This window comes from Bacteroides togonis (assembly GCF_900130135.1).
GTDB lineage: Bacteria > Bacteroidota > Bacteroidia > Bacteroidales > Bacteroidaceae > Bacteroides > Bacteroides pullorum.
The window spans coordinates 3811179-3854469 of the sequence record NZ_LT670820.1; the positions used below are offsets into that span (position 1 = coordinate 3811179).

Below are 43291 nucleotides of genomic sequence, written 5' to 3' on the forward strand. Positions count from 1 at the left end.
TCCGATTCGTTGTCCTTCTCCTCTTCTTCCTCCTCGTCGCCACGGAGCAGGCCGTTCAGCTTGGCGGCGATGATGTCGAGGTCATCGCAGATGGAGAAGCGCTCGTCGTACTCCTTCAGCACGTTGTTGTGCGTTACCGACGAGATGAGGGCGATGTACTTCACACCCGTCAGGCGGGGATGTTCGGCCTTGAAGGCGGGCAGGTTGAACCATCCGTCGAACGAAGGATTGATGATGACCATGTCCGGCTGGTGCAGGTGGGCGTAGTGGCTCAGCGCTTCGACCGAGTTCACCTCGATGGGATGGATGTCGAGGTTGGGGATGCGTTTCAATACGGCCGATACGCCACTTCGGATGATGATGGACGCTTCGGCCACGACTATCTTCAACGACTGGTTATTGGTGCTCATCTTTCAGTCTCCTTTCCATTTGCGCCACGGCGGGCACAAACATATAGTCCTCCACCTGGCAGTGCGACGCCAGGTCCTGCTCACAATTGAAGATATCGAACAGGACGGCGTTCAGCAGGTTGTTGTTCTCCTTTTCGGGGTAATACTTGATGATGATGTTCTTCAGTTCCGTCAGTTTGCGGTCTATCTGGTTGTGGTGGCTGGCGAAGGTGGCGATGTCATAGGTATTGGACAGGTGGCCTCGCAACAGCCCGTCCACGTAGGTGAAGACGGCCTGGTTCTCGTACTCCATGTGGCGGCGCACCTCCTTGGCATATTCGTCGAAGAACTTCAGGATGAGGAAGGCCACATCGTTGGTACCCGAACAGTCGATGGCCTCGATGAGCTTGCGTCGGATGGCAGGCAGGTTGAAGTCGAGGAAGTACGTGTGCGCCCGCTTCAGGTAGTCCATCAGGGCGGTGAGCGAGAAGTCGTCCTCCTCGCCGCTGTACGTATAGGGCTCGTGGCTGATGAAGTTGGCTACGGCCAGAAAGGTCTTGTAGTCCACTCCCTGTGCCTGGCAGACGTCCTTCACCGAACGGTCGCCGAAGCCCAGCGACAAGCCGAAGCGGCTCATCACCATCAGTAGGGAGTAATTGTCGCAGATGAGGTCGCTCATCTTGTCTGTGGCGCGGTATTTATGAGGTTCGTTCATGGGCGTAAATGCTTGTTACTGTTATAACTGCCTTATGGCAGCGGTTGTTCTTTACTCGGCCGCAAATTAACGATTTTTTGGTGGATGGCGCAATCCCCATTTGTAGGTATTTCGTTCTTGGATGGAAAGCAATGTTTTCGTCCTCGCAAAACGGTGCTTTCGTCCTTGGAAAGCACTGTTTTCTTTCCTTTCCTCAAGTAAACTAAATCTTTTAGTTCTTATTAACGAGAAAAATTAGTTTATGAACTAAATTCTTTCGTTATTTGCGGAAAACAAAAGGTAATTATGAAAGGACTGACCGCAAAAGAAGAAGAAATCATGGGCTTTTTCTGGGAAAAAGGCCCGCTGTTCGTAAAAGAAATGCTAGCTTTTTATGACGAGCCGAAGCCTCATTTCAATACCCTGTCCACCATTGTGCGCGGGCTCGAAGAGAAAGGTTACCTGTCGCACAAGGCCTATGGCAACACCTATCAATATTATGCCACCGTCAGCCGCGACGACTTCAGCCGCCGTACCTTGCGGAGCGTCATCAGCAAGTATTTCAATAACTCCTACCTGGGCGCCGTGTCGTCGCTGGTGAAGGAGGAGGACATCTCGCTGAAGGAGCTCAAGGAACTGATACAGAAGGTCGAGGAGGGGCAGTTATGAGGAAGCGCTTGCTCTTGATAATGGGGTTGCTTTGTGGCTTCGTCTTGCTTTCGTGGGGGCAGTCGGACGGCAAAAAGGAGCCGAAGCTGTTGGTGGACGGCTGTTTCTTCACCGAATCGCCCTCCGAACTTCAGGGAGCCACTTACCAGATGTCCATCCTGAAAAGCGACGACGGACGAACGATGATGCTGGTGACGGGTATTAAATTGAGCGAAGAATCGAAGAAATATGCCGTTCCCCTGTTGGAAGTGAAGGATGCCAACTATTGGCTGGAGAAGGCGAAAGAGAACAAAAAGTTCCTGTCAATAAGCGATTACGTCCCCAAGATGGCCTTGAACGAGGGCGAGCGCATCAAGCCCTTCAGTGTGCAGGCCACGGACGGCACCCGCTGGACCGATGGCAATACGCAGGGACGTCCGCTGGTGTTGAACTTCTGGTACACAGGTTGCGGCCCTTGCATCCGCGAGATGCCCGAGTTGAACGGGTGGATGGATGCCTGTCCCGACGTGAACTACCTGGCCGTCACCTGGAATACGCCCGAACAGATACAGAAGATTGTAGAGCGTCGTGGCTTTCGCTTCCATCAGGTGGCAGGCGACTCCGTGTTGTGGAATATGTTCGGCGTGCAGCAGACGCCCACAACGGTGGTACTCGACAAGCAAGGCGTGGTGCGCAAGCTCGTGATAGGCACCAGCCAGCAGAAGCGCGATGAACTGCTGGAGGCTATCCGGCAGGTGTCGGGCGAGAAACAATGATCAGTTGGATAATTTAGAATAGAATCCGTATGAAAAAGATATTATTGATAATGTTGTCCGTGCCGTGCTGGTTAAGTGGGTACGCACAACTGAAGGTGGTGGAGAAACCTTACTTCCTGGGTGGGGAGACAAGGCTGGAAGTGAGCTGTGTATCTCTCTATGATGATCGTACGGTGGTCGACGTGGACTATTATGCCGGAGCCATGGGAGATGAAATCAGGTTGTCCCCTTCGGCCACTTTGTCGGCCGGAGGCAAGCAATATGCCTTGAAGAAGGCTGAAGGCATTTCGACCGCGGAGGATTTGGAGGTAGCCGCTAACGGGAAAGTCAGCATGCAGTGGACATTCGAGCCACTTCCGCTCGATGTCGCCACGTTTGACTTTCAGGAAAATGTGGACCGTGGTTGGAAGCTGAATCAGATACATTTGGACGGCAAAAAGCCCGAAATCGTTGTGCCTGAACGTTTGATCAGTCATCGGCCTGACTATGATCGCCCTCTGCCGACGGCCGAGCCTGCCTTTGGAAAGTTCCGCATCACCGTCCGTTTCTTGGGCAAGGTATCTCCGGGCAATATCCGTTATGGCTTGAGCGAATGGGGCGCGCAGTCGTTCCTGCCTGTTTCAGTCGAAGAGAAGGACGGCGTTTGTGTGATAGACGACTACCTGACCCATCCGGGGTTGAAGTCATTCTACGTGGGCAGACGGAAGTTTTCGGTCTTTGTGGTGCCAGGTAGCGAGGTGACGATGACCATTAACTATTATGCCATGCAGATGGCGGGTACGCATCTCTTTGGCGAAGAATACAAGGACGTGCAGAAGGTGTGGTTCGAGGGCAATTACGACGGACTGAACACAGCCTTGGCCAATGGCCCTTACAGCCTGGATGCGACCGACGAACTGGATGATATCGGTACCTTGTCGGTGGACGAACTGAAAGAGAAGGTATTGGCTTATTACGCACGGGTGAATCGGTGGCTGGAGAGCGATGCTTCGCTCAGTGAGCCTGTGAAGAGGTTGTTGCACTTGGAATTGCAGGCTCTTACATTCAGCAACGTTTCCTCTGCCAAGTACATCATAGGTTATGCTCCACGGGCTAAAGGGCAGAAGCGGGGCAACTTGGTAGAAGGGCCTGGCTTCCGCGACGAAATCATGGCACTTGACTCCCTCCGCTCACCAGCCATGATGATGACCACGCGCTATTCGAGCATTGTGTCGGCCTTGAGTGAGGCTCACGACCTTGCCGCAGACCATGCCTGGTGCAAGGATATGGAAAGCACGGCCTTGAACGAGATGGCGCGCCGCTATCTGGGACGTATGGCTCCGCTGCCCGATACGTTGCTGGCCAAGGTGGACAGCCTGCAGACGCCTGCCATTCGCGAATATGTCCTGACCAAACACCACGAATACGCAGAGGCTCTGAAAAAGTCTGCCAATGAAGGCGACGGTTACACCATTGCTACGCTGGACGCTTCCGTCAGGGGCGACAGCCTGTTGCCGGCCATTGCTGCCCGTCACAAGGGACGTGTGGTGTTGATAGACTTTTGGGCCACGTGGTGCGGCCCGTGCCGTCAGGCCATGAAGAGCATGAAGCCGATGAAGGAGGAACTGAAGGGCAAGGAGGTGGACTTTGTGTTCGTGACCGACGAAACCTCTCCGCAGGTGTTATGGAAGACGATGATTCCCGACATTCACGGCGAGCATTATTATCTGACCAACGCACAGAATGCCGACCTGTTGAAGAAATATCAGTTCACAGGCATCCCCGCCTACCTGATACTGGACAGGGAAGGCCGCGTGGTGTACCAACATGTAGGTTTCCCAGGCACGGAGGTTATGAAGCAGGAGTTGGAGAAAGCATTAGGAACGTTTTAAGTTGACAAATGAATATGGGAACCTTTTTAGTCTACATACTTAAGTCTGCTGCCTGCCTGGCGGTATTCTACCTGTTCTATAAATTGCTGATGAGCCGCGACACGTTTCATCGCTTCAACCGCTTTGCCCTGCTGGGGTTGCTGGTGCTCTCGTCCGTGCTGCCGCTGGTGGAAGTCAGCGTGAATCGTCCCGCTCCTGTCCACGAGACGATGCTCACGTTGGAGCAACTCCTCCTGCTGGCCGATGTGCAGACGGAGGGCGAGGCTGTGGCTCAACCCACTACGGCCCTGTGGGTGCGCGTGGCTCTGCTGGTCTATCTGGCGGGCATTGTCTTCTTTGCCGTGCGTAACCTATGGTCGCTGGGGCGGCTGGCTGTCTTGCTTCGTCGAGGCCGTCTGGAGCGGCTGGCCGACTGGTTGCCGGGCAGGGTGGAGAATGTAAGGCTGGTGGTGCACAATCGTGACATCGCCCCTTTCAGCTGGATGCGCTACATTGTCCTCTCGCGCAAGGACCTAGAGGAGAACGGTCGCGAGATACTCATCCACGAGCTGGCACATATCCGCAACCACCACTCATGGGACCTGCTGTTGGCCGACCTCTGCATTTTCGTGCAGTGGTTCAACCCCGCCGCATGGCTTCTGAAGCAAGAATTGCAGACCATCCACGAGTACGAGGCCGACGATACCGTGTTGCGCGAGGGCGTGGACGCAAAGAAATATCAGATGTTGTTAATAAAAAAAGCTGTCGGCACAAGGCTCTACTCTATGGCCAACAGCTTTAATCACAGTTCACTTAAAAAACGTATCACTATGATGTTAAAAGAAAAGTCAAGTCCGTGGGCGCGGGTGAAGTACCTCTATGTACTCCCGCTGGCGGCACTGGCCGTGTCGGCCTTTGCCCGTCCCGAAGTGTCGGCTGTAGCCGACGAGCTTTCAAGCGCCAAAGTTAATGATTTGGTGGCAAGTATGAAAACAAATCAGGTAGAAACTGCCTCCGTCGCGGTGAAAGATACCTTGATGCCCGACGAGCCCGTCTTCGAGGTGGTGGAGCAGATGCCTGAGTTCCCTGACGGTGGTATGGCGGGGCTGATGGAGTATTTCAAGAAGAACCTTCGCTATCCTGAAGAGGCCAAGAAGGCAGGCATGCAGGGACGCGTGGTTGTCCAGTTCCTGATCAACAAGAATGGCGCCATCAGCGATGCGAGTGTGTTGCGCAGTGTTGACCGCCTGCTCGATGCCGAGGCTGTCCGCCTCGTTCGCTCCATGCCCAAGTGGAAGCCGGGCATGCAGAAGGGAAAGGCGGTGACGGTGAAATATACTGTTCCTGTACTATTCAAGCTGGAGGATGTGGTGTCGGAGGCTTCGGACAAAAAGAACGATGTGATTATAGTAAAAGGTACCCATGCTGATTATGCGGATATGTTGATAGTAATCGATGGTCAGGAGGTGACTCCCGAAATCCTCGGGGCTCTCAATCCCGACCGCATCCACTCTTTCAGTATCCTGAAGGAACCGACTGATGTGGCTCAATATACGACAGACAAGAGTAAGAAAGCCGTAATGCTGGTCACGTTGAAGAAGGAAGAACCGAAACCCTTGGCAGGCACTGTGTCCACCATCCGCGTGTCGGATAGTGCCATGAAGGCGCAGGTAGTAATAGATGACAAACTAGTGGATGAAGCCACCTTCAAGTCTTTGTCGCGGGACGAGATTGAGTCCATTACCGTGCTGAAGGATGAGGCTGCTACTTCCCTTTATGGCGAGGCGGGCAAGAACGGTGTTCTCTATATACGTACCAAGTCTGCTGCCAGCGCAAAGGACGGCGAACTGAAGGTCAGTGGGCAGGTGGTGGACTCGCAGGGCGAGCCCGTTATCGGTGCCTGTATCACGATTGAAGGTACGACCAACGGTACTGTGACCGACGTGGATGGCAAATTCACGCTCACGGCCCCTAACGATGCCATGCTCAAGGTGACCTATATCGGCATGAAGGAGGCCCGGCTCAAGGCTTCACCTATTTTGGTAGTGAAGCTGGAGGAAGAATGAGCATAGCTATGATGAAGTACTTGGCGTGGCTGCTTGTCTGGATTGCTTGCTGTGGAACGGCGTGGGGAGCTTCCCCTTCCGATGGGAAATTCGTCATCCGTTGGAACTTGAAGAACATGCCCGACAGTGTGAAGGGAGTGCTTTATGATTTCAATCCCCACATGAGCGCCGCCAAAGCCATTGCCGAGTTCTCCTTGCAGGACGGACAGATGGTTTATGAAGATACGATTTCCCGCCCTCGTCATCTGAGGTTTTTCGGTTGGGGAAAAGGCTTTCCCAACTGGGTACTCGACTTGTGGGTGGAGCCTGGCGGTTGGATTGACTTTCAAGGTGAGGACAAGTGGTTGAACCGATGGACGGTAACGACTAACGTCGGTCTGCAGAAAGACATGTTGGGTTATGAGGCCTGCGTTGCCGCCGAAGTGGAAGAAATCCTCCGTCTGGACGAAGAAACCGAGCGAGGGGACAGCTTATCTTTGAAACGCTTGCGTGAACTGAACAATCGTATTGTCAGCAAGGGACTTTCCTATCTGAAGACGATACCCGTAACGGAAGCATGGTTGGATAAGTTTCTGGAAATCGCCTGGTATGCCACAGGCCAACAAGACTTCCTGGCCTCCTGTCGTCCCGACTTCCAGCAGCTCTATGCCCGTCTTCCCCTCGATTGGCAGAATACGGAGAGGGGGAAACTGATGGAGTCGTACGCTTTTCCCGCTCCTACGGTGGATGAAGGTGACGAGATGGTGGATGGGCTTCTTTATGACGCTGAAGGCGGGAAGCATCACTTGTCCGAGCTGAAAGGCCGCTACATTCTGCTTGACTTTTGGAGTGTGGCTTGCGGTCCTTGTCGCATGGCAGAGCCGGAGCTGAAGGAGATAGCCGAAATCTATGCGGATAAGCTGGCGTTGGTAGGTATTTGTACCGACGATAAAGAGCGGTGGACTACTTTTCTGTCCGAACACGAGATGCCCGGCCACCAATGGAACGAACTGAAAGCTGGCGGGCGGACGCTTGCGTCGCGTTACAAAATGAGCGGCATCCCTTATTTTGTACTGATAGCTCCCGACGGGAAGATACTGGAGATATGGAAAGGTTATCGGATGGGAGTCTTGAAAAAGAAGTTGGAGAAACAGGTATTTGCCTTGTCAAAGTGACACTTTGATTTCCCAAGTCCGCGAGAATCGCGTATTTCGGACGCGAGGCGGGCTTGGTGGAAAAGAATGGAGTAGCAACCACCTTTCTCTCTTATAGACAGGAAGATAGCGAAAACTTTACATTTGAAATAGCGTGGAAAACCGCCATTTGAAGCCGCCGAAACGAGGTTTTTGTCCTCTTTCGGCGGTTTTTTCATGGGAAACAGGCGTTATTTGGCCTCAAAACATACCTACTTTTGCTTGAAAAACGGCTTTCTTTCGTCATAAAACCTACTTTCTGCTTGCAGGAAACCTATGTTTTACCGACAGAAAGTGGACGTTTTGTTGCTTAAAAGTCTGCTTTTTCTGTTTTTGCTTCCTGCTTTTCCCTCTTTTTCTTCTTTTCTTGGCTTTTCTGAAAAAATGGCTTGTCAGTAAAATGAAGGATTTGCTTTCTTTTTGTTATCCCTGTCCGTAAGGGCATGGTTTTTCCGTTTAAAATAGTATCTTTGTACTTTGTGAACGTAAACGAGACTTTGAAATGAAAAACATCCTGCTTTTGACTGCTCTGCTGGCTGCCTGGCTGACGCCTGCGCTGGCCTGCACTTCGGCTGTCGTGTCCGGCCGGGCGACACCCGACGGTCGCCCCTTGTTGTGGAAACATCGCGACACTGATTTTCTGAAAAACCACGTGGAGTATGTCCGCGGCGAGAAGTACGACTTCATTGCCGTGGTCAATAGCGCAGACTTCCACCTGAAGCACGAAGCGTGGATAGGGACCAATTCGGCAGGTTTTGCGCTGATGAATACGCAGAGTTATAACCTCGTGGACGTGAAGGACGGCGAGGAGCGGGGCGAGGCCAACGGCCGCGTCATCTATCGGGCACTTGAGGTTTGTGCCACGGTAGACGATTTCCGCCACTTCCTCGACACCCTCGCTAAGCCCAGTCGGATAGAGGCTAACTTTGGGGCAATAGATGCCCAAGGAGGTGCCATGGTGTTTGAGGTGGATTACTATACCTATAAGATATACGACGCCAACGATCCTGCTACGGCGCCTGACGGTTATGTGGCTCGCACCAACTTTTCCCAGTCGGGACAGTACGGGCCTGGAGCAGGCGTGGTGCGCTACAAGGAGGCCGTGCGGGTGTTAGATCCTTTGGCACGTGCGCAGGCTGTCAGCCCCCAGCATCTTTTTAACGATCTGTCCCGCTCTTTTCACAACTGCCTGCTAGGCATTGACCTTCGCCAGTCTCCTTTCACAGGATCGGATGCTTCGGGCTGGTTTGTGGAGCAAGACTTCATTTCGCGAAGCAGTACCTCCTGTTCTGTTGTAGTACAAGGTGTGAAGCCGGGCGAGGCTGCTGAACTGACGACGATGTGGACGGTGTTGGGCTATCCGCCTACGGGCATGGCCGTTCCGTTGTGGGTAGACGAGGAATTACCGTCGATGGTAACAATGGACAAGACGTTGGGTACCTCACCTTTGTCTGATGCTTCTTTGCATTTAAAGGATCAGGTGTTTTCTCTGAAGTGGGGTATGGGTAGCGACCGTTATATGCACTGGGCTTTGCTATACAATGCTGAGGGTAGTGGCTACATGCAGCGTTTGGCTCCCCTTGAAGAAGAGAATTTCCGTCTGGCGGAGCTTGTATTGGAAGGTTGGCGCCGCAAGGGTCGGGTGGACAGGCAGGAGATGCAGGCGCTTTATCGCAAGCTGGACAGGGAAGAGATGTGGAAGTGTTACAAGTAATGAAAAGATATATAGAGAGAAAAGCATGAAGAACAAACGAACGATGCTGGCGGCGTTGCTGGGCCTTTGTGTGGCCCTGCCCCAGCAGGCACAGAATAAGTCCATCTACCACAAGGGGTGGATTGATTTCAACAAGAACGGCGTGAAGGATGTCTACGAGGATCCCACGCTGCCAGTGGACAAGCGGGTGGACGACTTGCTTCGCCAGATGAACATCAATGAGAAAACCTGCCAGCTGGCCACCCTCTATGGCTACGGGCGTGTGCTGAAGGACTCTCTTCCTACAGAACGATGGAAGTCGGAGGTGTGGAAGGATGGTATCGCCAACATCGACGAGATGCTCAACGGCGTAGGCGGCAAGTCGCACCGAGTAGAACAGATGTTCTATCCTTTCAGCAACCATGCCGAAGCCATCAACCGTGTGCAGCGTTGGTTTGTGGAAGAAACGAGGCTGGGTATTCCCGTGGACTTCAGTAACGAAGGCATCCACGGCCTGAACCACACCAAGGCTACACCTCTGCCTGCACCGATAGCCATCGGCAGTACGTGGAACCGTGATTTAGTGTATCAAGCAGGTACCATCGCCGGGCAGGAAGCTCGGGCCTTAGGCTATACCAATGTCTATGCCCCCATCCTCGACGTGGTGCGCGATCCCCGCTGGGGCCGTACGTTGGAGTGCTACGGCGAAGATCCTTATCTGATTGCTTCGCTGGGTGCGGAGATGGTAAAGGGCATCCAGTCGCAGGGCGTAGCTTCGACGCTGAAACATTATGCCGTCTATAGTGTGCCCAAGGGCGGACGCGATGGTAATTGCCGTACTGATCCGCATGTAGCGCCACGTGAATTGCACCAACTTTATCTCTATCCTTTCAAGAAAGTTATTCAGGAGGCTCATCCGATGGGCGTTATGAGCAGCTACAACGATTGGGATGGCGTGCCTGTGACGGCCAGTTACTATTTTCTCACCGAACTGCTGCGCGAGGAGTATGGCTTTGACGGTTATGTGGTGAGTGATAGCGAGGCGGTGGAGTATGTGCAGACAAAGCACCATGTGGCTGATACCTATGATGAGGCCGTGCGCCAGGTGCTCGAAGCAGGTTTGAACGTGCGTACCCATTTTACGAAACCGGCCGATTTCATCCTGCCCATTCGTCGTCTGCTGGAGCAGAAGAAGATTTCAATGGCCACTATCGACAAACGTGTGGCCGAAGTGCTGCGTGTGAAATTTCGCCTGGGATTGTTCGACCATCCGTATGTGGAGGACACGAAAGCTTCGGACAAGGTGGGAGGTGTGGACCGCAACATGGACTTTGTCAAGCAGATACAGCAACAGTCGCTTATTTTGCTGAAGAACGAAGGTAACCTCCTTCCGCTGGACCGTCAAAAGATTCGTAAGGTGCTCGTTACTGGTCCGTTAGCCGATGAGAGTAACTTCATGGAGAGTCGTTACGGCCCCAATCGCCTGGAAAAGGTAACCGTGCTCGACGGCCTCCGTGCCTATCTGAAAGGCAGGGCCGAAGTGGTTTATGCCAAGGGATGCGATATCATAGACAAAGGGTGGCCCGCTACCGAAATTCTGCCCTCTCCGCTGACTGATGAAGAGAAGGCAGATATGGCTGAGGCTGTACAGAAGGCTGGAGATTGTGACGTTATTATCGCTGTATTGGGCGAGGATGAATACCGTACAGGCGAAAGCCGTTCACGTACCTCGCTCGACTTACCTGGCCGTCAGCAACAGTTGCTAGAAGCCCTCTATGCTACAGGCAAGCCTGTCGTGCTGGTACTCATCAACGGCCAGCCACTCACCATCAATTGGGCTGACAAGCATATCCCCGCTATTCTGGAAACTTGGTTCCCTAACTGTCAGGGCGGAACGGTGATTGCCGAGACCCTTTTTGGCGAGCACAATCCGGGCGGTAAGCTCACAGTGACCTTCCCAAAGAGTGTGGGACAGATTGAATTGAACTTCCCCTTTAAGCCGGGTTCTCATGGTGCACAGCCTTCTTCGGGACCCAATGGCGCAGGTTCAACACGTGTCTTAGGCGAGCTTTATCCTTTTGGTTACGGTTTGAGTTATACCACTTTCGATTATTCCGACCTTGAGGTGACGCCGCTCGAACAGTCTACTCAGGGCGACTATACCATTTGTGTGAAGGTGACCAATACCGGCAAGCGGGCAGGCGACGAAGTGGTGCAACTTTACGTGCGTGACAAGGTGAGTAGCGTCATTACCTACGACTCGCAGCTCCGTGGTTTCGAACGCGTTTCTTTGCAGCCGGGTGAAACGAAGGAAGTCATTTTCCACCTCACTCCCGAAGACCTTCAGCTGTTGGACCGCAACATGCGCTGGACGGTAGAGCCGGGTGAATTCGAGTTTATGGTCGGTGCATCGAGCCAGGACATCCGTCTGAAGCAGACGGTGCGGGCGTTGCCATAATAAAAGATGTATGTACAGGTAATTTTAGACTTGAGAACGGAGGTACGCTAGTATCTCCGTTTCTTGTTCAGGGTGGAACCAACGGATGTCAGTGTCGCGCTTGAACCAGGTCATTTGCTTGCGGGAGTAGATGCGGGAATTTTGTTTGATTTTCTCCACGGCAAAGTCCAGTGTCCACTCACCGTCCAGGTATTTGAAGAGTTCCTTGTAGCCCACGGTGTTCAATGAGTTGTAGTCTTTGTGCGGATAGACGCGGCGGACTTCTTCCAGCAGGCCGTCGGCCATCATCTGATCCACGCGGCGGTTGATGCGGTCGTAGAGTTCCTCGCGGTAGCGGGTCAGTCCCACCTTGACGATACGGAAGGGGCGGGGCTTGATCTGCTGGGTGCGGAAGGATGTGTAGGTTTTCCCCGTCATGTAGCAGATTTCGAGGGCATGGATGACACGCTTGGGGTTTTTCAGGTCAACTATCTGGTAGTATTCGGGATCAAGCAGGCGGAGTTCGGCGCAGAGGCGGTCGAGGCCTTCCTCTTCGTAGCGGTGGAGCATCAGTGCGCGCGTCTCATTGTCTACGGTAGGGATGTCGTCGATGCCTTTGCAGACGGCATCCACATACATCATGGAACCGCCGGTCAGTACGACGACTTCTTTTTCTTTGAACAGCTGTTCAAGAAGTTTCATGACTTCCGCTTCGTATTGGGCGGCGCTGTAGTAATCGGTCAAGCCTAGCGTGCCCACCATGTAGTGCTTCACTCGCCGGAGCTGTTCTTCGGTCGGGGCGGCGGTACCTATCTTCAGGTCGGCATACAGTTGACGCGAGTCGGCCGACACAATACATGTGTCGAACGCTTCTGCCAGTCGCAGGCTCAGTTCCGTCTTGCCTACGCCGGTGGGGCCTATGAGTACGAGGAGAGTCAAGGGGGAATGAAGAATTAAAAATGAAGAATGAAGAATTTGGGGCAATGGGATGAATTCTTCATTCATCCGCAAAGAGGAAATTCTTCATTCTTCATTGCATTTAGTATCTGTCTTCGTCGTAAGGATTGCCGCCGCTACCCTCGTCGAAACCGCCGAAGCCGTCTTTGTCGAAGTCGTCCATATCGAAGTCTTCGTCGCCGTAGAAGTTTTCGTCGAGGTCAAGGGCCGCATTGTTCTTGGCTTCGAATTCAGCGAAGTCTACCGTCTGTTTGGGAGCATCGCCTTCTTTCTTGGTACATTTGGCACCCTTCATGTGCTTGCCGGTGATGATTTCACTAAGCTCGATGAAGAAACAGCGTTCAGTCATGTAATCGAACACGTAGAGCAACTTTTGTTTTTCGTCTTCTACCAATTCGTCGATGCGGGTTTCTTTCATCACCCAGCTGTCTATTTCGGAGTTGTCGTCCATTTCTTCCAAGGTTACTTCTTTCTCCTTTTCCCAATCTTCATCACAGATGAAGAAGGATGTCATCTGGTCATCTGTATATCCAACAGATTGGAGAATAGCCTTGTGGAAGTCATAGAAAGTGGCTTCCGGATCGATTTGTATTTCTCTGACAAAATCGTCCGATTCGTCAGAGATAAGGGTAAATCTATAAATCATAGTTTGAGTTTGTTGGTTACTAGAGTTTGTTAGTTTATTATTTTCCTCCAGGAATAATACCACGTTCTGAACTTCGTATAAAGTCGACGATGTAACGTATTTCGGGTGTCATTTCCATCTCCGCTTCTATTTTGTTCAGGGCATCGGTCGTGTTGAGGCCGCTTTGGTAAATGAGGCGGTAGGCATTGTGGATGGCCTCGATGGTCTCGTTGGAGAAACCGCGACGGCGCAGTCCTACAATATTGAGGCCTGCATAACAGATCGGTTCACGTCCGGCGATGATGTAGGGCGGGATATCTTTGCTGAAGCGGCATCCTCCTTGAATCATACCATAGCCGCCTACGCGACAGAACTGGTGCATCAGGACGTTGGCGCTAATGATGGAGTTGTCGTCAATAACGATTTCTCCAGCCATTTTCGTGGAGTTTCCAATGATACAACCGCTACCGATTAGAGCATCGTGGGCTACGTGAACCCCTTCCATCAACAAGTTATTGTTACCTACAATGGTACGTCCTTTGGCTGCTGTGCCACGGTTGATGGTCACATTTTCGCGGATGGTATTATTGTCACCTATCTCGGCAGTTGTTTCTTCGCCCCTGAACTTCAGGTCTTGCGGAATAGCACCGATGACAGCGCCGGGAAAAATGGTGTTACCGTTTCCGATGCGGCTACCATACAGGATACTGGCGTGGGCCATTATCTTGTTATTGTCACCGATGACTACATTCTTGTCAATGAAGACAAAAGGAGCAATTTCCACGTTCTCGCCGATCTTCGCTTCGGGATGGATGTATGCTAAGGGACTGATCATAATATAAATGAAGAATTAAGAATGAAGAATGAAGAATTCAGGCTGCACAATGAGGCGTGTTCCAAAGAAATTCTTCATTCTTCATTCTTCATTATTAATTTTATTTGTTCTTTACTATCTGTGCCATGAACTCTGCTTCGCAGACTACCTTCTCACCTACGAATACGTATCCTTTCATGGTGGATACGCCGCGGCGGATAGGAGCCAACAGTTCTACACGGAATATCAGTGTGTCGCCTGGCACTACCTTCTGGCGGAACTTCACGCCGTCTATCTTTAAGAAGTAGGTAGAATAGCGTTCAGGTTCGTCGACGGAGTTCAGAACCAGCAGGCCGCCTGTCTGTGCCATGGCTTCGATCTGGAGTACACCTGGCATGACTGGTTCTTGCGGAAAGTGGCCGACAAAGAATGGTTCGTTGGCTGTGACGTTCTTCACGCCTACGATGTAGTTGGCACCAATCTCGATGACCTTGTCTACCAGCTGCATGGGATAGCGGTGGGGGAGGAGTTCGCGGATGCGGTTTACGTCCATGATAGGCGGACGGTTGCAGTCATATGTCGGAGCCTGTATCTCGTGCAGGCGGATTTCCTTGCGCATCTGACGGGCAAACTTGTTGTTGATAGTGTGGCCCGGACGGGTAGCGATGATGCGTCCCTTGATGGGTTTACCGATCAGAGCCATGTCGCCGATAACGTCGAGCAGTTTGTGGCGGGCACATTCGTTGGGCCATACCAGCGGTTTGTGGTTGATGTAGCCCAGTTGCTTGGCGTCCATGTGGGGCACGCCCATCACGTCGGCCAGCTTGTCGAAGTTTTCCTGCGACATTTCGCGTTCGTAGATGACGATGGCGTTGTCCAAGTCGCCTCCCTTGATGAGACCTGCCTGAAGCAGAGGCTCAATCTCGCGTACAAAGACGAAGGTGCGGCTGGCTGCCACTTCATCCTTGAACTTGCCCATGTCTTCCAGCGTGGCAAACTGGTTGGGAAGGATGATTGAATCATAGGAAACCAGTACGTTCAGGCTGAAGCTCTCGTCGGGCAACAGGATGATGGACGAACCGGTCTTTTCGTCGCGGAACTCCGTCTTCGACTTGATGATATAGAAGTCTTTTACGGCGTTTTGCTCTTCGAATCCTACGCGTTCTATTTCTTTTACATAATATTGGGCGCTTCCGTCCAGAATAGGGAATTCAGGTCCGTTCACTTGTATCAGGCAGTTGTCTATACCCAAAGCATAGAGGGCTGCCATGCCATGTTCTACGGTGCTGACCTTTACATTGTTTTTGGCCAGTACAGTGCCACGTGTCGTCTCGACCACGTTTTCGGCCACTGCGTCGATGACGGGCTGTCCTTCGAGGTCGGTCCGCTGGATTTTATATCCGTGGTTTTCAGGAGCCGGGTTGAAGGTTACGGTCAGGTTGAGGCCTGTGTGGAGGCCTTTTCCACTGAGCGAAAAGCTGTCTTTCAGAGTCTTTTGTTTCAACATGGATTATTTCTTTAATTGTTGTTTCAGTTCATTCAATTCTTTGCGGAGCGCATTTAGTTCGAAATACATGTCGGGCAGCTTGCGGAAGATAGCCTGCGACTTGAAATAGGGCTTTTCTTCCATAGGTGGTGTGCCTATCAGTCGCTGGTTGCTTTCAGTGCTGCTGGGCACGCCCGACTGGGCACCAAACGTTACTTTATCGCCGATATGGATGTGACCGGCGATGCCTACTTGTCCGCCAAACATACACCATTCGCCTATCTTGGTCGAACCGGCGACGCCTACCTGTGCGGCCATCACCGTGTGTGAACCTATCTCGTCGTTGTGGGCTATCTGGACGAGGTTATCCAGCTTCACACCGCTGTGTACGATAGTGGCTCCCATGGTGGCGCGGTCTACGCAAGTATTGGCACCTATCTCAACGTTGTCTTCGAGAATAGTGATGCCGATTTGTGGAATTTTTTCGTATCCTTCGGGTGTCGGGGCAAATCCGAAGCCATCGGCGCCGATGACGCATCCGGCATGCAGGATGCAGTTGTTGCCTACACGGCAGTCGTGATAGACGGTTGCGCCCGGATAGAGGATACAATGACTACCTACGCGGGCTCCGGCACAGACAGTGGCATGCGGATGCAGGGCAGTGCCGTCGCCGATTACTACTCCATCGCCTACGTAGGCAAAGGGAGCAATGTAGACGTTTTCTCCCACCTTGGCTGTGGGGGCTACGTAGGCCAACGGGTCGATACCCTTCAGTTGCGGTTTGCTCTGTTCGTAGAGCGTAAGTAGCTTGGCAAGGCTCTCATAAGCGTTATCCACCTTGATAAGGGTGGCTTTTATTTCATGCTCGGGTTCGAAGTCCTTGTTCACCAAGATGATGCTGGCCTTCGACTCGTAGATATAGGGAGTGTACTTCGGATTGGACAGAAAAGAGATGGCGCCGGGGATTCCTTCTTCAATTTTGGCGAAGGTATGCACGGTCGCATTTTCGTCTCCTACGATTTCTCCCTGTATATAGGCAGCTATTTGTTTGGCTGAAAATTCCATGTCTGTTTCTTGCTAAATGGTTTTCAAAACACAAATAACGGACTTTTTTTTTATATTTCCTTGTCCTTGGGTGAATATTTTATACTTATCTATGCAGCCTCAGGTAGCAAAGGTAGTATTTTTTTACCTTCTTCGAGAGCAGCTGGATGTTGAGCATGTCCGATGCCTCGGCGATGTTTTTCGTGGTGCCGTCCTTGTAGAGGATGTCGATGCTGTCGTCGGCGGGGTTGTACATGTTCTTCTCGATGCTGGGGACGGAGACGAACCAGGCGGCTTCGGCGGGCGTCAGGTCCAGCGCGGCGGCTATCTGTGCCGTCAGTTCCTGCTTGCGCTCCTCGGTGGCGGGTTCGGTGGAGATTTCCACCTTGAACAGGCGGCGGTCCACCATGCCCGTACTTAGCGTAGACAGGACCTTGTCGGGATGGTCGCTCCATACCTTGAGAGCTGTCCAGATGTCGTTGTCGTCCAGGCGGATGAAGTTCTCCAGGCAGGCTGGGTCGTCGTAGAAGCGCGTGCGGTCCACGTCGTTGTAGAGGAAGAAGCGCAGGGCGGGCGAGGCGAAGAGGTCTTCGCCCTTGGCGGCCAGCTCCTTGGCACGGAGCAAGGCGGCGATGAGCATCCGCTCGTAGGCCACGGAGGCCTTGTGCAGATATACCTGCCAATACATCAGACGGCGGGCCATGAGGAAGTTCTCGATGGAGTAGATGCCTTTCTCCTCGACGACGAGGTGGTCGTCCTTCACGTCGAGCATCTTGATGATGCGCGCCGAGCCGATGTTTCCCTCGGTGACGCCCGTGTAGAAGCTGTCGCGCCGCAGGTAGTCCAGGCGGTCCATGTCGAGCTGGCCGCTGACCAGCTGGTGGAGGAAGCGCTTGGGATACTCGTCCTTGAATATCTGGATGGCCAGCGTCAGCTGCCCGTTCATTTCGCGGTTGATGCGCTCCATCAGCAGCAAGGAGATGTCTTCGTGGGAGACGCCGCGCACGATGGTGTCTTCCAGCACGTGCGAGAAGGGCCCGTGGCCGATGTCGTGCATCAGGATGGCGGCCTTGACGGCTTCGGCCTCGCTGTCGAAGATGAAGTTGCCCTTGGCCGTCAGGTGCTGGATGGCCTCGGTCATCAGGTAGAAGGCGCCGAGCGAGTGCTGGAAGCGTGTATGTTGGGCGCCGGGATAGACCACGGACGACAGGCCCAACTGGCGGATGCGCGTCAGGCGTTGTAGCAGTGGATGGCACACGAGGTCGTAGAGCAGTCCCTTCGGTATGTTGATGAACCCGAAGACGGGGTCGTTAATGATTTTGCGTTCGTAGCTCATGATTTCTGTTTTTAGGGTGAGGATTGGATGGGACGATGGGCAGATGGTCTCCGTTTATCGTCTGTGTACTCCCAGTTCAAAGCCTTTAAACCGTCAGTTTACTCCGTTTAAACTGTCAGTTTAATAGCTTTAAACTCTCAGTTTATTACGGTTAAACTGGCAGTTTATTTTTAGTAAACTGAAATAAACTGCTTGGCGGCTGATTACCAGTAAGTTTCCTCGACGTAGTTGTCGAACTCCGGTTCGGCTTTCAGTCCTGCCTGGCGGAAGACGTTTGCTATGGCCTGTTGCTCCTTGGGCGTGATGAGTCGTTCGCCCTTCCGGCTTTGGAAGTAATAGCTTCTGCAAGAGAAGCAAGCCATGATGCGCCGTCTGATGTCTGCCTCCAGTCGGTGGGGGATCTCGTCGAACAGTTTCGTCATGCCTTGGGCGAAGCGCACGGGCGTGCTGTCGCGGTAGTAATCGCATCCCTTCTGTGCATGGGCGACGCAGGCAGGGTGCACAATGCGGATGGGGCCAGGCTTGTCCGAAGCCTCTGTTGCCGTCAACTGACGATAGGCGATGGCACGCAAGCATTGCGGAGCGCGGGGACAGGCTCCGTCGGCGGCAGGACAGTAGATATAGTCTTTGGGCATGTTGTCCGTCTTTCCTGAGGCGGTGGCAACGTTGTTTTCGTGATTCATGGTCGGATGTTCTTATTTGTTTACGCCCAAAGGTAGGAGATTTCAAGGAGATAAACAAGGGGGAGGCGGGGAGAGTGGGGAAGAAATCTGTACATCTATCCGTAATTCCCGTTATTTCTTCCGTAATCTGTATACAAGGCGGAGGCTTCTGTCGCTGTATCTTTGCATCAGAGACTTTAATGCTTTTTCGTCATGAAGATGTATCTGTTGATTCCTGTCCTTCTGTTGCTGCCTTGGATGGCGGTGGCTTGCACGTCAGACCCTGAATTGGATATCGAGCCCACCGTACCCGAACAGCCTGCCCAGCCGGAGGAGGGAGAATCGGAAAATGAAAATCAAGAGAATATGGAAACAAGTACAATCAAACTGAAAGTAGGCGGAAAGACATTCACCGCCACGCTGGTAGACAACTCTTCGACCCGTGCGCTGAAGGCGCTGCTGGCCGAGGGAGACCTCACCATCGAGATGGAAGACTATGCACGGATGGAGAAGGTGGGCCCGATAGGCACTACCCTGCCGCGCAACGATGAACAGATTTCGACCGTGCCGGGCGACCTGATTCTGTATCAGGGCCGTTATTTCGTCATCTACTACGGGCGCAACAGCTATTCGCTCACCCGTCTCGGCAAGATTGACAACGTGTCGGAAAGTGAACTGAAAGCTGCTTTGGGCGACGGAGACGTCACCGTGAGCCTCGCTTTGAGTGGCGAATGATGTAGAATGTATAATAAGGTCTAAGATATGAACAGAAAGAAAACTCTCCCCTGCCTGTTGGCGGCTTTCCTGCTGGCAGGTCTCACCGCCGCTGGTGCGGCAAACGTTACGGACAAGTGTAACCCTTCAAAACAACATGATATGGAAAAATTGGAATTGACCGGCGAGTGGGACAAGGTGTTCCCACAGAGCGACAAAGTGAATCATAGTAAAGTGACCTTCCACAACCGTTACGGCATTACGCTTGTGGCCGACCTCTACGTGCCGAAGCAGGCGACGGGTAAGCTGGCAGCCATTGCCGTGAGCGGACCGTTCGGAGCTGTCAAGGAGCAGTCGTCCGGCCTCTATGCGCAGACGTTGGCCGAGCGTGGCTTCCTGACCATTGCCTTCGATCCATCGTTTACGGGCGAGAGTGGCGGCCAACCTCGCTATGTGGCTTCGCCCGACATCAATACGGAAGACTTCTGCGCGGCCGTAGACTATCTGTCAACCCGCGATGATGTAGATCCTGAACGCATCGGCATCCTCGGCATCTGTGGTTGGGGAGGCATGGCCTTGAACGCTGCCGCCATCGACACGCGCATCAAGGCGACGGTCACTTCGACCATGTACGACATGAGCCGCGTGAATGCCAACGGTTACTTCGACTCGATGGATGCCGACCAGCGTTACGAACTCCGCCGCCAGCTCAACGCCCAGCGCACGGCCGACTACCGCAACGGCTCCTACGAACGTGCCGGCGGTGTGGTGGACCCGCTGCCTGCCGACGCACCCCAGTTCGTGAAAGACTACTATGCCTACTACAAGACACCGCGCGGCTACCATAAGCGTTCGCTCAACTCGAACGACGGATGGAACAAGACTTCTTCGCTGTCGTTCATCAACATGCCCATCCTGACCTATAGCAACGAAATACGCAGCGCCGTCCTGATGATTCACGGAGAGAAAGCTCATTCGTGCTACTTCAGTCGGGATGCCTTCCAGAAGCTGACGGGCGACAACAAGGAACTGCTCATCATCCCCGGCGCCAACCACACCGACCTGTACGACAACCTGCAGGTAATACCTTTCGACAAGATTGAGAGCTTCTTCAGAGAGTATCTGAAGTAAGATGGTAAAGCATATATTTATTCAACGAAACAGGGGTGCCGTTCATACATAAGATTGAACGACACCCCTGTTATATAATGGAGCTTTTCGCAGAATCAAAGAATAGCCTTCAGTTGCTCAGCCATCTGCGCCTGTACTTCCTGTGCGGCCTTGCGGCTGGCGGCAGCGAAGTTTTCTGTCTTGTCCACGTAGATGATGCCACGGCTGGAGTTGACGATAAGGCCGCATTCCTTCGTCATGCCATACTTGCAGACTTCTTCCAACGAGCCGCCTTGTGCGCCTACGCCCGGCACGAGCAGGAAGTGGTTGGGCACAACCTTGCGGATGTCCTCGAACATGCGTCCCTGTGTAGCACCTACTACGTACATCATGTTCTCGTCGTTAGCCCACTGCTGGCTCTTGCGGAGTACTTTCTCGAAGAGGCGTTCGCCGTCTACGTCCATCGTCAGCTGGAAGTCGTGCGACCCCTTGTTGCTGGTCAGTGCTAACAGGATGACCCACTTGCCTTCGTACGTCAGGAACGGCGTCACGCTGTCCTCGCCCATGTAGGGAGCTACGGTCACGGAGTCGATGTCCAGCTCCTCGAAGAAGGTGCGGGCATACATGGCCGATGTGTTGCCGATGTCGCCGCGCTTGGCGTCGGCGATGATGAACTGGTCAGGATAGTTCTGCTTGATGTAGTTCACTGTTTTCTCGAAGGCAATCCATCCCTTTACGCCCATGCTCTCGTAGAAAGCCAGGTTGGGCTTGTAGGCGATGCAGAGGTCCTGCGTAGCGTCGATGATGGCCTTGTTGAAGGCAAAGATGGGATCTTCTTCCTTCAGCAGGTGTTCGGGAATCTTCTTGATGTCCGTGTCGAGCCCCACGCAGAGGAACGACTGCTTCTTCTTGATGTTTTCAAAAAGTTGTTGCTTGTTCATATTTTCTATCTTTTGTTGTATTACAATTCGCTTTCCTTCAACCGTTCCGCATTCTCAGCCACGATGAGGTGGTCGATGCAGTCCTGTATGTCGCCGTCCATGAAAGCGGCCAGGTTGTAGATGGTGTAGTTGATGCGGTGGTCAGTGATGCGTCCCTGCGGATAGTTGTAGGTACGTATTTTGGCCGAGCGGTCGCCCGTGCTGACCATCGTCTTGCGTTTGGAGGCGATGTCGTCGATGTACTTCTGATGCTCCTTGTCGTAGATGAAGGTGCGCAGGCGCGAGAGGGCACGCTCCTTGTTCTTGGGCTGGTCGCGCGTCTCGGTACACTCGATGAGGATTTCTTCTACGACACCCGTCAGCGGGTTCTTCCAGTTGTAGCGCAGACGTACGCCCGATTCTACCTTGTTCACGTTCTGACCGCCTGCACCGCCGCTTCGGAAGGTGTCCCACTTGATTTCGCCTTCATTGATCACCACGTCGAACTCCTCAGCTTCGGGCAGTACGGCTACCGAGGCGGCGGAGGTATGCACGCGGCCCTGTGTCTCCGTGGCCGGCACGCGCTGTACACGGTGTACGCCCGACTCATACTTCAGTGTGCCATACACGTTCTCGCCCGTAACGGAGCAGATAATTTCCTTGAAGCCGCCTGCGGCTCCTTCGTTGGCGCTGGACACTTCGAGCTTCCAGCCCTTGATGTCGCAGTACTTGGAGTACATGCGGAAGAGGTCGCCTGCAAAGATGGCCGCTTCGTCGCCGCCCGTACCGCCACGTATCTCGAGGATGGCGTTGCGGCTGTCCTGCGGGTCGGCCGGAACGAGCAGCAGCTTGATGTGCTCTTCCAGTTCGGGCAGGCGCGTCTGGCAGGCATCAAGTTCCTCGCGGGCCATGTCGCGCATCTCGGCATCGCTTTCGTTGGCGATGATGTCCTTGGCTTCGTCGATGCCGTTCAATACCTGTATGTATTCCTTGCGGGCGTCCATCAGATCGCCCAGTTCCTTGTATTCTTTCGTCAGCTTGACGTACCGCTTCTGGTCGGCAATGACTGCCGGGTCGGTAATCAGTGTCGACACTTCCTCGAAGCGGGCCACGAGGCCGTCGAGCTTTTCCAGTATGGTGTTGTTTTCTGCCATTTATTTTTTAATATAAATCTTTATAATATGTCCATTCTCTAAAAAGTTCAGAGACCTCCTCTCCACTTCCTGCAAATCCAAACGCTCTACATTCAAATTCTATAGGTTTTGATGCATAATCATTGTCATATAAGATTTTTCCTTTAACGACTATAAGATCTTCATAATCAATTTTATCACCGGACCATAGATCTGGTTTGTAATAGAAAAAGCCATAAGGGATTCCATCTTCTTTTATAATTGTATTATGAATAATGCCACAGCATGGATTGAAAAAAACAGTATTAAAGATGTTAGCAGTTTCTGAGAACTTCCAAAATCCTTCCCATATTCTCCAATCATCTTTTTTCTTAAGAAACCATTCTTCAACATCAGTTCGTTCATGCGTTAAATCATATTTTCTCAGCGCAAAGAAATCACCTCCTACGTGAAATATTTCTTTACAATTATCGATTAGGGAACTTCCAAAACAATGATACTTTAAATCTATTATACTTATCCCATAACCATTGTTGGGTCTATAATAAATTATATATTGATTGTCTGTTATTTCTTTAATTTCTCCCCAACCTGAAGGTATATCCCATTCGTCGTTTTTTACATCAATGATATTAATATTGTAACTAATTTCATCAGGATCTATATCGTATTCATCTTGTATATTATATTCTTCCATGTATTGTTGTATAGACATGAAAGTTGCAATCAAGCCAAGTTTTTCGTTGTAAACGCATTTTAGATTATCATATACAGTTGCACTAAATACATTCGAATAATCAGAAGTATCGCAAATTTTTAATAAATGAAGTTCTTCATTTGAAGATTCGGTTTCTTTTACAATACCATATATAATTGAATTATCTTTTGTTTGAAAAAGTAATTTAATATCTTTATATTTACATGGCAATATTAAATTTCCAGCTTTGTCAATTATTCCACAGTTACTATTAGAGTCTTGAACGATAGCAAATCCATATTTGAAATCTTCTTTAAAATAATAAGGTAGATTAATTTTGAATCCATAGTCATGGTATATGATATAGGAAAGTATCTCTTCTTCACCTAGATCTATATCTTCATCTAAAATTTCATTTGGGAAATCAGAGATTACAGTTTTTTCTATAAAGGAACAATTTAGTTTTAAAATGTCTTTGTAATTCATTCTTAAAACTTTTTCCTTAATATTAGTCTTGTAATCTTCTATAAACATTATTGTTTTTATTATAGATGTCTCTAAAGATTCTAATTCTTTTTCTTTCTCTTTATCGTTAGCTTTAGGGATATTTTTTGATAGTGTACTTACAATTTTTTTTATATTAGATAAGAGTCCTAATTTTTCAGCTATAGATTGGGTTGATTGGTAAATTGAAGTGGCTTTTATTTTTACAAAATCTAAATGAGAGGCTACAAGTTCAAATAAAAAATCATATACTAATAAATACTCATAAGTACTATTAGATATTTCTATTATGTTAGTTTTATGATAAATAGGAATGTTTAATCCTGAATCTTGATACAAGGATATAATAGATTGATTTAAAATCAGTTGGGAATCAACGTGGTATCTTCCTAAGTTAGGGATGTTTATTTTGGTGATTTTATCTTTGGTTGCTTGTGCCGTAAATTCATCATCAATATAGATATTACAATCAAAGTTGGTACGGATTTTTAATGTAGCCATAACTTTTTATTCTGTTTAGTAAGATAGCTTTATTATTTGTTTTACCACAACCTCCCCTCAATCAGCCACGCCAGCACTGCCGCAAACACGACTACGCCTGCGATGCTCAATATCCATTTCTTGGGAGTCATGCGATACTTCGCCTTATCGGCTTCGGGAGCAAGATGGGGACCAGAGTAGATTCCAGTGGCTGCACCGATGATGGTGTAGTTCAGGAATCGGAGAACAGGCGCATCCCACTGGTCGCTGAGGACGTAAAGTCCGAAGCAGAAGGTAAGGATGACAATGGCCACGAGAATGACTTTGAGCAAGTGTTTCATATCTCTGTCTTGATGTTCTCGTTCCATAATTCTTATCTTGAAGAGTTGTTCTTGTTACACTAATTTCTCAAGCAGCCAGAACGCTGTGGTGACTATGCCTGTCAGCAACACCAACCGCCACCACCGCCACCGGCGGCCTTTCTCCTTTCCGTCTTCGAGACTGGACAGGTAACCTACCACCATGGGCGGACCTATGACAGCCAGGCTGTGCAGATAGTCTGAACCGATGCGTGTAGCTACAACGCTCAGTGCGGCACCTGCTACAATCCACAGTATGACATACAGAATGAGCTTTCCAAGAGTTTTCTTCATGACCTTGGAGTGTTATTTATCTCTTTTACCGTGTCTTTATTTCTTCTTGCGGCGGGTATTGCTCCGGTAATATTGCCCCCAAGCCAATACACACACCACAATCAGACCAATGACTACATAGCCCATAGCGCTCAATATCTTTTATTAATACCTGAACTCACCGAACTCCGAGCGGATAATCAACTCCTTCTTGTCGCTTTCCTCGATACGGCCGATGACCTGTGCGTCGATGTTGAACGACTTCGAGATGGTGATGACTTCCTCGGCATGCTCGGGCGAGAGGTAGACTTCCAGACGGTGTCCCATGTTGAATACCTTGTACATCTCCGCCCAGTCCGTGTCGCTCTGCTCCTTGATGGTGCGGAACAGGGGAGGTACGGGGAAGAGGTTGTCCTTGATGACGCGGCAGTTGTCGCCCACGAAGTGCAGCACCTTGGTCTGTGCGCCGCCCGAGCAGTGTACCATGCCGTGGATTTCGGGGCGCAGGGCGTCGAGCAGCTTCTTGACAACCGGCGCATAGGTACGGGTGGGCGAGAGGACGAGCTTGCCTGCATCCAGCGGACTGCCTTCTACCTTGTCGGTCAGCTTCAGCTTGCCGCTATATACCAGTTCGTCGGGCACGGCCTTGTCGTAGCTTTCCGGATATTTCTCTGCCAGGTACTTGGCAAAGACATCGTGGCGGGCCGAGGTCAGGCCGTTGCTGCCCATGCCGCCGTTGTATTCCTTCTCGTAAGTAGCCTGTCCGTAGCTGGCGAGGCCCACGATGACGTCGCCCGGACGGATGTTGGCGTTGTTGATGACGTCGCTGCGCTTCATGCGGCAGGTCACGGTAGAGTCTACGATGATGGTGCGCACCAGGTCGCCCACGTCGGCCGTCTCGCCGCCCGTGGCATAGACGCCCACGCCCATTTCACGCAGCTCGGCCAGCAGTTCGTCCGTGCCGTTGATGATGGCGGAGATGACTTCGCCCGGCACCAGCAGCTTGTTGCGTCCGATGGTGGAGGAGACGAGGATGTTGTCCACGGCGCCCACGCAGAGCAGGTCGTCGATGTTCATGATGAGCGCGTCCTGCGCGATGCCTTTCCACACCGAGAGGTCGCCCGTCTCCCGCCAGTACAGGTAGGCCAGCGAGGACTTGGTGCCTGCGCCGTCGGCGTGCATGATGTTGCAATACTCCGGGTCGCCGCCCAGTATGTCGGGGATAATCTTGCAGAAGGCCTGCGGGAAAATGCCCTTGTCGATGTTCTTGATGGCGTTGTGAACATCCTCTTTCGATGCGCTTACGCCGCGCATCATGTATCGTTGATTACTCATGAGATAATGTATTTTTGTTCAATTGAATATGCAAAAGTAACAATTATTCGGCAGATAGCCTACTATGCGGCAGGCATTTTCCAGATATTCTGCTTGTTGTTTTTTCCCATATAGAAATTAAGGGTGTTGCTTTTAGTAGAAAGGATTGTTTTCTCATAAAGAAAACGGCCGTTTCTTTATGGGAAAACAGCCGTTTCTAAATGATAAAACACAGACTTGTGTCATAGGGAATTTTAGAATTGCACTTGTGGAGCCTGCTCAGCACCTTCAGCTGCCTCGAAGTAGGCGCGCTTGTCGAAGCCGAACATACCGGCAAGGATATTCTTGGGGAAGCGGCGGATGGTGGTGTTGTAGGCCTTGGCCGCGTCGTTGAAGTTCTTGCGGGCTACATTGATACGGTTCTCTGTGCCTTCGAGCTGGGCCTGCAACTCCAGGAAGTTCTGGTTGGCCTTCAGGTCGGGGTAGTTTTCGGTGATGGCAAGCAGCTTGCCCAGGGCGGTGGCCAGCTGGCCCTGTGCCTTCTGATATTCGGCCAGCTTCTCGGGCGTCAGGTCCGTGGGGTCCACTTTGATTTGGGTAGCTTGGCTGCGGGCGGCGATGACGCCTTCCAACGTTTCCTTTTCGTGAGCGGCATACCCCTTGACGGTGTTCACCAGGTTGGGGATGAGGTCGGCACGGCGTTGGTACTGCGTCTCCACGTTAGCCCACTGGTTGCTGACGTTCTCGTCCATGCCGACGAGGCTGTTGTAGCCGCTGATGGCCCAAATGGCGATAACGGCTACTACAGCTACAATGATGATAATCGTTACTTTTTTCATATTGTTCAGTAATTTGATAGATTAATAAAATAATAGCAAATTCTTGGGAAGGTCAGAATCGGGAACCGGCACCTCCGCCTCCTCCCATTCCTCCGCCGAAGCTACCTCCACTGAATCCTCCGCCACCTCCGCTTCCGAAGATGAAAGGACCTCCGCCTCCTCCTCTCCGTCCGCGATAATTGTCATCGTAAGATTGCTGGCGGCGTATCACCTGATGGCCACAGTTACGGCAGGTGTAGGTTACGTCTTCCGTTCTGACACCGTTGCGAAGTGCAATGAGGCGGCTGGAGCTGCGCTGCAATTTGTGCTGGCCGCATTTGGGACATTTGGAAGCTGCGTGCATAGCTATGACTGCGAGGAAAACACCTACCGCTACGATACCGAAAAGTACCAGAAAGACGCTACCTGCACCATCGTCATCTCCGTCGGCTGGCAGGTCGTTCTCCATCGAACCGTCCAGGCGTGCACAGGTAGCACGGATGCCGGCCACCATGCCTTCACTCCATCGGTTTTCCTTCAAATAGGGTATCATATGGCGTGTCTGGATGCGTTTGCAGATGGCATCGGGTAGGGGGCCTTCCAACCCATAACCAGTATAGAACTGGATGCATCGTTGGTCGGTAACGAGCAGGATTACGAGTCCGTTGTCCTTACCTTTCTGTCCTACTCCCCATGAATTAAGCAGCTGATGGCAGAAGTCGAAGCAGTCTGCCTCGCCAATGGTGGGTACTACGGCCACTACAGTCTGAATACCGGTCTGTTGTTCCAGAGCATAAAGCATGCGGTCAATGCTGTCGCGAGCTGCCACATTGAGTATGTTCTCGGGGTCACATACATAGCGAGTTTTGTCTACTAGGTGTACTTTCGGTAGATTCTCTGGAGTATAAACAACTTGTGCCCATGTCGTCAAACAAAGAAGCTGACAGAATAAGATAGAAAGTATAATTTTCTTCATGAAGATATGTATTCGTTCTTTTAGTGAATATATGTCCCAACAAAATCGCGGACTTTGCGGGTATAAGCCTCAGTATTTTCTTTATAAGCTACGGCATGTTCGGCTCCAGGCACAATCCAAAGTTCTTTTGGAGCTGGTTTGGCTTCGTACAGTGGATGTACCATCCATGTGGGTACGAAAGTATCGGCATCGCCATGAATGAAGAGCATGGGGAGAGTGCATTTCTTTACTTGCTCCAATGGAGATGCTTCTTGGAAACTCCAGCCGTATTCTATGTGGCATAATGTACTGGCTACATAGAGTAGTGGAAAGGCAGGTAGACCAAACTGATTTTTTAGTTCGCCTTTAAATTCATCCCAAGCACTGGTATAGCCACAGTCTTCTACAAAACATTTGATAAAAGGTTGTTGGTATATTCCCTGTTGTACTTCGCCTGATACACACATTGTTGTGGCTGCTCCCATTGAAATGCCATGTACTACCATCTCTGTGTTTCCTCCAAAAAGATGATTGGCTTCTTCTGTCCAACGGAGTACGTCGAGTCGGTCTTTCCAACCCATTTGTACTTCAGTACCTCCACTTAGTCCGTGCCCATAGAGATCAGGTAGTAAAATGTTGTATCCCAATTGACGGTTGTACAGATAACCTATCATCATCATTCGGATGGAATTGTCTGTATATCCGTGTACAATGACTGCCGTATGATTGGTTGAATCGGCTGCTGGTACATAAAGGGCATGTAAAGGAGTGCCTTCATCATTTTCAATATAGAGGTCGTGTAAAGCTTCAGCTGCTTGTAGGCTGTCGATCCAATGTCCCACTTCGGGATAAGTTTGCCGCATATATTCAAGCGAACTTTCAATGTTACGACTGCGGCTAACCAGCTCTTCAGGTTTCAGGGCATATCCTAGCATGTAGTATCCGGCACATAATAGTAGGGCCGCTATGGCTATGACAGCTATCAGGCTGTATTTGATGGCTTTTCTCATTCTTTATTCAGCTATTTATTCCATATTTCCCATGATACAAAAGCCTGGAGTAGTAGCATTTCCAATCCGTTTTTTACGGTGGCCCCCTGCTCTATGCCTTTTTTCATAAAAAGAGTTTCACTGGGATTGTATAATAGGTCGTAAAGCAAATGTTTCGATGTCAGTTGGTTGTAGGGGATGTCTGGACAAAAATCTACTTTAGGATACATGCCTAGCGGAGTCGTATTCACGATGACGGTATGTTCCTGCATAATTTCAGGCGTCAGTTCTCCGTAGGTTAATATATCATTCCTTTTTTTAGTACGTGATACGAAAGTAGATTGGATACCCAAATTGGCTAATCCATGAAAAACTGCTTTGGAAGCTCCTCCTGTTCCTAAAATAAGGGCTTTAGTATGATGAGGCAATAATAAGGGCTCAATGGAACGCGTAAAACCAATGATGTCAGAATTGTAACCTACTAGTTTTACTTTTCCTTTAGCTTGGGGAATTATTTTAATGACGTTTACGGCACCTATCTTAGCAGTATCCTTGTCTAGTTCATCTAGGTAGGGGATGACTTGTTCTTTATAGGGAATGGTGACGTTGAGGCCGCGGAGATTGGGGTTTTCTTCGATGACTTCCATGAAGTCTTCGATACGTGGTATTTCGAAGTTTACATATTCAGCATCAATATTCTCAGACTGAAATTTTTCGTTGAAGTATCCGATGGAGAATGAATGCTTCAGCGGATAACCGATTAAACCGTATTTGTCCATAATTAAAAGGTAGATTTATTTGGTTGCTACATAAAGGGTACAGATACCGAATGTTAATCGCCGGAAACGTACCTGACTGAAACCGGCGTTGCGTATAGACCGCTGCATCACTTCTCCTTGCGGAAAAGCGCGAATGCTTTCGGGTAGATAAGTGTAGGCGCTGTTGTCCTTGGATATCAGTTTGCCAATAAGCGGCATTACTACTTTAGAGTAAAGAGTAAATAGTTGCTTCATAGGAAAGCGGTCGGGTGTAGATAACTCAAGGATAACCAAATGTCCGTTAGGGCGAAGTACACGACACATTTCTCCAAGTGCAATATCCAGATGCTCAAAATTGCGGACACCGAAAGCTACTGTTACTGCATCGAACGTGGCATCTGCAAAAGACAACGCTGTGCAATCTTCGCGGGCGAAAGATACCTTATCCGCGAGACCTGCCTGCTGTACCTTTTCACGGCCTACTTCCATCATGCCTTCCGAAATGTCAGCACCAATAAGAGACTGTGGTTGTAGCTCACGGCAGGCCAGGATGGCAAAATCGCCCGTACCGGTAGCTATGTCCAGTATTTGTTGGGGGTGATAGGGACGGAGTGTATGGATCGCTTTTCTACGCCAACTACGGTCGATACCCATTGAGAGGGTGTGGTTCAGTTGGTCATACGTTGGAGCGATATGATTGAACATGCGTTCCACCTGTACAGCTTTTGTACCTTCTTCACCGTATGGCTTAATATGTTCCTGAGGATAATCCATAAAAATAGGTATATTCTTGCGCAAAGTTAAGAAAATAAGTAGTTCAGTGTGTAACTTGTGGCATATTTTCCAGTATATTCGTTATCTTCTTTATTTGAAGAAGCTATAAGAATATTTGGATATAGAAGCTTACTTATACCCGTTTGGGTATAAATCTGTGTAGCTTTTGGTTAATTATACCCATACAGGTATAATCAGTGAAGAATTTTATTATATTTGTACCCGAAAGGGTATAGATATGACTTATACAGTAATTGCAGATTTTGTAAAGGAAATGCGTCGTCAGTTTGGTTTGACGCAAGTGGACCTGGCAGATAAGTCGGGTGTAGGGTTACGTTTTGTTCGCGATTTGGAGCAGGGTAAACAGACCTTGCGGATGGATAAAGTGAATCAAGTGCTCAGTTTGTTTGGCCGTCAGGTAGGGCCTGTGGAGGTTGATGTAAAAACAAGGGAGGATAGGTTATGAAACGGGCTAAGGTATATCTGTACGACCGGTTAGCTGGCAGGTTGATAGAAGATGAAAACGGTTTTACTTTCACGTACGACGCTAGTTATTTGGCTTTGTCTGATGCAGCAGCTGTTAGCCTTACACTACCATTGACGGAGAAGCCTTATCATGATACGGTGCTTTTTCCATTCTTTGATGGACTAATACCCGAAGGCTGGTTGCTGGACATTGCCGAGCGGAGTTGGAAGATTAATCAACGTGACCGCATGTCGCTTCTGCTAGCCTGTTGTAAAGATTGTATTGGAGCTGTCAGTGTGATACCAGATAATGAAACTGAGGAGAAAAAGTCATGAGTCGATGTCTGTATTGTTATAAAGAATTAAGTGAGGGAATGAAAGATTTTCATCCGGCTTGTGCTCGCAAGTTTTTTGGTGTCCGTATGGCTCCTGAGTTGCCTTACGTGCGCAGTCAACTGGGTGATTTAGCTCGTGAAGTAGTACGCAGTCAAACTACCCTTACTGGGGTGCAAGCTAAACTTTCTCTTGATATTAACAGAGGTGGGCGTAATGAACCTGATCGCTTTACCATAGTAGGATTGTGGGGACGTTTTATTTTGAAGCCGCAGACGCAGTCTTATCGTGCTTTGCCTGAATTGGAAGATGTTACCATGCACTTGGCCGAAGCTGCCAAAATCAATGTAGTACCTCATAGTTTGATACGTTTCAGCGATGGTGAATTGTGTTACATTACCCGCCGTATCGACCGTCTGCCCGATGGTCATAAGGTGGCTATGGAAGACATGTGCCAACTGTCCGAACGGCTTACAGAGTATAAATATAAGGGCTCTTATGAGCAGATAGCCAAGCTTATTCGTCGTTATTCTTTTACGCCACAGCTCGATGTTATTAATTTCTGGGAAGTAGTGGTCTTTTGTTGGATAACAGGTAATGCCGACATGCACCTTAAAAACTTTTCGCTTTACAATTTGATGAATGGATATACGCTTACTCCGGCTTATGACATGTTGTCTACTACGCTGGTGATGCCCGAAGATACTGAAGAATTGGCTCTTACCCTTAATGGAAAGAAGAATCGTCTGCGTAAGACGGATTTCTACAAGGCTATAACAGCTTCGGGAGTAGAAGAAAAAGTGATTGAAAATCTGGCCCGTCGATTCAGCCGAGCTCTACCTAAGTGGTTTGAACTGATAGACCACTCTTTCTTGCCTGACGATATGAAGAGACAATATAAGAAGCTTATCTTGCGTCGTGTGGTGATGTTGCGTTGACAGTCTTGCTGATTGGGTAAAACAGACGCAGATTACATGGAATAGGGATAGTGACATTCGTGCTATTCCGCGTAATCCGCGTTAAGTATATGTCAGGAGCAAGTGTGCTCTTGTATTACTTGTTTAGGTATTCTGTTACATTCTTTTCGATACGTGCGGCAATGTCTTCAGTGGTTTCACGAACGAACTTTTCGCCGGTGATGTGCTCGTACAGTTCAATGTAGCGTTCACTGATAGAGGTCACGATTTCGTCGGTCATCTCGGGAACCTGTTGGCCTTCCTTGCCCTGGAAGCCGTTGTCCATCAGCCATTCGCGTACGAATTCTTTGGAGAGCTGCTTCTGGGGTTCGCCTTTCTCGAAACGCTCTTCATAGCCTTCGCTGTAGAAGTAGCGGCTGGAGTCGGGTGTATGGATTTCGTCCATCAGATAGATCTGGCCGTTGTGCTTGCCGAATTCATATTTCGTATCTACCAGGATGAGGCCACGCTCGGCAGCAATCTCTGTACCGCGCTTGAAGAGGGCCAGTGTATATTTCTCCAGCAGGGCATATTCTTCGGGAGTAGCCAGACCCTTGGCCAGGATTTCTTCCTTGGAGATGTCGGCGTCGTGTTCACCGATTTCGGCTTTGGTCGTCGGAGTGATGATGGGTTCGGGGAACTTCTGGTTCTCCTTCATTCCTTCGGGCAGACGTACGCCGCAGATTTCACGAACACCACTCTTGTAAGCACGCCAGGCCGAGCCGCAGAGGTAACCGCGAACAATCATTTCTACAGGGAAACCTTCACACATCACGCCGACGGTCACCATCGGGTCGGGTGTAGCCAGCTTCCAGTTGGGGCAGATGTCGGTCGTGGCATCAAGGAACTTGGCGGCAATCTGGTTCAGCATCTGGCCCTTGAAGGGGATACCTTTCGGCAGGATGACGTCGAAGGCCGAGATACGGTCGGTTGCTACCATGACGAGCTTTTCGCTGTTGATGTTGTACACGTCACGTACTTTTCCGTGATAGACACTCTTCTGTCCCGGAAAGTTGAAATCAGTTTTAGTTAACGCTTGTTTCATAACTGTTATGTATTTTGATTAGTGTTAGTCGTTTGGCTTTTCTTCTCTTCTTTCTGGCGTTCGCGTTCGGCTTTCTGTTCTTTCTCAAACTTTTCGTATGCCTCCACAATCTGTGTTACCAGTTTGTGACGGACGATGTCTTTCTTGTTCAGCTCAATGAAGCTGATTCCCTTCACACCTTTCAGTATTTTCAGGGCCTGTACGAGGCCGGAAGTCTGCGAGGAGGGGAGGTCGATCTGCGTCATGTCGCCCGTCACAATCATCTTGGTGTTCATGCCCATGCGGGTGAGGAACATCTTGATTTGGGCAGTCGTAGTGTTCTGAGCTTCGTCGAGGATGACGACGGCATCGTTCAGTGTACGTCCGCGCATGAAGGCCAGCGGAGCTATCTGGATGATGTTCAGCTCCATGTATTCCTTCAGCTTGGCGGCGGGTATCATGTCCTGCAAGGCGTCGTAGAGCGGTTGCAGGTATGGGTCTATCTTGTCTTTCATGTCGCCGGGCAGGAAGCCGAGCTTCTCGCCTGCCTCCACGGCGGGGCGGCTGAGGATGATTTTCTTGATTTCCTTGTTCTTCAGGGCACGCACGGCCAGGGCGATGGCGGTGTAGGTCTTGCCCGATCCGGCCGGGCCGATGGCAAACACCATGTCGTTCTTGTGGAAGGCATCCACCAGCTTCTGCTGGTTTTCGCTTCGGGGGATGATGGGCTTGCCCGTCACACTGAACACGATGACGTTGCCGCTCTTTTCCGCTTGCGGAGCATTGCCTTTGATGATGTCGATAATGGCTTCTTCCTTCAGCGAATTGTATTCAGCACAGTGCTTCTCCAGCTTGATGATGTTTTCTTCGAAGGCACACATTTCTTCTTCATCGCCTAGCACCTTGATGACGTTGCCGCGCGCCACAATGCGCAATTTGGGGTAAAGAGCCTTGATCAGCTGCATGTTGGCGTTGTTTACACCGTAAAAGATGACCGGGTCGATATCTTCGAGGACAATCAGTTTTTCTATCATTGATATGTTTTAATTGTTCATTGAAATGCCTTGCAAAGGTAATGAAACGTTTGGAAAACCGTGTCACTTCGTACCGTTATTTTTCAACACCGGCTTGACGACGATACCGTTTGCATTCTTGGTGCAGCGGATGCACTCGTGCCGCAGGCTTTCTTCCTTCATGTTGAAGAGAATGTTGGGGTTGAAGTGCTGGCCGTTGATGCGTGTTTCGAAGTGCAGGTGCTCGGTAGTGGCTCGTCCTGTGCGTCCTGTCAGAGCGATGGCTTGCCCGGCCTTTACCGTGTCGCCGCTTTGCACCAGGTTTTTGGAGTTGTGGCTGTAGACGGTCTCCAGGCCGGAGGGATGGCGAACCACAATGACATTGCCGTAGGCGCTGTAGGGTTTCGACATGCGTACCACACCGGCGAAGGCACTTCGGATAGTGTCGTTGGCCCGCGTCTTGATGTCGATACCTGTATGCCGTCCGCCGCCCCGTCCATAGGGCGAGATAACCTTACCGCCGGGCAGGGGGAAACAATAGTCATCTTTTCCAAGACTGTCGAGGTGTAGCAGGATGGTTCTACTCTTGTCGAACAGCCCCTGCGTAGCCACTCGGATGTGGTTTACCTCCATGTTGGAGAAGGTGTCTGCCTTTTGCTGGGCCTGTATTTGTAGGGGGAGCAGAAGGCAGATGAGGAGGAATAACACTGTTTTCATTCGAAGTAATGGATGTTTCCTCCGTCGGATGAGGCGTATTTTCTTAAAAGTTCCTGTGTCATTTCGGCAGCCTGTTGCAGGCGGGTGGTGTCGCCGTCGTAGCCGTTGATGATGGCCAGAATGTGGCGGGTACCGACATCCATCTTGGTGCGTTCGTTGTCGCTGGTGGGGGTGCCGATACCGCCCATGGCGTCGCGGAAGACGGGCAGGCCTTCGATGTTGAGCACACCGCGGCCGATGCCCTCGAACGGTTCTTCGGCCCGGCCGATACCCAGGCAGAGGTCGGTGCCCTGTATCTTGTCGGCATCGAAACCGCCGATGCTGTAGCCCGTGCGCAGGGAGACGAGGTTGATGAGGTCCACCAGCGTATCAATCTGATACAGTTCCAAGCCGCGGAGCAGACGCCGGCGCAGAGCTTCGGCAGAGGGACGGTAACGGCTAGGGTCCTTGCCGCAGCGTTTGTAGGCTTCGCGGGTGGCGGCAATGGCGGGCCGGTGCTTGATGCCTTCGGTGGTGTCGGCGGCACGCAGTTCTTCGGTGAAGGCGTTTATTTCCTGCCAAAGTCCTTCGTTATGAGGCGTATTGGTCACTTCGGCATAGACGGCTGCTCCGCAGTATTCGGGGCAGCGCGATTTCAGTTCTTCGGATACGGTGAGATTATACATAATCATAGGGTTGTTAGGGGTTAATCATGATTCCCGACAGCATCCTGCCCGACTTGATTCCCAGCCTGCGGGCAGAGAAGAAGTCTTTGTGGCGGGTGTAGGTACAGATGCCGGCGGTCTCTATCTGCGTGTCGGGCAGGCCGAAGCCCAGCAGTTGCAGTTGGTTGGCGGCCCAGAGGTCTATGTGATGCTTGTGGGTATCGTTGTGCCATTCTGCGATGTAGGGCATGGGGAAGTTGGCGGTGCGGAAGGCTTCGTACACCTCTTCGCCCACTTCGAAGGCGGCAAGCGAGATACCGGGGCCGATGACGGCCTGCACGTCCTTGCCCTCTGTACCGTAGAGTTCCCGCATCCTTTCCAACGTGTGCAGGGCGATGCGGTTCACTGTTCCCCGCCAGCCGGCATGGACGGCGGCGACGGCGCGGTGCCTTTGGTCATACAATAGAATAGGAATGCAGTCGGCCGTCGAGATGCAGAGGCAGACGCTCGGTTCGCAGGTGATGAGGGCGTCGATGCCTTGCAGGCGTTCGTGGCGTGTTTGCGGGTCGGCCTGCAGATAGTCGGTGTCGATGACGAGGGATGCCGTGCCGTGCGTCTGCCAGGGGATGATGAGTTCCTGCGGGCGTTGCGGCAGGGCTTCCAGAAGCTGTTCCTGGTTGCGGCGGACGTTCTCGGCCGAGTCACCTGTGTAGGGTGTGCAGTTCAGCGAGGCATAGGTGCCTGTGCTGACGCCGCCGTGGCGGGTGGTGCTGAAAGCAAAAATGTCGGAGCATGCATCGTTTAATGCATACTCCAACATTCGTTTGTCGGGGCTGAGGCGGCTCATTGCTTGTCGTCCTCCCAGTCCTCTTCTTCGTATTCGAAGTCTTCGAGGTCTTCGATGTCGTCCTCGTCCACATACTCGATGCTGAGGTCCTCGTCTTCGCCTTCGTCGGCCAGCTCCTCCTTCAGGTGGCTCATGTCCTTGGGGCGGTGGGCGATGCTTTCTATCTTGCCCTCAATCTTGTTGCTCTCCTTGTTCAGTTCCTCCCACAGGATATCCTTCAGCACGTTGATGCCGAGGCCCGAGATGGCGGAGATGAACACGTGGGGCACGTCCTGGGGCAGGGTCGGCTCTATCTCGTCCATCAGCTCCTGGTCCAGCATGTCGCACTTGGTGATGGCCAGTACGCGCTGCTTGTCCAGCATTTCGGGGTTGAAGTTCTTCAACTCGTTCAGCAGGATGTTGTATTCCTTGGTGATGTCGTCGCTGTCGGCGGGTACCATGAAGAGCAGCAGCGAGTTGCGTTCGATGTGGCGCAGGAAGCGCAGACCCAGTCCGCGGCCTTCACTGGCTCCTTCGATGATGCCGGGGATGTCGGCCATGACGAACGACTTGCCTTCACGGTAGGACACGATGCCCAGGTTGGGCTCCATCGTGGTGAAGGGGTAGTTGGCTATCTTCGGCTTGGCTGATGATACGGCCGAGAGCAGAGTTGACTTGCCGGCGTTGGGGAAGCCCACCAGTCCGACGTCGGCCAGCAGCTTCAGCTCCATGATGACGGTCATCTCCTGCATCGGTTCGCCGGGTTGTGCGAAGCGCGGAGCCTGACGGGTAGCCGTCTTGAAGTGCCAGTTGCCCAGTCCGCCGCGTCCTCCCTTCAGCAGAATCACTTCCTGTCCGTGTTCGGTGACGTCGCAGATGTACTCGCCCGTCTCGGCGTTGTAAACCACCGTGCCGCAGGGCACCTCGATGACTTTGTCTTCGCCGTCCTTGCCGAAGCTACGGTTCTTGGAGCCGCTTTCGCCGTGACCGGCCATGATGTGGCGGTCGTAGCGCAGGTGGAGCAGGGTCCAGTAGTTGCGGTTGCCGCGCAGGATGACGTGCCCCCCGCGTCCGCCGTCGCCACCGTCAGGCCCTCCGTTGGGCACGTATTTGGCGCGGCGCATGTGTGTGGAACCTCGGCCGCCCTTGCCCGAGCGGCAGTATATCTTTACATAGTCTACAAAGTTCGATTCTGCCATAATGCTATAATATTATAGATGCGTTGGCAAAGATACGAATAATTTCGCATACATTAGGATATAGGAAGCTATTCGCCTTTCATTTCTTGGCACACCTTGTCTATATATTGCACAAATGCATCGGAAAAGACATAAGTGTCGGCTTTGGCGGCTGCTTCGTTGTAGCGGCGGACGAAGGCCGGTATGTCGCAAAAACAGTCGATGGCAGTCTGAAGCCCCAATTGGTCACGGATGAGAAATACCATGTAGTCGCCGGTGGTATGTCCTCCAAAGTGGGCGCAGCCGGCGGCCTCTTCAAATTGCTCGGCTGTAATTTTTCCGGCTGCATAGTCGCACGTCAGGTTGTCAAGTTGTTTCAGTACTTCGGGGGTTGCGGCATAGTCGTCGTTGTACATCTTGACAATCTCCGGCCCGTATAGTCCCAGTTTGGTGACGGGCATTTCAGGTTTGCTGATGAGGTCGGCCGTGCCTTCCATTTGGTTGTATACGAGAGCCGTCAGTGCCGGGTCGTCCGAGTCCTTCGGATAGCGCAAGTCCCAGAGCGCATCCATGTAGTGATGGTGCAGTTCGTGGGCAGCTGTGTTGATGAACCCTTCCTTGCCGTCCTCATACACCTGGTTGATGTCGAAGAATACGGCTCCGCCCATGGCGCGCGACTCCGGGTCGAAAGCCAGATAGAACATCGGCAGGTCGGCCAGGGACAAATCTTTCGCGTCGGCCGGCAGGAACTGTTTCACTCGGCTGTATGCCTGTTCCATGAGTTGCTCAAAATCAGAATGGTGCAAGAAATGTTCCAGCGAATCCATCCGCTGGCGGATCTGATAGAAGTTTACGATAAAGTAATTTTCAAAAGGTGCGTCCGTTGCCATCGGTTGCAGGGCGATGCTGTCGGCCATGGCCCGGCAGGCAGGGTCGAAGACTGTGGTGAATGCCTTGCGGATATTCTGTTGCCATTCTTCCCAATCGGTACGGATACTGAAGAATGACTGATAGCCTTTTGTCGCAAACAAAGCTTCCCAATCGGCTTCGGAAGGTTGCTTCCCCTGTTCGGCTGCCCGTGCCAGTTCGATGAAGCGGACGGCCGATTCGATGGAGTATCTTGGAGAGGTCTGTGCTTGGATGTCCCAAATGAAGGATGCTAGAAGGCAGAATGTGATGATACAATGTTTCATGTGTAAATGAGTAATTAAGTAAGACATAAGTTCAGTAAAAAAAGTTCTATTGCTGAAACTACGACAAAGGTAAATAAAATTCTTCCGTGATGCAAGTCTGTAGATTTATGATGTAGAGATGTTGTCGGCTACAGATAGGCAGACTTGCCGGAGTTGCAGCACGCCCGAGATGGTGGGAGAGGAAAAGCCCGGTGCATTTTTTGTTTCTTTGGAGTGAGAAGCGCTTACTTCACTGCATCAATCGCCTTGCAGATGTCGGCAGTGATGGTCTCCAGCTCGCCCAGTCCGTTGATGTGGGCGTAGAGGCCTTCCTGCTTGTACCAGTCGATGAGCGGAGCGGTCTGGCTGTGGTAAACGGTGAGGCGCTTCTTGATGGTCTCCTCGTTGTCGTCGGCACGGCCCGACTGCTGTCCGCGCAGGATGAGGCGCTTCATCAATTCGTCTTCGGGCACGTCGAGGTCGAGCATCACGCTCACCTGCTGTCCGCGTTCGGCCAGCATCTTCTTCAGAGCCTCGGCCTGTGCGATGGTGCGGGGAAAGCCGTCGAAGATGACGCCTTTCGAATCCTTGAAGCTGTCCAGCGTGGAGGCCAGGATGTCGATAATCAGGTTGTCGGGGAGGAGCTGGCCCTGGTCGATGTAACCCTTGGCTGTCTTGCCCAGCTCGGTTCCGTTCTTTATTTCGGCACGCAGCACGTCACCTGTGGAGATGTGGTTGATGCCATACTTTGCTACAATTCTCTCGCTTTGTGTGCCCTTGCCAGAGCCGGGGGCACCGAAAATTACAATGTTCAGCATATTTTAATTAAGAATGAAGAATTAAGAATGAAGAATTGAGAATGGAGAATGAAGAACGGTTGTCATTCTTCATTCCTCATTCCTCATTCTTCATTCACAACTGTATAAATGTCCTTATAGTTCCGTCCGAAGCCGTCGTAATCCAGTCCGTAACCCACGATGAAGTCGTTGGGGATGCGCATGGCGGCATACTCGATGTTGAGGTCCACCTTCAGCTTTTCGGGCTTGACGAGCAGGGTGGCGATGTGTATTTCCTTCGGGCCGCGGGTACCGAGCGTCTCAAGCAGACGTTGCATGGTGAGGCCTGTGTCTACAATGTCTTCCACGATGACGATGGTGCGTCCGCTCAGGTCTTCGTTGATGCCGATGACTTCCTTGACGGCGCCTGTCGATGACACGCCCTGGTAGGAGGCCAGCTTGACGAACGAGATCTCGCAGGGGATGGTGATGCGTTTCATCAGGTCGGCGGTGAACATGAACGAACCGTTCAACACGCTCAGGAAGAGTGGGCTCTTGCCTGCCAGGTCACGGTTGATTTCGTCGGCCACGCGGCTCACTTCTTTCAGTATATCCTCCTCTTTGATGGAGACGGTGAATTTCTTGTCTTTGATCTGTATGCTATCCATGGGACTTGTGAATATTAAATTGGTGCAAAGGTAGCGAATTTATTCCACTCCGTGCATCATCTTCTGCAATTTCTTCGACAGCAGGAAGAGGATGACCGACGCGGCGGCCGACATGACGACGAACACCAGAAAGAAGTCGTACATCGTTTCGATGCGGTAACCCATCAGCGTCTTCACCTTTTCCGCCTCGGGATAGAGGCCCGAGAGCGTACCGGCAAACTTGTTGGCCGTGGCTGTAGACAGGTACCAGATGCCCATCATCAGGGAGGCGAAACGGACGGGTGTCAGCTTGTTCACCATCGACAGGCCGATGGGCGAAAGGGCAATCTCGCCCATCGTGTGGATGAAGTACAGTCCGGTCAGCCAGATGAGGCTTACCTTGACGCCGGGCTGCACGTCCTTCACGCCGAAGCAGATGACCAGATAGCCCAGCGACAGGAGCAGCAGACCGATGGCCTGCTTGGTGGGTGACGTGGGCTCCATGCCCCGACGTGCCAGTGCTCCCCATACGCCCGGCATGACGGCTGCCAGAATGACGACGAAGAAGGGATTGAACGACTGAATCCACGAAGCAGGCATTTCCCAACCGAAGATGACGCGGTCGGTCTGCTCCGAGGCAAACAGCGTGAGCGAAGCGCCTGCCTGCTCGTAGGCTGCCCAGAAGAAGATGACGAAGAAGGCGATGATGTAGATGACCAGGATGCGGTCGCGCTCAATCTTGGTGAGTGAGCCGTCCATCAGGATGCTGGCCGGGAAGACGATGCAGGCCGTAAAGATGCCGATGCTGATCCAGTCGTTGCCGAAGCATCCGTAGAAGAACAGGGCCAGCACGACGGCCATCGCACTGCATATCCACAGGTTGCGGCGTTTGCGCGCGGTTTCCTCGGGCGTCCGGGCCTTTACGGAGGTGCCTTCCGTCTCTTTGCGCGCATCGGGCACGATGCCCAGTTGCCGGCCGTCGGGGCCGATGAGGTAACGGTTCTTCTGCGTCTCGAACAGCACGACGGTCAGCACCGTGACGATGGCGGCAATCAGGAAGCCCCATTTGAAGTCCTGCGGATTGCCTGTCTCGCCGAAGTAGCCGCAGACAAGCGGAGCGAGGAACGACCCCACGTTGACACCCATATAGAAGATGGTATAGGCCGAGTCGAGCCGACGGTCGCCGGGTTCGTACAGCTGCCCGACGAGCGACGACACCGTGGGCTTGAAGAATCCGTTGCCCAATATAAGGAAGGTGAGTCCGCCGTACATCAGTCCCCTCGACAATTCCTGGGCATCGAGCATGGAGGCGCTGAAGAACATCAGAAACTGCCCGACGGCCATCAGTACGGCTCCCCAAAAGACGGAACGACGGATACCCCAATACTTGTCGGCCACGTAGCCGCCGATAAGCGGAGTCAGATAGACGAGGCCCGTGTAGCTGCCGTAGATGGAAGCAGCCGTCTCGGTGTCGAGCAACAGGGCTTGGGTGAGAAACAGAATGAAGATGGCGCGCATGCCGTAATAGCTGAAGCGCTCGGCCGTACTGGTGGCGAAAATCAGATAGAGGCCTTTGGGATGTTTGTTGGTTGTATTCATGTGTGGTCTTTGTTTTTGCGGCGCGAAGTTACGAATTATCGGGCGAATACGTCCTTTTTTGCCTTCTACATTTTTCAGAAAGATGGCATGAAACGCGTTTGCATTTGCGAAATAGAATCGGAATGCCTACTTTTGTAGAAAACTGTAAGCAAGCATTATGAAAATATTTCCGACTTCGGGCATCCGACAGCTGGATGCCTATACCATCGAGCACGAGCCCATTGCCTCCATCGACCTGATGGAGCGGGCCGCACGGGCGCTGGCCGACGCCATCATGGAGCAGTGGCCCGACACCGAAACTCCCTTTACCGTATTCGCCGGACCGGGCAACAACGGGGGCGATGCCCTGGCCGTGGCACGACTGATGGCCGGACAGGGCTATCGGCTGGAAGTCTTCCTTTTCAATCCGCAGGGAAAGCTTTCCGAAGACTGTGCCGAGAACCGCGAACGCCTTCTGGCGACGGAGGGCGTCACTTTCCATGAAATCTCCACCCAGTTTGCCCCTCCCACACTGACGGCAGACCACGTGGTGGTGGACGGCCTCTTCGGCAGCGGGCTGAACAAACCGTTGGGCGGAGGGTTTGCCGCCGTGGTGAAGTATATCAACGCCTCGCCCGCCCATGTGGTGGCCATTGACGTACCTTCGGGGCTGATGGGCGAAGACAATACCTATAATATAGCAGCCCACATCGTCCGCGCCGACCTGACCCTGAGCCTGCAACTGCCCAAGCTGGCTTTCCTCTTTGCCGAGAACGAAGCCTATGTAGGCGAATGGCGCCTGCTGGACATCGGCCTGAGCGAGGAAGCTATCGAAGAAACGGATACCGATTTCGAGTTGGCCGATGACGACGAGGTACCTTCTCTGCTCCGTCCGCGCGGACGCTTCGCCCACAAGGGCAACTTCGGCCGTGCGCTGCTCATTGCCGGTTCGCAGGGCATGGCGGGGGCTTCCATCCTGTCGGCGCGGGGCTGCCTGCGCTCGGGCGCGGGGCTGCTGACGGTGCACGTGCCGTTCTGCAACAACTTCATGGTGCAGACGTCCGTACCCGAGGCCATGACCGAGCTGGACTACAGCGAGACGCGCTTCTCCGAGCCGACCGATACGGACGACTATCAGGCCGTGGGTATCGGTCCCGGCCTGGGACGCGACCCGCAGACGGTGGACGCCGTGCTGGAGCAGATACGCACGTGCCAGACGCCGATGGTCGTCGACGCCGATGCGCTGAACGCCCTGGGCGAGCATCGTTCGGGCCTGAACGACCTGCCCGAGGGGAGCATTCTGACGCCCCATCCCAAGGAGCTGGAGCGGCTGGTGGGCAAGTGCCACAACTCGTACGAGCGGCTGATAAAGGCGCGCGAGCTGGCGCAGAACACGGGGGCGCACATCGTGCTGAAGGGCGCCTACACGGCGGTGGTGTCGCCCACGGGCCGCTGCTGGTTCAACACCACGGGCAATCCGGGCATGGCGACGGGCGGCAGCGGCGACGTGCTGAC

General features: G+C 51.9%; 44 protein-coding genes (1 of these 44 running past the window's edge). 13 read left to right on the forward strand and 31 right to left on the reverse strand.

Features of this window, described 5'->3' with window-relative positions; all coding sequences use genetic code 11:
• Window positions 1-410, reverse strand: partial view of a response regulator transcription factor gene (locus BQ8005_RS16100; RefSeq protein WP_075318742.1) — the 5' portion only. The gene continues 217 nt to the left of window position 1, outside the view; 410 of the gene's 627 nt are visible here — the first part of the coding sequence; the start codon lies at window positions 408-410; its stop codon lies beyond the left edge, outside the window.
• Entirely contained in the window at window positions 397-1104 is a 708-nt protein-coding gene (locus tag BQ8005_RS16105; protein ID WP_075318743.1) for a hemerythrin domain-containing protein, read from the reverse strand. The genes BQ8005_RS16100 and BQ8005_RS16105 overlap by 14 nt, the downstream gene beginning before the upstream one ends.
• Window positions 1105-1389: 285 nt before the next feature.
• Here BQ8005_RS16105 and BQ8005_RS16110 point away from each other — a divergent pair, with 285 nt between their 5' ends.
• The 5 genes from BQ8005_RS16110 to BQ8005_RS16130 are packed head-to-tail and all read left to right on the forward strand — an operon-like array spanning window position 1390 to window position 7577.
• Entirely contained in the window at window positions 1390-1752 is a 363-nt protein-coding gene (locus tag BQ8005_RS16110; RefSeq protein WP_022020699.1) for a BlaI/MecI/CopY family transcriptional regulator, read from the forward strand.
• Window positions 1749-2507: a TlpA family protein disulfide reductase gene (locus BQ8005_RS16115; RefSeq protein ID WP_083610586.1), complete on the forward strand. Its 759-nt coding sequence runs from the start codon at window positions 1749-1751 to the stop codon at window positions 2505-2507. The genes BQ8005_RS16110 and BQ8005_RS16115 overlap by 4 nt, the downstream gene beginning before the upstream one ends.
• 29 nt (window positions 2508-2536) lie before the next feature.
• Window positions 2537-4378: a TlpA family protein disulfide reductase gene (locus tag BQ8005_RS16120; RefSeq protein ID WP_083610587.1), complete on the forward strand. Its 1842-nt coding sequence runs from the start codon at window positions 2537-2539 to the stop codon at window positions 4376-4378.
• A gap of 14 nt (window positions 4379-4392) precedes the next feature.
• Window positions 4393-6423: a M56 family metallopeptidase gene (locus BQ8005_RS16125; RefSeq protein ID WP_075319308.1), complete on the forward strand. Its 2031-nt coding sequence runs from the start codon at window positions 4393-4395 to the stop codon at window positions 6421-6423.
• Between the two features lie 8 nt (window positions 6424-6431).
• On the forward strand, window positions 6432-7577 hold the full coding sequence (locus BQ8005_RS16130; RefSeq protein WP_159436284.1) for a TlpA family protein disulfide reductase: 1146 nt from the start codon (window positions 6432-6434) through the stop codon (window positions 7575-7577).
• A gap of 328 nt (window positions 7578-7905) precedes the next feature.
• Here the strand turns inward: BQ8005_RS16130 and BQ8005_RS17825 are convergent, their stop codons facing one another.
• Window positions 7906-8040: a hypothetical protein gene (locus tag BQ8005_RS17825; RefSeq protein WP_262484399.1), complete on the reverse strand. Its 135-nt coding sequence runs from the start codon at window positions 8038-8040 to the stop codon at window positions 7906-7908.
• Window positions 8041-8097: 57 nt separating this feature from the next.
• Between BQ8005_RS17825 and BQ8005_RS16135 the strand changes: the two genes are divergently transcribed.
• Together BQ8005_RS16135 and BQ8005_RS16140 are read left to right on the forward strand one after the other, a co-directional pair.
• Entirely contained in the window at window positions 8098-9309 is a 1212-nt protein-coding gene (locus tag BQ8005_RS16135; RefSeq protein ID WP_075318747.1) for a C45 family peptidase, read from the forward strand.
• Between the two features lie 43 nt (window positions 9310-9352).
• Window positions 9353-11746 carry a glycoside hydrolase family 3 N-terminal domain-containing protein gene (locus BQ8005_RS16140; protein WP_407918936.1) on the forward strand — a complete coding sequence of 798 codons (2394 nt, stop codon included), beginning with the start codon at window positions 9353-9355 and terminating at the stop codon, window positions 11744-11746.
• 24 nt (window positions 11747-11770) lie between these two features.
• Here the strand turns inward: BQ8005_RS16140 and miaA are convergent, their stop codons facing one another.
• The 7 genes from miaA to BQ8005_RS16175 all read right to left on the reverse strand — a co-directional run bounded on the left by miaA (window position 11771) and on the right by BQ8005_RS16175 (window position 18670).
• Window positions 11771-12664 carry a tRNA (adenosine(37)-N6)-dimethylallyltransferase MiaA gene (gene miaA, locus BQ8005_RS16145; RefSeq protein WP_075318749.1) on the reverse strand — a complete coding sequence of 298 codons (894 nt, stop codon included), beginning with the start codon at window positions 12662-12664 and terminating at the stop codon, window positions 11771-11773.
• 100 nt (window positions 12665-12764) lie between these two features.
• A complete protein-coding gene (locus BQ8005_RS16150; RefSeq protein ID WP_021848606.1) occupies window positions 12765-13328 on the reverse strand; it encodes an IS1096 element passenger TnpR family protein in 564 nt (187 codons plus the stop codon).
• A gap of 37 nt (window positions 13329-13365) precedes the next feature.
• Window positions 13366-14142, reverse strand: coding sequence for an acyl-ACP--UDP-N-acetylglucosamine O-acyltransferase (gene lpxA / locus BQ8005_RS16155; RefSeq protein WP_075318750.1), 777 nt, complete (start codon window positions 14140-14142; stop codon window positions 13366-13368).
• Between the two features lie 100 nt (window positions 14143-14242).
• Window positions 14243-15628: a bifunctional UDP-3-O-[3-hydroxymyristoyl] N-acetylglucosamine deacetylase/3-hydroxyacyl-ACP dehydratase gene (locus BQ8005_RS16160; RefSeq protein ID WP_021848608.1), complete on the reverse strand. Its 1386-nt coding sequence runs from the start codon at window positions 15626-15628 to the stop codon at window positions 14243-14245.
• A 3-nt stretch (window positions 15629-15631) separates the two neighbouring features.
• A complete protein-coding gene (gene lpxD / locus BQ8005_RS16165; RefSeq protein ID WP_021848609.1) occupies window positions 15632-16672 on the reverse strand; it encodes a UDP-3-O-(3-hydroxymyristoyl)glucosamine N-acyltransferase in 1041 nt (346 codons plus the stop codon).
• An 85-nt stretch (window positions 16673-16757) separates the two neighbouring features.
• Window positions 16758-17987 (reverse strand): HD domain-containing protein, encoded by a 1230-nt coding sequence (locus BQ8005_RS16170; protein WP_075318751.1) that lies wholly within the window; start codon window positions 17985-17987, stop codon window positions 16758-16760.
• 203 nt (window positions 17988-18190) lie between these two features.
• Entirely contained in the window at window positions 18191-18670 is a 480-nt protein-coding gene (locus BQ8005_RS16175) for a DUF6078 family protein (protein WP_075318752.1), read from the reverse strand.
• Between the two features lie 192 nt (window positions 18671-18862).
• Here BQ8005_RS16175 and BQ8005_RS16180 point away from each other — a divergent pair, with 192 nt between their 5' ends.
• Together BQ8005_RS16180 and BQ8005_RS16185 are read left to right on the forward strand one after the other, a co-directional pair.
• Window positions 18863-19384: a cyclophilin-like fold protein gene (locus BQ8005_RS16180; protein ID WP_075318753.1), complete on the forward strand. Its 522-nt coding sequence runs from the start codon at window positions 18863-18865 to the stop codon at window positions 19382-19384.
• Window positions 19385-19411: 27 nt separating this feature from the next.
• Window positions 19412-20494 carry an alpha/beta hydrolase gene (locus BQ8005_RS16185; RefSeq protein ID WP_075318754.1) on the forward strand — a complete coding sequence of 361 codons (1083 nt, stop codon included), beginning with the start codon at window positions 19412-19414 and terminating at the stop codon, window positions 20492-20494.
• A gap of 95 nt (window positions 20495-20589) precedes the next feature.
• Here the strand turns inward: BQ8005_RS16185 and pyrF are convergent, their stop codons facing one another.
• The 11 genes from pyrF to ubiE form a co-directional block, all read right to left on the reverse strand.
• A complete protein-coding gene (pyrF, locus tag BQ8005_RS16190) occupies window positions 20590-21414 on the reverse strand; it encodes an orotidine-5'-phosphate decarboxylase (protein WP_075318755.1) in 825 nt (274 codons plus the stop codon).
• A gap of 20 nt (window positions 21415-21434) precedes the next feature.
• Window positions 21435-22547, reverse strand: a complete 1113-nt coding sequence (prfA, locus tag BQ8005_RS16195) for a peptide chain release factor 1 (RefSeq protein WP_075318756.1) — start codon at window positions 22545-22547, stop codon at window positions 21435-21437.
• Between the two features lie 7 nt (window positions 22548-22554).
• The gene (locus BQ8005_RS16200; protein WP_075318757.1) at window positions 22555-24228 is read right to left on the reverse strand and encodes a hypothetical protein; all 1674 of its coding nucleotides are present in this window, start codon (window positions 24226-24228) and stop codon (window positions 22555-22557) included.
• A gap of 41 nt (window positions 24229-24269) precedes the next feature.
• On the reverse strand, window positions 24270-24575 hold the full coding sequence (locus tag BQ8005_RS16205) for a hypothetical protein (RefSeq protein ID WP_159436285.1): 306 nt from the start codon (window positions 24573-24575) through the stop codon (window positions 24270-24272).
• Between the two features lie 27 nt (window positions 24576-24602).
• A complete protein-coding gene (locus tag BQ8005_RS16210) occupies window positions 24603-24860 on the reverse strand; it encodes a hypothetical protein (RefSeq protein ID WP_075318759.1) in 258 nt (85 codons plus the stop codon).
• Between the two features lie 144 nt (window positions 24861-25004).
• On the reverse strand, window positions 25005-26174 hold the full coding sequence (locus BQ8005_RS16215) for an AIR synthase-related protein (RefSeq protein WP_075318760.1): 1170 nt from the start codon (window positions 26172-26174) through the stop codon (window positions 25005-25007).
• A gap of 233 nt (window positions 26175-26407) precedes the next feature.
• Entirely contained in the window at window positions 26408-26992 is a 585-nt protein-coding gene (locus tag BQ8005_RS16220; RefSeq protein ID WP_075318761.1) for a LemA family protein, read from the reverse strand.
• Between the two features lie 52 nt (window positions 26993-27044).
• On the reverse strand, window positions 27045-27947 hold the full coding sequence (locus tag BQ8005_RS16225; RefSeq protein ID WP_021848623.1) for a TPM domain-containing protein: 903 nt from the start codon (window positions 27945-27947) through the stop codon (window positions 27045-27047).
• A 20-nt stretch (window positions 27948-27967) separates the two neighbouring features.
• Entirely contained in the window at window positions 27968-28936 is a 969-nt protein-coding gene (locus tag BQ8005_RS16230) for an alpha/beta hydrolase (protein ID WP_075318762.1), read from the reverse strand.
• An 11-nt stretch (window positions 28937-28947) separates the two neighbouring features.
• Complete coding sequence (locus BQ8005_RS16235; protein WP_021848625.1) at window positions 28948-29694, reverse strand: shikimate dehydrogenase family protein; 747 nt, start codon at window positions 29692-29694, stop codon at window positions 28948-28950.
• 15 nt (window positions 29695-29709) lie between these two features.
• Window positions 29710-30447 (reverse strand): bifunctional demethylmenaquinone methyltransferase/2-methoxy-6-polyprenyl-1,4-benzoquinol methylase UbiE, encoded by a 738-nt coding sequence (ubiE, locus tag BQ8005_RS16240; RefSeq protein ID WP_021848626.1) that lies wholly within the window; start codon window positions 30445-30447, stop codon window positions 29710-29712.
• 238 nt (window positions 30448-30685) lie between these two features.
• On the opposite strand from ubiE, the gene BQ8005_RS16245 reads away from it, so the two are divergent.
• The 3 genes from BQ8005_RS16245 to BQ8005_RS16255 are packed head-to-tail and all read left to right on the forward strand — an operon-like array spanning window position 30686 to window position 32183.
• Complete coding sequence (locus tag BQ8005_RS16245) at window positions 30686-30913, forward strand: helix-turn-helix transcriptional regulator (protein WP_075318763.1); 228 nt, start codon at window positions 30686-30688, stop codon at window positions 30911-30913.
• The gene (locus BQ8005_RS16250) at window positions 30910-31248 is read left to right on the forward strand and encodes a HipA N-terminal domain-containing protein (RefSeq protein ID WP_075318764.1); all 339 of its coding nucleotides are present in this window, start codon (window positions 30910-30912) and stop codon (window positions 31246-31248) included. Before BQ8005_RS16245 ends, BQ8005_RS16250 begins: the two co-directional genes overlap by 4 nt.
• Window positions 31245-32183, forward strand: a complete 939-nt coding sequence (locus tag BQ8005_RS16255) for a HipA domain-containing protein (RefSeq protein ID WP_075318765.1) — start codon at window positions 31245-31247, stop codon at window positions 32181-32183. Before BQ8005_RS16250 ends, BQ8005_RS16255 begins: the two co-directional genes overlap by 4 nt.
• A gap of 115 nt (window positions 32184-32298) precedes the next feature.
• Here BQ8005_RS16255 and BQ8005_RS16260 read toward each other — a convergent pair whose 3' ends face one another.
• The 10 genes from BQ8005_RS16260 to BQ8005_RS16305 form a co-directional block, all read right to left on the reverse strand.
• A complete protein-coding gene (locus BQ8005_RS16260) occupies window positions 32299-33246 on the reverse strand; it encodes a phosphoribosylaminoimidazolesuccinocarboxamide synthase (protein ID WP_021848630.1) in 948 nt (315 codons plus the stop codon).
• 5 nt (window positions 33247-33251) lie between these two features.
• On the reverse strand, window positions 33252-34259 hold the full coding sequence (locus BQ8005_RS16265) for a PhoH family protein (protein ID WP_075318766.1): 1008 nt from the start codon (window positions 34257-34259) through the stop codon (window positions 33252-33254).
• A 63-nt stretch (window positions 34260-34322) separates the two neighbouring features.
• Entirely contained in the window at window positions 34323-34955 is a 633-nt protein-coding gene (locus tag BQ8005_RS16270) for a M23 family metallopeptidase (protein ID WP_075318767.1), read from the reverse strand.
• Entirely contained in the window at window positions 34952-35620 is a 669-nt protein-coding gene (locus tag BQ8005_RS16275) for a B3/B4 domain-containing protein (protein WP_075318768.1), read from the reverse strand. Before BQ8005_RS16275 ends, BQ8005_RS16270 begins: the two co-directional genes overlap by 4 nt.
• Window positions 35621-35633: 13 nt before the next feature.
• Complete coding sequence (pgeF, locus tag BQ8005_RS16280) at window positions 35634-36446, reverse strand: peptidoglycan editing factor PgeF (protein ID WP_075318769.1); 813 nt, start codon at window positions 36444-36446, stop codon at window positions 35634-35636.
• A complete protein-coding gene (gene obgE / locus BQ8005_RS16285; RefSeq protein WP_072544472.1) occupies window positions 36443-37624 on the reverse strand; it encodes a GTPase ObgE in 1182 nt (393 codons plus the stop codon). Before obgE ends, pgeF begins: the two co-directional genes overlap by 4 nt.
• Window positions 37625-37692: 68 nt before the next feature.
• The gene (locus tag BQ8005_RS16290) at window positions 37693-38796 is read right to left on the reverse strand and encodes a DUF5700 domain-containing putative Zn-dependent protease (RefSeq protein WP_075318770.1); all 1104 of its coding nucleotides are present in this window, start codon (window positions 38794-38796) and stop codon (window positions 37693-37695) included.
• Between the two features lie 224 nt (window positions 38797-39020).
• Entirely contained in the window at window positions 39021-39593 is a 573-nt protein-coding gene (locus BQ8005_RS16295) for an adenylate kinase (protein WP_022021068.1), read from the reverse strand.
• An 83-nt stretch (window positions 39594-39676) separates the two neighbouring features.
• Window positions 39677-40219, reverse strand: a complete 543-nt coding sequence (gene hpt, locus BQ8005_RS16300; RefSeq protein ID WP_075318771.1) for a hypoxanthine phosphoribosyltransferase — start codon at window positions 40217-40219, stop codon at window positions 39677-39679.
• A 39-nt stretch (window positions 40220-40258) separates the two neighbouring features.
• On the reverse strand, window positions 40259-41797 hold the full coding sequence (locus BQ8005_RS16305; RefSeq protein ID WP_075318772.1) for a peptide MFS transporter: 1539 nt from the start codon (window positions 41795-41797) through the stop codon (window positions 40259-40261).
• 157 nt (window positions 41798-41954) lie between these two features.
• On the opposite strand from BQ8005_RS16305, the gene BQ8005_RS16310 reads away from it, so the two are divergent.
• The coding region (locus BQ8005_RS16310; protein WP_075319309.1) for a bifunctional ADP-dependent NAD(P)H-hydrate dehydratase/NAD(P)H-hydrate epimerase at window positions 41955-43291 on the forward strand (1337 nt) is incomplete at its 3' end.

Coding starts and splice junctions, on each gene's coding strand:
- BQ8005_RS16225 (WP_021848623.1), bottom strand. CDS start 27,947: ATGAAGAAAATTATACTTTCTATCTTATTCTGTCAGCTTCTTTGTTTG.
- BQ8005_RS16245 (WP_075318763.1), top strand. CDS start 30,686: ATGACTTATACAGTAATTGCAGATTTTGTAAAGGAAATGCGTCGTCAG.
- lpxD (WP_021848609.1), bottom strand. CDS start 16,672: ATGGAATTTTCAGCCAAACAAATAGCTGCCTATATACAGGGAGAAATC.
- lpxA (WP_075318750.1), bottom strand. CDS start 14,142: ATGATCAGTCCCTTAGCATACATCCATCCCGAAGCGAAGATCGGCGAG.
- pgeF (WP_075318769.1), bottom strand. CDS start 36,446: ATGAGCCGCCTCAGCCCCGACAAACGAATGTTGGAGTATGCATTAAAC.
- BQ8005_RS16305 (WP_075318772.1), bottom strand. CDS start 41,797: ATGAATACAACCAACAAACATCCCAAAGGCCTCTATCTGATTTTCGCC.
- BQ8005_RS16295 (WP_022021068.1), bottom strand. CDS start 39,593: ATGCTGAACATTGTAATTTTCGGTGCCCCCGGCTCTGGCAAGGGCACA.
- BQ8005_RS16105 (WP_075318743.1), bottom strand. CDS start 1,104: ATGAACGAACCTCATAAATACCGCGCCACAGACAAGATGAGCGACCTC.
- BQ8005_RS16115 (WP_083610586.1), top strand. CDS start 1,749: ATGAGGAAGCGCTTGCTCTTGATAATGGGGTTGCTTTGTGGCTTCGTC.
- BQ8005_RS16135 (WP_075318747.1), top strand. CDS start 8,098: ATGAAAAACATCCTGCTTTTGACTGCTCTGCTGGCTGCCTGGCTGACG.
- BQ8005_RS16270 (WP_075318767.1), bottom strand. CDS start 34,955: ATGAAAACAGTGTTATTCCTCCTCATCTGCCTTCTGCTCCCCCTACAA.
- BQ8005_RS16255 (WP_075318765.1), top strand. CDS start 31,245: ATGAGTCGATGTCTGTATTGTTATAAAGAATTAAGTGAGGGAATGAAA.
- BQ8005_RS16160 (WP_021848608.1), bottom strand. CDS start 15,628: ATGTTGAAACAAAAGACTCTGAAAGACAGCTTTTCGCTCAGTGGAAAA.
- BQ8005_RS16125 (WP_075319308.1), top strand. CDS start 4,393: ATGGGAACCTTTTTAGTCTACATACTTAAGTCTGCTGCCTGCCTGGCG.
- BQ8005_RS16200 (WP_075318757.1), bottom strand. CDS start 24,228: ATGGCTACATTAAAAATCCGTACCAACTTTGATTGTAATATCTATATT.
- hpt (WP_075318771.1), bottom strand. CDS start 40,219: ATGGATAGCATACAGATCAAAGACAAGAAATTCACCGTCTCCATCAAA.
- obgE (WP_072544472.1), bottom strand. CDS start 37,624: ATGGCAGAATCGAACTTTGTAGACTATGTAAAGATATACTGCCGCTCG.
- BQ8005_RS16170 (WP_075318751.1), bottom strand. CDS start 17,987: ATGAGCTACGAACGCAAAATCATTAACGACCCCGTCTTCGGGTTCATC.
- BQ8005_RS16120 (WP_083610587.1), top strand. CDS start 2,537: ATGAAAAAGATATTATTGATAATGTTGTCCGTGCCGTGCTGGTTAAGT.
- BQ8005_RS16210 (WP_075318759.1), bottom strand. CDS start 24,860: ATGAAGAAAACTCTTGGAAAGCTCATTCTGTATGTCATACTGTGGATT.
- BQ8005_RS16265 (WP_075318766.1), bottom strand. CDS start 34,259: ATGATAGAAAAACTGATTGTCCTCGAAGATATCGACCCGGTCATCTTT.
- BQ8005_RS16235 (WP_021848625.1), bottom strand. CDS start 29,694: ATGGACAAATACGGTTTAATCGGTTATCCGCTGAAGCATTCATTCTCC.
- BQ8005_RS17825 (WP_262484399.1), bottom strand. CDS start 8,040: ATGCCCTTACGGACAGGGATAACAAAAAGAAAGCAAATCCTTCATTTT.
- BQ8005_RS16140 (WP_407918936.1), top strand. CDS start 9,353: ATGCTGGCGGCGTTGCTGGGCCTTTGTGTGGCCCTGCCCCAGCAGGCA.
- BQ8005_RS16205 (WP_159436285.1), bottom strand. CDS start 24,575: ATGGAACGAGAACATCAAGACAGAGATATGAAACACTTGCTCAAAGTC.
- BQ8005_RS16275 (WP_075318768.1), bottom strand. CDS start 35,620: ATGTATAATCTCACCGTATCCGAAGAACTGAAATCGCGCTGCCCCGAA.
- BQ8005_RS16150 (WP_021848606.1), bottom strand. CDS start 13,328: ATGATTTATAGATTTACCCTTATCTCTGACGAATCGGACGATTTTGTC.
- prfA (WP_075318756.1), bottom strand. CDS start 22,547: ATGGCAGAAAACAACACCATACTGGAAAAGCTCGACGGCCTCGTGGCC.
- pyrF (WP_075318755.1), bottom strand. CDS start 21,414: ATGAACAAGCAACAACTTTTTGAAAACATCAAGAAGAAGCAGTCGTTC.
- BQ8005_RS16110 (WP_022020699.1), top strand. CDS start 1,390: ATGAAAGGACTGACCGCAAAAGAAGAAGAAATCATGGGCTTTTTCTGG.
- ubiE (WP_021848626.1), bottom strand. CDS start 30,447: ATGGATTATCCTCAGGAACATATTAAGCCATACGGTGAAGAAGGTACA.
- BQ8005_RS16175 (WP_075318752.1), bottom strand. CDS start 18,670: ATGAATCACGAAAACAACGTTGCCACCGCCTCAGGAAAGACGGACAAC.
- BQ8005_RS16215 (WP_075318760.1), bottom strand. CDS start 26,174: ATGAGTAATCAACGATACATGATGCGCGGCGTAAGCGCATCGAAAGAG.
- BQ8005_RS16130 (WP_159436284.1), top strand. CDS start 6,432: ATGATGAAGTACTTGGCGTGGCTGCTTGTCTGGATTGCTTGCTGTGGA.
- BQ8005_RS16290 (WP_075318770.1), bottom strand. CDS start 38,796: ATGAAACATTGTATCATCACATTCTGCCTTCTAGCATCCTTCATTTGG.
- BQ8005_RS16180 (WP_075318753.1), top strand. CDS start 18,863: ATGAAGATGTATCTGTTGATTCCTGTCCTTCTGTTGCTGCCTTGGATG.
- BQ8005_RS16220 (WP_075318761.1), bottom strand. CDS start 26,992: ATGAAAAAAGTAACGATTATCATCATTGTAGCTGTAGTAGCCGTTATC.
- BQ8005_RS16185 (WP_075318754.1), top strand. CDS start 19,412: ATGAACAGAAAGAAAACTCTCCCCTGCCTGTTGGCGGCTTTCCTGCTG.
- BQ8005_RS16260 (WP_021848630.1), bottom strand. CDS start 33,246: ATGAAACAAGCGTTAACTAAAACTGATTTCAACTTTCCGGGACAGAAG.
- BQ8005_RS16250 (WP_075318764.1), top strand. CDS start 30,910: ATGAAACGGGCTAAGGTATATCTGTACGACCGGTTAGCTGGCAGGTTG.
- BQ8005_RS16230 (WP_075318762.1), bottom strand. CDS start 28,936: ATGAGAAAAGCCATCAAATACAGCCTGATAGCTGTCATAGCCATAGCG.